Annotated in this window: 55 protein-coding genes (1 of these 55 cut by a window edge); 36 read left to right on the forward strand and 19 right to left on the reverse strand. The window is 64.4% G+C overall.

The genetic code is table 11. From position 1 onward, the window contains the following. Window positions 1-315: 315 nt before the first annotated feature. Window positions 316-1,488, reverse strand: a complete 1,173-nt coding sequence (locus tag ACQR1H_RS04080; RefSeq protein WP_434907185.1) for a cystathionine beta-lyase — start codon at window positions 1,486-1,488, stop codon at window positions 316-318. 285 nt (window positions 1,489-1,773) lie between these two features. Here ACQR1H_RS04080 and ACQR1H_RS04085 point away from each other — a divergent pair, with 285 nt between their 5' ends. Then, the gene (locus tag ACQR1H_RS04085; protein WP_434907374.1) at window positions 1,774-3,228 is read left to right on the forward strand and encodes an FAD-dependent monooxygenase; all 1,455 of its coding nucleotides are present in this window, start codon (window positions 1,774-1,776) and stop codon (window positions 3,226-3,228) included. 91 nt (window positions 3,229-3,319) lie between these two features. Here the strand turns inward: ACQR1H_RS04085 and ACQR1H_RS04090 are convergent, their stop codons facing one another. Further along, the gene (locus tag ACQR1H_RS04090) at window positions 3,320-4,246 is read right to left on the reverse strand and encodes a 3'-5' exonuclease (RefSeq protein WP_434907186.1); all 927 of its coding nucleotides are present in this window, start codon (window positions 4,244-4,246) and stop codon (window positions 3,320-3,322) included. A gap of 199 nt (window positions 4,247-4,445) precedes the next feature. On the opposite strand from ACQR1H_RS04090, the gene ACQR1H_RS04095 reads away from it, so the two are divergent. Genes ACQR1H_RS04095 through ACQR1H_RS04105 form a run of 3 tightly spaced genes read left to right on the forward strand, consistent with a single transcriptional unit; the run spans window position 4,446 to window position 6,310 of the window. Continuing rightward, complete coding sequence (locus tag ACQR1H_RS04095; protein WP_316175091.1) at window positions 4,446-5,375, forward strand: Ku protein; 930 nt, start codon at window positions 4,446-4,448, stop codon at window positions 5,373-5,375. Continuing rightward, on the forward strand, window positions 5,372-5,698 hold the full coding sequence (locus ACQR1H_RS04100; RefSeq protein ID WP_434907187.1) for a hypothetical protein: 327 nt from the start codon (window positions 5,372-5,374) through the stop codon (window positions 5,696-5,698). The genes ACQR1H_RS04095 and ACQR1H_RS04100 overlap by 4 nt, the downstream gene beginning before the upstream one ends. A gap of 6 nt (window positions 5,699-5,704) precedes the next feature. Next, window positions 5,705-6,310, forward strand: a complete 606-nt coding sequence (locus tag ACQR1H_RS04105) for a cell envelope biogenesis protein TolA (protein ID WP_172133963.1) — start codon at window positions 5,705-5,707, stop codon at window positions 6,308-6,310. 10 nt (window positions 6,311-6,320) lie between these two features. Here the strand turns inward: ACQR1H_RS04105 and ACQR1H_RS04110 are convergent, their stop codons facing one another. After that, window positions 6,321-6,584 (reverse strand): hypothetical protein, encoded by a 264-nt coding sequence (locus ACQR1H_RS04110; protein WP_434907188.1) that lies wholly within the window; start codon window positions 6,582-6,584, stop codon window positions 6,321-6,323. Window positions 6,585-6,826: 242 nt separating this feature from the next. Here ACQR1H_RS04110 and ACQR1H_RS04115 point away from each other — a divergent pair, with 242 nt between their 5' ends. Next, a complete protein-coding gene (locus ACQR1H_RS04115) occupies window positions 6,827-7,681 on the forward strand; it encodes a DUF3883 domain-containing protein (RefSeq protein ID WP_434907189.1) in 855 nt (284 codons plus the stop codon). 151 nt (window positions 7,682-7,832) lie between these two features. Next, the gene (locus tag ACQR1H_RS04120; RefSeq protein ID WP_434907375.1) at window positions 7,833-8,123 is read left to right on the forward strand and encodes a KTSC domain-containing protein; all 291 of its coding nucleotides are present in this window, start codon (window positions 7,833-7,835) and stop codon (window positions 8,121-8,123) included. A gap of 20 nt (window positions 8,124-8,143) precedes the next feature. On the opposite strand, the gene ACQR1H_RS04125 is transcribed toward ACQR1H_RS04120, so the two are convergent. The 3 genes from ACQR1H_RS04125 to ACQR1H_RS04135 are packed head-to-tail and all read right to left on the reverse strand — an operon-like array spanning window position 8,144 to window position 9,744. Beyond that, window positions 8,144-8,878 carry an SOS response-associated peptidase gene (locus tag ACQR1H_RS04125; RefSeq protein WP_434907190.1) on the reverse strand — a complete coding sequence of 245 codons (735 nt, stop codon included), beginning with the start codon at window positions 8,876-8,878 and terminating at the stop codon, window positions 8,144-8,146. Between the two features lie 2 nt (window positions 8,879-8,880). Next, the gene (locus ACQR1H_RS04130; protein WP_434907191.1) at window positions 8,881-9,330 is read right to left on the reverse strand and encodes a hypothetical protein; all 450 of its coding nucleotides are present in this window, start codon (window positions 9,328-9,330) and stop codon (window positions 8,881-8,883) included. Between the two features lie 9 nt (window positions 9,331-9,339). After that, window positions 9,340-9,744 (reverse strand): hypothetical protein, encoded by a 405-nt coding sequence (locus ACQR1H_RS04135; protein ID WP_434907192.1) that lies wholly within the window; start codon window positions 9,742-9,744, stop codon window positions 9,340-9,342. Window positions 9,745-10,784: 1,040 nt separating this feature from the next. Between ACQR1H_RS04135 and ACQR1H_RS04140 the strand changes: the two genes are divergently transcribed. Both ACQR1H_RS04140 and ACQR1H_RS04145 read left to right on the forward strand, forming a co-directional pair. Then, a complete protein-coding gene (locus tag ACQR1H_RS04140; protein ID WP_434899419.1) occupies window positions 10,785-11,873 on the forward strand; it encodes an HD domain-containing protein in 1,089 nt (362 codons plus the stop codon). Beyond that, window positions 11,857-12,795 (forward strand): nucleotidyltransferase domain-containing protein, encoded by a 939-nt coding sequence (locus ACQR1H_RS04145; RefSeq protein ID WP_434899420.1) that lies wholly within the window; start codon window positions 11,857-11,859, stop codon window positions 12,793-12,795. The genes ACQR1H_RS04140 and ACQR1H_RS04145 overlap by 17 nt, the downstream gene beginning before the upstream one ends. Before the next feature lie 125 nt (window positions 12,796-12,920). Here the strand turns inward: ACQR1H_RS04145 and ACQR1H_RS04150 are convergent, their stop codons facing one another. The 5 genes from ACQR1H_RS04150 to ACQR1H_RS04170 all read right to left on the reverse strand — a co-directional run bounded on the left by ACQR1H_RS04150 (window position 12,921) and on the right by ACQR1H_RS04170 (window position 22,495). Further along, complete coding sequence (locus ACQR1H_RS04150; RefSeq protein ID WP_434899421.1) at window positions 12,921-14,057, reverse strand: beta family protein; 1,137 nt, start codon at window positions 14,055-14,057, stop codon at window positions 12,921-12,923. Between the two features lie 23 nt (window positions 14,058-14,080). Beyond that, complete coding sequence (locus ACQR1H_RS04155; protein WP_434907193.1) at window positions 14,081-15,175, reverse strand: helix-turn-helix domain-containing protein; 1,095 nt, start codon at window positions 15,173-15,175, stop codon at window positions 14,081-14,083. Between the two features lie 292 nt (window positions 15,176-15,467). Beyond that, window positions 15,468-16,664 (reverse strand): cytochrome P450, encoded by a 1,197-nt coding sequence (locus tag ACQR1H_RS04160; protein ID WP_434899423.1) that lies wholly within the window; start codon window positions 16,662-16,664, stop codon window positions 15,468-15,470. A 270-nt stretch (window positions 16,665-16,934) separates the two neighbouring features. After that, entirely contained in the window at window positions 16,935-21,704 is a 4,770-nt protein-coding gene (locus ACQR1H_RS04165; protein WP_434907194.1) for a DUF3320 domain-containing protein, read from the reverse strand. Between the two features lie 146 nt (window positions 21,705-21,850). After that, complete coding sequence (locus ACQR1H_RS04170; RefSeq protein WP_434907195.1) at window positions 21,851-22,495, reverse strand: glutathione binding-like protein; 645 nt, start codon at window positions 22,493-22,495, stop codon at window positions 21,851-21,853. Window positions 22,496-22,585: 90 nt separating this feature from the next. Between ACQR1H_RS04170 and ACQR1H_RS04175 the strand changes: the two genes are divergently transcribed. Then, window positions 22,586-23,248, forward strand: coding sequence for a TetR/AcrR family transcriptional regulator (locus tag ACQR1H_RS04175; protein ID WP_316179810.1), 663 nt, complete (start codon window positions 22,586-22,588; stop codon window positions 23,246-23,248). 4 nt (window positions 23,249-23,252) lie between these two features. Here ACQR1H_RS04175 and ACQR1H_RS04180 read toward each other — a convergent pair whose 3' ends face one another. Beyond that, window positions 23,253-24,218 carry a 2-hydroxyacid dehydrogenase gene (locus ACQR1H_RS04180; RefSeq protein WP_434907196.1) on the reverse strand — a complete coding sequence of 322 codons (966 nt, stop codon included), beginning with the start codon at window positions 24,216-24,218 and terminating at the stop codon, window positions 23,253-23,255. 88 nt (window positions 24,219-24,306) lie between these two features. On the opposite strand from ACQR1H_RS04180, the gene ACQR1H_RS04185 reads away from it, so the two are divergent. From ACQR1H_RS04185 to ACQR1H_RS04205, 5 genes are all read left to right on the forward strand, one after another. Continuing rightward, complete coding sequence (locus ACQR1H_RS04185) at window positions 24,307-24,642, forward strand: hypothetical protein (RefSeq protein ID WP_434907197.1); 336 nt, start codon at window positions 24,307-24,309, stop codon at window positions 24,640-24,642. Window positions 24,643-24,741: 99 nt separating this feature from the next. Beyond that, on the forward strand, window positions 24,742-25,110 hold the full coding sequence (locus tag ACQR1H_RS04190) for a YciI family protein (protein WP_315802570.1): 369 nt from the start codon (window positions 24,742-24,744) through the stop codon (window positions 25,108-25,110). Then, the gene (locus ACQR1H_RS04195) at window positions 25,107-26,378 is read left to right on the forward strand and encodes an RNA polymerase sigma factor (RefSeq protein WP_315802571.1); all 1,272 of its coding nucleotides are present in this window, start codon (window positions 25,107-25,109) and stop codon (window positions 26,376-26,378) included. Before ACQR1H_RS04190 ends, ACQR1H_RS04195 begins: the two co-directional genes overlap by 4 nt. 97 nt (window positions 26,379-26,475) lie before the next feature. Further along, the gene (locus tag ACQR1H_RS04200; protein ID WP_434907198.1) at window positions 26,476-26,889 is read left to right on the forward strand and encodes a DoxX family protein; all 414 of its coding nucleotides are present in this window, start codon (window positions 26,476-26,478) and stop codon (window positions 26,887-26,889) included. 30 nt (window positions 26,890-26,919) lie between these two features. Continuing rightward, window positions 26,920-27,339 (forward strand): VOC family protein, encoded by a 420-nt coding sequence (locus ACQR1H_RS04205; RefSeq protein WP_434894601.1) that lies wholly within the window; start codon window positions 26,920-26,922, stop codon window positions 27,337-27,339. 5 nt (window positions 27,340-27,344) lie between these two features. Here the strand turns inward: ACQR1H_RS04205 and ACQR1H_RS04210 are convergent, their stop codons facing one another. Then, entirely contained in the window at window positions 27,345-27,791 is a 447-nt protein-coding gene (locus ACQR1H_RS04210) for a hypothetical protein (RefSeq protein ID WP_434894600.1), read from the reverse strand. A gap of 4 nt (window positions 27,792-27,795) precedes the next feature. Next, entirely contained in the window at window positions 27,796-28,593 is a 798-nt protein-coding gene (locus ACQR1H_RS04215) for an SDR family NAD(P)-dependent oxidoreductase (protein ID WP_434899429.1), read from the reverse strand. A gap of 679 nt (window positions 28,594-29,272) precedes the next feature. Here ACQR1H_RS04215 and ACQR1H_RS04220 point away from each other — a divergent pair. Both ACQR1H_RS04220 and ACQR1H_RS04225 read left to right on the forward strand, forming a co-directional pair. Continuing rightward, window positions 29,273-29,431, forward strand: a complete 159-nt coding sequence (locus ACQR1H_RS04220) for a hypothetical protein (RefSeq protein WP_434894598.1) — start codon at window positions 29,273-29,275, stop codon at window positions 29,429-29,431. A 95-nt stretch (window positions 29,432-29,526) separates the two neighbouring features. Further along, on the forward strand, window positions 29,527-30,735 hold the full coding sequence (locus ACQR1H_RS04225; protein WP_434907199.1) for a hypothetical protein: 1,209 nt from the start codon (window positions 29,527-29,529) through the stop codon (window positions 30,733-30,735). A 79-nt stretch (window positions 30,736-30,814) separates the two neighbouring features. Here ACQR1H_RS04225 and ACQR1H_RS04230 read toward each other — a convergent pair whose 3' ends face one another. Next, window positions 30,815-31,333 (reverse strand): winged helix-turn-helix transcriptional regulator, encoded by a 519-nt coding sequence (locus tag ACQR1H_RS04230; RefSeq protein ID WP_434907200.1) that lies wholly within the window; start codon window positions 31,331-31,333, stop codon window positions 30,815-30,817. 105 nt (window positions 31,334-31,438) lie between these two features. Here ACQR1H_RS04230 and ACQR1H_RS04235 point away from each other — a divergent pair, with 105 nt between their 5' ends. From ACQR1H_RS04235 to ACQR1H_RS04255, 5 genes are all read left to right on the forward strand, one after another. Continuing rightward, a complete protein-coding gene (locus ACQR1H_RS04235) occupies window positions 31,439-31,990 on the forward strand; it encodes a dihydrofolate reductase family protein (RefSeq protein WP_434907201.1) in 552 nt (183 codons plus the stop codon). Between the two features lie 183 nt (window positions 31,991-32,173). Next, complete coding sequence (locus tag ACQR1H_RS04240; RefSeq protein ID WP_434888145.1) at window positions 32,174-32,824, forward strand: glutathione S-transferase family protein; 651 nt, start codon at window positions 32,174-32,176, stop codon at window positions 32,822-32,824. 110 nt (window positions 32,825-32,934) lie between these two features. Next, window positions 32,935-33,348, forward strand: coding sequence for a YciI family protein (locus ACQR1H_RS04245; RefSeq protein WP_434907202.1), 414 nt, complete (start codon window positions 32,935-32,937; stop codon window positions 33,346-33,348). A 33-nt stretch (window positions 33,349-33,381) separates the two neighbouring features. Next, complete coding sequence (locus tag ACQR1H_RS04250; RefSeq protein ID WP_434907203.1) at window positions 33,382-33,798, forward strand: YciI family protein; 417 nt, start codon at window positions 33,382-33,384, stop codon at window positions 33,796-33,798. A gap of 33 nt (window positions 33,799-33,831) precedes the next feature. Beyond that, window positions 33,832-34,203 carry a hypothetical protein gene (locus ACQR1H_RS04255; protein WP_434907204.1) on the forward strand — a complete coding sequence of 124 codons (372 nt, stop codon included), beginning with the start codon at window positions 33,832-33,834 and terminating at the stop codon, window positions 34,201-34,203. Window positions 34,204-34,246: 43 nt separating this feature from the next. On the opposite strand, the gene ACQR1H_RS04260 is transcribed toward ACQR1H_RS04255, so the two are convergent. After that, window positions 34,247-34,648, reverse strand: coding sequence for a DUF1398 domain-containing protein (locus tag ACQR1H_RS04260; protein WP_315802582.1), 402 nt, complete (start codon window positions 34,646-34,648; stop codon window positions 34,247-34,249). A gap of 29 nt (window positions 34,649-34,677) precedes the next feature. Then, window positions 34,678-35,130: a MarR family winged helix-turn-helix transcriptional regulator gene (locus ACQR1H_RS04265; RefSeq protein ID WP_434907205.1), complete on the reverse strand. Its 453-nt coding sequence runs from the start codon at window positions 35,128-35,130 to the stop codon at window positions 34,678-34,680. A gap of 257 nt (window positions 35,131-35,387) precedes the next feature. Here ACQR1H_RS04265 and ACQR1H_RS04270 point away from each other — a divergent pair, with 257 nt between their 5' ends. The 12 genes from ACQR1H_RS04270 (at window position 35,388) to ftsH (ending at window position 49,745) form a co-directional block, all read left to right on the forward strand. Continuing rightward, window positions 35,388-36,113: a TetR/AcrR family transcriptional regulator gene (locus ACQR1H_RS04270; RefSeq protein ID WP_315802584.1), complete on the forward strand. Its 726-nt coding sequence runs from the start codon at window positions 35,388-35,390 to the stop codon at window positions 36,111-36,113. Window positions 36,114-36,242: 129 nt separating this feature from the next. Beyond that, window positions 36,243-36,731, forward strand: a complete 489-nt coding sequence (locus tag ACQR1H_RS04275; RefSeq protein WP_434907206.1) for a DUF2852 domain-containing protein — start codon at window positions 36,243-36,245, stop codon at window positions 36,729-36,731. 455 nt (window positions 36,732-37,186) lie between these two features. After that, window positions 37,187-37,870, forward strand: a complete 684-nt coding sequence (gene tolQ / locus ACQR1H_RS04280) for a protein TolQ (RefSeq protein WP_315717584.1) — start codon at window positions 37,187-37,189, stop codon at window positions 37,868-37,870. Between the two features lie 39 nt (window positions 37,871-37,909). Next, the gene (locus tag ACQR1H_RS04285) at window positions 37,910-38,389 is read left to right on the forward strand and encodes a biopolymer transporter ExbD (protein WP_315802586.1); all 480 of its coding nucleotides are present in this window, start codon (window positions 37,910-37,912) and stop codon (window positions 38,387-38,389) included. Continuing rightward, complete coding sequence (locus ACQR1H_RS04290) at window positions 38,386-39,420, forward strand: cell envelope integrity protein TolA (protein WP_434907207.1); 1,035 nt, start codon at window positions 38,386-38,388, stop codon at window positions 39,418-39,420. The genes ACQR1H_RS04285 and ACQR1H_RS04290 overlap by 4 nt, the downstream gene beginning before the upstream one ends. Before the next feature lie 68 nt (window positions 39,421-39,488). Next, on the forward strand, window positions 39,489-40,763 hold the full coding sequence (tolB, locus tag ACQR1H_RS04295; protein ID WP_315802857.1) for a Tol-Pal system beta propeller repeat protein TolB: 1,275 nt from the start codon (window positions 39,489-39,491) through the stop codon (window positions 40,761-40,763). A gap of 247 nt (window positions 40,764-41,010) precedes the next feature. Beyond that, on the forward strand, window positions 41,011-43,350 hold the full coding sequence (locus ACQR1H_RS04300) for a putative bifunctional diguanylate cyclase/phosphodiesterase (RefSeq protein WP_315802588.1): 2,340 nt from the start codon (window positions 41,011-41,013) through the stop codon (window positions 43,348-43,350). Between the two features lie 352 nt (window positions 43,351-43,702). Further along, entirely contained in the window at window positions 43,703-44,425 is a 723-nt protein-coding gene (locus ACQR1H_RS04305) for an N-acyl amino acid synthase FeeM domain-containing protein (RefSeq protein ID WP_315802589.1), read from the forward strand. Window positions 44,426-44,704: 279 nt separating this feature from the next. Beyond that, window positions 44,705-45,199, forward strand: coding sequence for a peptidoglycan-associated lipoprotein Pal (pal, locus tag ACQR1H_RS04310; protein WP_172133860.1), 495 nt, complete (start codon window positions 44,705-44,707; stop codon window positions 45,197-45,199). Between the two features lie 202 nt (window positions 45,200-45,401). Then, window positions 45,402-46,457: a tol-pal system protein YbgF gene (ybgF, locus tag ACQR1H_RS04315; RefSeq protein WP_316217941.1), complete on the forward strand. Its 1,056-nt coding sequence runs from the start codon at window positions 45,402-45,404 to the stop codon at window positions 46,455-46,457. Between the two features lie 62 nt (window positions 46,458-46,519). Beyond that, complete coding sequence (gene tilS / locus ACQR1H_RS04320) at window positions 46,520-47,593, forward strand: tRNA lysidine(34) synthetase TilS (protein ID WP_434888149.1); 1,074 nt, start codon at window positions 46,520-46,522, stop codon at window positions 47,591-47,593. A gap of 235 nt (window positions 47,594-47,828) precedes the next feature. Next, window positions 47,829-49,745, forward strand: coding sequence for an ATP-dependent zinc metalloprotease FtsH (gene ftsH, locus ACQR1H_RS04325; protein WP_315802592.1), 1,917 nt, complete (start codon window positions 47,829-47,831; stop codon window positions 49,743-49,745). Between the two features lie 207 nt (window positions 49,746-49,952). Here ftsH and ACQR1H_RS04330 read toward each other — a convergent pair whose 3' ends face one another. Beyond that, window positions 49,953-51,158, reverse strand: coding sequence for an alpha/beta hydrolase family protein (locus tag ACQR1H_RS04330; protein ID WP_434907208.1), 1,206 nt, complete (start codon window positions 51,156-51,158; stop codon window positions 49,953-49,955). Window positions 51,159-51,336: 178 nt separating this feature from the next. On the opposite strand from ACQR1H_RS04330, the gene ACQR1H_RS04335 reads away from it, so the two are divergent. The 3 genes from ACQR1H_RS04335 to ACQR1H_RS04345 all read left to right on the forward strand — a co-directional run bounded on the left by ACQR1H_RS04335 (window position 51,337) and on the right by ACQR1H_RS04345 (window position 55,105). After that, complete coding sequence (locus ACQR1H_RS04335) at window positions 51,337-52,563, forward strand: glycosyltransferase family 87 protein (RefSeq protein ID WP_434873605.1); 1,227 nt, start codon at window positions 51,337-51,339, stop codon at window positions 52,561-52,563. 157 nt (window positions 52,564-52,720) lie between these two features. After that, entirely contained in the window at window positions 52,721-53,395 is a 675-nt protein-coding gene (locus tag ACQR1H_RS04340; protein WP_434873604.1) for a TetR/AcrR family transcriptional regulator, read from the forward strand. Between the two features lie 96 nt (window positions 53,396-53,491). Further along, complete coding sequence (locus ACQR1H_RS04345) at window positions 53,492-55,105, forward strand: glycosyltransferase family 87 protein (RefSeq protein WP_434873603.1); 1,614 nt, start codon at window positions 53,492-53,494, stop codon at window positions 55,103-55,105. 7 nt (window positions 55,106-55,112) lie between these two features. On the opposite strand, the gene pyk is transcribed toward ACQR1H_RS04345, so the two are convergent. Further along, a protein-coding gene (gene pyk, locus ACQR1H_RS04350) for a pyruvate kinase (RefSeq protein WP_434873602.1) crosses the window boundary here: on the reverse strand, window positions 55,113-55,390 show its final stretch. Its footprint extends 1,159 nt past the window's final position; only the last 278 of its 1,437 coding nucleotides appear in the window; its start codon lies off the right edge, out of view — the gene reads right to left on this strand; it ends in the stop codon at window positions 55,113-55,115.

Here is a 55,390-nt window from a genome sequence, read left to right on the forward strand (position 1 = left end):
GGAGACGATCATGTCGGAGCAGAACGCGGAGAAGCGCCCGATTACTCCCGGCAAGATAAAAGCGGCTCGCCGGTTGATCAGCAAGCTATTGACATAGCTTGTGTTCAACGGTGCCGGTCGGTCGTAGCGCGTGCCGCGTTTGCGATTTTTGCCTGCGAGATCATTGCTATTCGTGGCACTCATCGTAGCATAGCGAACACAAGCGTATGCGAGCGAGAGGTCTTATTCAGTAGCTTGAAACACAGGACCGAGCGCGAAGCTTAGTCGAGCAACGGCGCTAGCTGCGACGATGATCGAGCGCTCACTAGGTCGCGCTCAGCTCGCGAGCGCCTGTCTGAGATCGTCGATTAGATCTTGCGTCTGCTCCAACCCGATATTCAGGCGGACCAAGCGTGCTCCATAGGATCTCGAATTCGAACCGTCTTCCGGGTAAGCCATGACGAGACTGGTCGTTCCGCCCCAACTGTACCCAATACGAAAGAGCCGGAGGGCGTCGACGAATCCGGCAACGCGCCTCGCATGCCAATCCTCTGCGAACACGATCGAGAACACGCTCGCGGAGCCGGTAAATTGGTTTCTCCATATCTCGTGCCCCGGGCAGTCTGGAAAAGCCGGATGGAGAACCAGGGCGACTTCCGGCCGTTCCTTCAGCCACTGAGCGATAATTAGGGTGGAGCGCTCGAGGGCATCGAGGCGGACAGCCAGTGTTTCAAGTCCGCGCAACGCCAAGGCGCAGTCGTCAGGGGACACCGCAAGCCCGAGCAGCCGGTTCACCGAACCTACCCGTTCGTAGGTTGCCTCGTCCCGAACGGAGACCGTGCCGAGCAGCAGGTCGCTATGGCCGCCGACATATTTAGTCAGTGCCTGGACCGACACGTCCACGCCGGCGGCGAAGGCGTCGAACAGTATGCCTGCGGCGTAAGTATTGTCGAGCGCAACGGGCACGCCATGTGCGCGAGCAGCCGCCACAATGGCCGGCACGTCCTGGACCTCCATCGTGATCGAGCCAGGGCTCTCGCACCAGACAAGGCGGGTTTCAGGCCGGATCAGATGCGCCAGGTCGCCGCCGATCATCGGTGGATAGGTTTCGACGGAGATGCCCAAACCTTGCAGGAGCCCGGGGCCTAACTCCTTGTTCGGACCATAAGCGCTCTCGGGCACGAGAACATGCGATTCAGCGGTGCAAAACGCGAGGTAGACAAGGACGAGAGCCGCCTGTCCGCCCGGGACTACAAAACTATGCCGCGCGCCTTCGAGGTCGGCGATCCGCAGGCCGAGTTCGAGCACGGTCGGCGTTCCGTAAAGGCCGTAGGTGTATCGTCCAGATCGCCAATCGTCCCGGACGTCCGCCAGGCGCTCGAACACCACAGTCGATCCCCGGTGAACGGCGGGCGCCAATGAGACAAAGTCACTCGGCGGCTCAACCTCTGGCTGGATAAGGCGCGTGCGCCAGTCTCGTCTGTTGCCTGATCGGCCGCGATCCACCATCGCCTCCCCTTCGGTCGAGAATTTCTCCGGGTCAGCCTGAGGGCCAATCAGATCAGTCGCGGCAGGCCTGGCTGGTGGGACTATTGCTCCGGCACAGTTCGCGGCGAGGTTCCGTCGATGTCAGGACGGAAAGCGCAAAGCTCCGAAACGAACCGGTGTTTGGAAGCGCGGCGCGAGGCCGCATACTACCCTTCCAATTCATAGATATGGCCTTCAAGCCAATTGCTTCAAGTCCCCCGACACACCGTAGAACCAGCCCCTGTCTATTCTGAGGTGGCAATGTCGATACAAGGACACGAAGTGATCATCGCCGGCGCCGGGCCGACCGGGATGATGCTGGCAGGTGAGTTGGCTCTGGCGGGGGTGGATGTTGCGATTATCGAACGGCGACTCAATCAAGATGTCGAGGGTTCCCGAGCCAGCGGCCTGCACCCGCGCGCCATAGAGATTTTGGACCAGCGAGGCATTGCGGACAGGTTCCTCGCGCAAGGGAAGAAACACTACGCGGTGGCGGTCGCCGGCATGATCGTCGATGCCAGCGATCGTCCGACCCGCCACAATTACACGCTCGGTCTTTGGCAAGAGAAAATTGAGCGCGGGCTCGCCGGCTGGATCTCCGAGCTTGCCGTGACGGTTTACCGCGGCTGCGAATTGCGGACCTTCGTCGATGGCGGAGAATACGTAGAAATCAAAATGGCCGACGGGCGAGCGCTCCGCTGCAGCTACCTGGTCGGGTGTGATGGTGGACGTAGCCGCGTGCGGAAGATGGCCGGCATCCGATTTCCCGGATCGGATCCCCAGACAAGTTATCTCATCTTCGAGGCCGCCATGGCCGATCCGCCTCTCGGTATCAGGTATGGCGAGCGCGGCTTATATGCACTTGGGCGGTTCGACGATGGCCCCCGCGTGCGCGGCGTCGCAACAGAAACACAGCTGGAGCGGGGTGAAAGCCCGGACGAGGAGGCTCTCAAGATTGCGCTCGCGGCTGGCTATGGATCGGATCTAGGGGTCAATGACGTCACGTGGGTGTCGCGGTTTACCGATGCGGCGCGGCAGGCAGAGTCCTATCGAAAGGGACGCGTCCTACTGGCAGGGGATGCCGCACATGTCCACTCGCCCGTGGGAGGGCAGGGCTTGAACGTTGGCATGCAAGACGCCGTCAACCTCGGATGGAAGCTTGCGCAGGTGGTGAAGGGGATATCATCCGATGCCCTCCTGGCCACCTATCACGAGGAGCGGCACCCCGTCGGGGCGGCGCTGCTCGAGCAGACGCTGGCGCTTACCGCACTGAACCGAGGCGATGATCGCACGACCGCGCTCCGCGGGCTTATGGCCAAAGTCATGCAGATGGATGAACCAAGGAAATGGTACACCGCGACAATGTCGGGCCTCGACATCCGATATGGTGACGAGGGGACTCACCCTCTGCTTGGTCGCCGCATGCCCGATCTGGACATTAGCATTGGCGACGGCCAGGGGCCCGCTCGCATATTCGAACTCCTGCACGAAGCCCGACCGGTGCTGGTCAACTTCGGGACTCCAGGCTCGCTCTCAATTGGTCGATGGGGCCGCGTCCGGCTGATAGATGCACGTTTTGAAGGTGTGTGCGAACTGCCGGTGATCGGTACAGTCCCATCCCCGTCCGCCGTCCTCATCCGTCCTGACGGTCATGTCGCTTGGGTCGGAGACGGAACCGACGCTGGTCTCGTGGACGCGCTGGGAACGTGGTGTGGAGACTAGAAGAGAACGTGTCAAATCCGGACGAAATCATTAGGGAGGGAAAGGGCAACGCGCGGGCACTCTCGGGACGAATGTTCGGCGGTTGCCCCTCTCAGCCACGATTCGAAAAGCGTTCAAATGCGGTCAGGCGCTGCAGCCGGGGTTCGACGTCGCAGAGATAGACCTCCTCTCTGAGAAAGGCGATCTCGGCTTCGATGGCGGATTGCTGGATGTCGATATACCAGGACTTCGGCCGGCCATCGGTGCCGTCGGCCCACCGGTACCCGCGCTTCTTCAGGGTATCCTTGAGGCCGAAGGGAGACTGCTCCGCCCACACCCTCATGATCGGCTTGCGCGCCGTCTGGAGTAGGGCAGCCAACGCCGGGGCCCCCGTCGTCGGCAGGACGAAATCCAGGACCTCGAGCAGAGCGTGGCAGTCGTCAACGGCGCGATGGGCCTGGTGGAAGAATCCGGCGCCGTGCAGAAGATATCCCAGCTGCGCGCCGGCGAAACCGTGTGAGCGCCAGTCGACCTCGGTCGCGCTGCAGCCCCAGGCCTTACGCTCGAAAATCGGCCAGTAGCGCTCGGCGAACCGCCGGTCGAAAGCCGCGTTGTGGGCAATGACGATGGCCGCGCCGGCGACGAACGCCGATACCGCGTCCGGATCGATACGCTGTCCGGCGACCATCTCGTCGGTGATGCCGGTGAGCGCCGTCACCTCGGCGGAGATGGGGCAGCTGGGTTCGTGGAGGGCGGAGAAGACGCTCCTGACTCCGACAATGCGACCTTCCCGGGTGTAGTCGAATGACAACATGCCGAGTTCGATGATCTCGTCCCGGGAGTGGTCGAGGCCGGTGGTCTCGGTGTCCAGCAGGACGGCCGTCCTGACCTCCTCTCCGATGGCGGCAGGGGAGGGGGCTCGGGGGACAAGCCTGCGCAGCACCCGGTAATCGGGCGATTGGGCGAGGGCATCTGCCATGGCCGCCAAGTCGGCGGCCTCGTCAAAATGGTGTCGGTGGAATCGCGGCGCGGCAGTCATGACGCGCCACCATACCCAAGCAAATGACCACCAGGTATCGGAGAGTCAGGCGATTCACGGCCATTTTCGGCCCACCTCCCGCCGCAAGGGCTGTGCGAAGAGGATCGCCTGATCTGCCGATTTTGATCGGCCGCCATGTCGGAACCCGGCGCCGTCATTCGTCTTGAATCTGGACCGTTGAAACCGGAGTTCCGCGTACATGGCCCCCCGCGCCAACTGGAAAGGCTTCCTGCGCCTGTCGCTCGTCACCTGCCCGGTGGCCCTCTACCCGGCCACGTCCGAGTCCGAGAAGATCAGCTTCAACCAGCTAAACCGGACGACGGGTCACCGGATCAAGTACGTCAAGGTCGATGCCGACACCGGTGAGGAGGTCCCCAACGAGGACATCGTCAAGGGCTATGAGCTCGAGAAGGGCCAGTACATCGAGGTCTCGAAGGAAGAGCTCGAGGAGATCGCCCTGGAGTCCACGCGCACGATCGAGATCGACGAGTTCGTCGACAAGACCGACATCGACCCGCGCTACCTGATCCGCCCCTACTATCTGCGCCCGGATGGCAAGGTCGGCCATGACGCCTTCGCGGTGATCCGTGAGACCATCCGTGAGATGAACAAGGTCGCGATTGGCCGGATCGTGCTCACGAACCGCGAGCACATCATCGCGCTGGAGCCGATGGACAAGGGCCTGGTCGGCACTCTGCTGCGATACCCTTATGAGGTGCGGTCGGAGCAGGAGTATTTCGAAGAGATTCAGGACGTGAAGATCACGAAGGACATGCTCGACCTCGCCCGGCACATCGTGAACCAGAAGGCCGGGACGTTCACGCCGGAGAAGTTCGAGGACCACTATGAAACCGCGCTGGTCGACCTGATCAACCAGAAGCGTGCGGGCAAGACGATCCGCCCGAAGGACCGGCCGAAGGGGGAGAACGTGGTCGATCTGATGGAGGCGCTGCGCCGCTCGGTCGGGCAGCAAGCGCAGCCTTCGGAGGCGGCCAAGCCCGCGAAGAAGCCGAAGAAAGCTGCTGCCGGCCAGAAGGAGATGTTGATGCCGATCGCCGGCAAGAAGGCTGCCGCCAAGGAGACACCGGCGAAAAAGCCAGCCGCCGGCCGTCAACGGAAATCCGCTTGAAGCATCCCGTAACTCCGGACGGGCGCTACTTCGTGGTCCGCGGGCGCCTTTGGCGAATGGCTGATCCGAGGCTTGGAGAGACCGAGCGCTCCGATCTGACGCGCCAGCTGATGTCGGCCAGGCGCGCCGTTCGAGCGGCCAAGATGGCGGAGGACCCTAACGACGAAGCCGCGGCACACCGCGCCGTGGACCAGGCCAAGAGAGCGCTGGGGGAGCGGGGGCCGGTCTGGTGGACGGACGGCTCGCCCGATTTCAACCGCCACATGGCGAAGAACACGCCTTACGTCACATGGTACGCTGAAGTCTCACGATCGTGCAGGTAACCTCCCGTGCCACGTAAGCTGAAGACCTATCAGACCTCGCTCGGATTTTACGATCTCGCGATCGCTGCGCCGTCCATGAAGGCCGCGCTCGAAGCGTGGGGCGCCGGCAGCAATCTTTTCCATCAGGGAGCGGCCAAGGAGACCGACGATCCGGATATCGTCGCCGCGACCTTGGCGAAGCCAGGCGCGGTGCTGAAACGCCCGGCCGGGTCGAGCGGCCGCTTCGCCGAGCATGCCGACCTGCCTGACCTAGACGACGGGTCCGCCAGCGCGAAAAGAAAGCGGCCTCCCGCAGCGAAGAAGAGGACGGCTCCCGCGCTCAGCGTCGAAGGGGCGCGCAAAGCCGCCGCGGAGTTCGAGCGCGAGCAGAAGAAGCGCGAGGCCGAACGGCGCAGGGAAGAGGCGGCGCGGGAGAAGGAGCAGGCCAGACGCGAGAAGCTGGTCGCAAAAGCCCAGGCTGGTCTGGAGCTCGCGCAGCGGCAGCATGAGGACCGTTCGGAAGCTCTCGAAACCGAGCGGCGCGATCTGGAGAAACGGATTGAAGCCGAGGATGCGCGCTGGGCGGCCGAGCGGGAAAAGCTACAGGATGCGCTGCACCGGGCACGGAGCTAGCTCTGTGGCGCTATTCCGGCGGGCACTCCGGACAGGTGTCTCCCAGCGAACCGAGGACATCGAGGATCTCTGCGACGGCTTCGTTGGCCGTAATGTCGTCCGGATGATCCTGACGGGCGATCTCGACCGCGCGATGGCGAGCGTGCGGGTCCATCCGGTCCTTCGCCCAGCCGTGCTCCTCGCATTCGTGGATAGCGCCGGCTTCTTGGAGGACATGGATGGCCCAACCCCGCAGACTTCGAATTCCAGCTCGTCGTTCGGTCGTCGTCAGCATAGAAATCACTCCACCCGGACGAATCCTTCCGCCCGCCTCATCGTTCCGTGCGGCTAGCGAGCATCAGGGATTCGAATCTGGCGATGCTGACCTGGAGCCAGGCTGACATGTGCGGGCGGACCTCTATCGAGGAGATCGAATCGCACTGAGGCCGACTCAGAAACACAGCCGCCAAGGGCGCCTTGGTGAATTGCGGATCTAAAGGTCCATGGTAGGATTCTAGCGGGAACGGGAAGCGATCGGTGAATACCAAAGGCTCGGCGCAAGGATCCAAGGGAACTGACTGGACAGCCGAGCAGGTTGCCGTCGTGGTCGCAAACTACTTCGCGCTTCTCGAGAAGGAGCGCGCCGGCGTGAAGCTCAACAAGGCCGACTTGTACCGCAGACTGGCGCCAGAGGTGGGCCGCTCCGAGAAATCGATCGAATGGAAACTTCGGAACGTATCCGCGGTCCTGGACGAGCTTGGGATCGCCTGGGTCTCTGGGCTGGTGCCCGCGCATAATTACCAGGATTTCCTAGTGGAGGCGGTCGAGATCCAGTTAGAACAACATCCGCAGGTTCTCACTAACCCGACCTCCGTGACGCCGCGTTTTACGCCTGCGGGAGCGCCTGTCTTGGTCCCACCACCTGCGTTCCTAAATTCAGACCTGCAGGACCGTCATCCAGTGCTGCAGCGCCTGGTCCGGAAATACGACCCGGCGGCGAGGGACGAGCTCAACCGCTCCCTGGGGCGCGCCGGCGAGGAAATGGTGTTCAAGTTCGAATTTGATCGGCTCTGCCGGGCTGGCCGGCGGGATCTCGCCAAGGAAATGGATTGGCCGGCAGATCGCGGCGAAGATCATCGGGGCTATGACGTGCGATCTTTCGAACCGCACGGCGAGGAGCGGCTACTCGAGATTAAAACCACAAACGGGCACGCGCGGACTCGATTCTGGTTGTCGCGTACCCAGTACGAAGTTGCGGCTCAGAACCCGTCGACTTACCGCGTCCGGCGAGTATTTCATTTCCAGAACGGCGTTCAGATGTTTGACGTCAAGCCACCACTCGACGCCAGTCTAGAACTCATCCCGGACAAGTACGCGGCGGTGCCCCGGTAAACTATATCGCGGTGCGGCATACTCCAGCCTAAGTTGCCGGCTGAGCACCGACGTGGAGGACGAACTAGCACCTGACGTCTACAGTGGGAGGTCCTGCATGTACAGGGGCGCCGTATTGATCGCAGCTTCTTTGGCCGGCGCTAGTTGGGCGATGGCGGAAGTCATCGACGTCAAATACTACGGCAAGCTAGATCTCGCGCCATTTTCCTGCACCGAAGTCACAAGGAGCAGTCTCGTTAACCGCGCGTGTTACGACAAGTCCCAGCAGTTCATGGTGGTGCAGCTGAGGTCGGTATACTACCCATACTGCGAGATGCCTCCATCGACATTCGAGGCATTTTTGGCTGCGCCATCCATGGGTCAATTTTACAACGCTAACATTAAGGGCTCCGGATCGGACGGGCCGTATGATTGTCGTACGCACCGCGCGCCCAAGTACTAGGTGCGCGTGTCGACAAACGCCTACGCTCCGCCACCGGTGTCCTCCTTGAGGCCGCGAGCAACGATCCGAAGCGCGCCGTCCGGAAGAGGCCGCTGCAGCGCCTTGGCCTCGTCCCATGGCGCGCGCATCCAAACGTCGTATTCCTCTGCCGTAGTCAGGATCACCGGCATCGCCTTCGGATGGACGGGGGCGACCTCGGCGTTCGGCTGGCAGGTGAGGAAGCCGTAGACGTCGATCGTGACCTCGCCTTCCTTAGCTTTGCGAACCGACGTCCAGGTCGTCCAAAGGCCGGCGAACGCCAGCAGAGGCCGGGTCTCGTCCGTGGCGAACCACACCGGCACCTTCTTGCCGTCGATGGTGTCGTACTCGGAAAAGCTGGTGAACGGCACCAGGCACCGATTCTCTTGGCTAAGCCAGCGCTTCCAGTGCGCGCTGGTGACGTTCCTGATGTTGGTCGTCCCGCTGTCCGGCTCCAGGCGCAGTAGCTCCTTGAAGTCGACGGCCTTGCCCTTGGCCTCGAGTTTCTCGGCGCGCTTCTTCGTCGCGTCCATGAGCGCCTTGGCCGACGACGGCATGCCCCAGCGAGCCATTGCGAGCTCGAGGCCGGCGGCCGAGCTGCGGACGATCGGCGCCGGATAGTCGGGAAAGATGCCGGGCATGGACGGAAGATTGCCGGTTCGGTCGTTCCCCTGTGGCACCCCAAAAAGCCGTCGTATCGCGTCGGCGTTCTTGGTCATCGAGTATAGGTTGCACATCGTCAGGTCTCCGGAACGGCCTGGCGAGGGCGCTGCGCCAACTGTAACAGCGTCGCCGGCGGCCGGCGATTGGCCGCCGCACACCGGCTGCACCGGAGCCGGCTGGCTAGGTCGTGGACGAAAGTGGTCGGCGGATGATGAAGGGTGGTCAGGTCGACGTCCCGCCGCGCCTTACACCGGGAGCACTCAATCTCCAACCACGGGTAGCCGCCGCTGATCGCCTGGTCGATCGCCGGCGACGGGTCGACCGGGCCGCCGTTGGCCCACATGCGTTCGTTCCAGCTTTCGCAGAGAAGCTTGTCGGCTTTCCGGATCAGCGCCTCGCCCTCGGCCCGCGCATCGGCGGCCTGCTCGGCGAGGATGGTCGTCATAGCCCGGGCCCGGCCGAGCTCCTTCTGCAGCTCCTTGCGGTCGCCTCCACTGAGCGGCGTCGGGTGACGTTTAGGCGCCATTGGACGTGGTCAGTCGAACGACGGCCAACAGCCGTCCTCTTCGTAGCGCCCAGTCCTATGGGTGCAGGTGTCGTCCAGGAGGCGTTGCCGGACCCCCCGCCAGACCGCCTCCGCACCGTAAAGGCGGAGGGCATCGGCCTTTTGAATCTCGACGATCCGGCCGCACCGCCGGCAGTCAACCCGCAGCACGTGGCCGGGCACCTGACTGAGCCGCAGTAGCCGCTCGGAGGTGCCGGGGCCGGCTTGTCCGCCGTCGGCGCCCGCGGCCTCCAGGAGGGCTTGCCAGTATTCGTCAGGCAAATCGTCTCCCGGAGCCAGCCCGCGCACGGGAAGGCTCTCCCTGCCAACGCGGCGGGCCATATGCTCCATCTGTTTCCGTGTCGGCATACGCCAGCTGGCGGGGCGGTCGATCATGGCAGAATGAGAACATATCAAGAACTTTGAGTCGAGTCCCCCCATAGGGGCATCTATTATAATTGCGCCTGATGCCGTCCGAGTTCGGCCGCGTCGTTTGGGTAACGGTCCTGAAAGGCTTTGCAGAACAACGATGCCGTTCTTTCCCAAATGGATTCTTAGTCCACTGATTTTCTTGGCTTTTTTCGCTTCCCTAGGGAGCGCCATTCCCCGGCGCTCAACCCTTCATCTCCGACCTGACGACGCGGCTCCTCAGCCTCGCGGCGCATTCCTGCGTCCGAGCTTTGCTCATCGAGGCACCCTTCATAAAGAAGGGCGCAGGGAAGGCCGGGTGCAGGCCGCACCCATGGCCCGCCTGCAGAAAGAAAAGCAGGCGGCAGTCACCACAGGATTGGCCGAACAACCGGCCTTCCCTGCGCGATGGGTTGAACGGCTGCTCCGTGCTCTCCCAGGGGACCGGGCTTGCTTGCCCCCGTCATCGGCATGTCGCCGACCAAGACACCAGCGTCGGGGTGTCGGGACCACACGGCTTGACCGTCCGCTTGAAGTCGTTCGTCCGCACGCGAAACGCGCACGCCGACCCCAGGCGGCCACCGCATCTCCCGCTCCACGGTCCGTGACGATCGCGAAACGCCCCTTCAGTGAGCGGAAGACGGCGAGGAGCATCGTTCTGATTTGCCCGACGGCACAAGGCCGGATTTGCCCGACGGAATGCGACAAACTGGCAGGACGGGCAGTTTGGCATGGGTCGCATGCAAAATGGCCTCGAAGAAGCTCAGGGCAAGAATAGACTGTGAGCTGACGAATACATCTCAGCTGGCGCTTGCTAAGATACGTCGGTTGGTCCGAGTCGAGGCGTTGAGTCTGGAAAGGCCGGTGTCGTTGACCCCCGACGGTTCGGAGGGGCATGGTCGCCGCAAAGTTTCGGAACTGGTTGTACAGACCGGCTGGTGCGGACGATATCTGTCGTAGACCCAGCGTCAGCTCCTGGCCAACTGGCTAATCTACTAAAATGCAAACCGGACCGGATCGGATATCAGGTGATACAACGTTCGTTTCCCGCTGAGAATATGAATGCGGAATATCTCCCCGATTATGATTTCTCCAACCCCATGGATCCGAAATCCTGGGGCTCGGTAGATCCGTTCTTTCTCGAGCTTGTTTCGGAACCTGCATTCCAGCGCCTTCGTTACATCCGTTTTTTGGGAGGTATCGATTATGTTCTTGTGCAAAACCCAAATGGCGTTTGGGGTAATACGCGCTACACGCGTTTTCAGCATAGCCTGGGTGTTGCACGGCTCGCTCTGATGTATGCACGTGCCTGCGAACTGTCCGACAGAGATCGGCGTCTGATTTTTGCAGCTGCGGTTTTGCATGACATTGGCCATGCGCCGCTGTCTCATTCCCTTGAGCCGGTATTCAAAGAAGTATTCGATATCGATCATCATCAGGCAACGAAGGATATCATTACGGGCAATGCTCCCGCTGGACGATCGTTGTTGCAATCCTTAAGGAACAACGGCGTCGATGTTGACCGGCTTATCGCACTCATTTCAGGCGAAGACGATAGCTTTCATGCCTTCTTCTCCGGTCCAATCAACTTTGACACTATTGAGGGGATACTGAGAACTAGAGTCTATATCAAGCCAGCGATTAGTCCTCTCGCGCCAGAGCTGGTGGTTTCTGCCGCTGTAAGTAGATCAAGCATATCAGATCAACAGGCTGTTGATCAGTTTTGGTCGTATAAAGATCAAGTCTATACGCATGTGATAAGCTCGAAGGCCGGTGTGTTGGCAGATCTCTCTTGTCAGATTTCCATGAGGCAGCACTTAGGAGTTCTAGTGCGAGATGATTACTTTTCTACGGAAGACGCGATCTTTCGGAAATTGCCTGGTCTCCGCGATTTGCTGAGGACGCAAACTTTTGGTGACTTGGTGAGAACATCGATTGGTGAGGTTATCGAAGTTCGCAAAAGAAGATTTTTCGTGGACCCCACTGGCGATTTCTTCCGGCGAGAAGATCGGCGCCGTTACTCGCAAACGCGTAAACGCGAAATGATGCCGGTTGAGCCTCGCGTAACCGAGGTGATATTTGAAATGGGAGATTTGTTCGGTGACCAACGCGATTGAGCGCGCAAAGTGCTATTCCGTGAAACGGTTGGAGGAGCTGCGTAGCAGCATTGCCAATTTCGTTCCTCCCGCCGAAATGGTCCTCGTTAACGGCTCTTATGCGCGGCGAGAAGCTTCCGAGGGCTCTGATATAGACTTCTATATCGTGACGACCGGGGCGAGGCCCGAGACAGCGCCCGATTGGGTTCGTGACGTTAAGGCAAAAATTGAGCAGGTCGTGCCGATCGAGCCCGCAGAGGATGGAGCTTTCGCAAAAATCGAGCCGCGGGCAACTCTTCTGCACAATATTGGTGGAGAAAACGATAGCAACCAGAATATCACCCGGCGCATGCTTCTTCTGTTGGAGGGGGAGTGGCTATTCAACGAGGCCGGACTTAAGAGCGTTCGTAGGTCGATTCTTGAGCGATACATCGCTGAGACGATTACCGACCATCAACTCGCGCTCTTTCTGCTCAATGACATTGTTCGTTACTATCGCACGATGGCGGTTGATTACGAATTCAAGACGGTCGAAGGTCCAAAGAAAAAACCTTGGGGTATTAGGAATATCAAGCTGATATTCTCGCGAAAGTTGTTATACGCCAGTGGTCTATTTAGCGTTGCAGCGACGGCTGACTTGCGCCGGGATAAAAAGATAGAGGAGTTGGAAAGGCTGTTCGACATGACTGTGATCGACCGCTTGCTAGACATTTGCGGCGAGCACGACTGTCGTCAGGTATTAAAGAGCTACGATCGTTTTTTGAGTCAACTTGAGAAGCCGGAGATTCGCGAGCATCTCAAGTCTCTGACCAGAGAACAGCGCGACGATCCGATCTTTCGAGATCTGAAGAACGAAGGGCATCATTTCACACGTGAACTGCTTAAATTGTTTGAGCGGACATTTGATTCAACTCATCCCATTAGACGTGCGATTATCTTCTAATAAGTTCATTGACCCTTTGATCGCGCCGCGATGGGCCACGAAAGTGGCCGTCATTATCCGTTCAAGACAAATCTTGACCAACGACACAACGGACGAACGATAGGACAAGCTCCGAGTGGGTTCTGTTAGGCAAAAAGGTTTTGTTGTTCTGGCAGGGGACTGGTTTCGAGTTGCGGAAATGTGACGCCACGGACTGTGCCTATGTCAGTGACAACTCGAGTGATGTGGTGCGTGGTATTAATCCCGCGCCATTCCTTCGCAGTCCCGGGCCCAACCAAACCTTTGCTAACGAGGTAGATGCGGTTGTCTGCCGTTGAGAAAGTACGACCAGCAAAATGACCGCTTGTGACAATCGCTTCTGAGACCGCTCGCATGGCGCTTGCCTGGGTGCCAATCTCCGGGCCTCGCTGAATCAGCCAAGCATCCGCGATGGCATACCGATGATGTCTAATCGCAGGGGCGCCGCCTGCGCGGAACACCATCTTAGCGCAATCGGCCGCGTAGTCCCCAAAGATCATATGATCAGCGGTTTCCGGTGCAAACCGGATGGCCTTCCGCCAGGCGAGCCATTCGTTCCGAGGAACATGGCAGAAGGAATCCGGTTCGGCAGGATTGTGCTCCGGATAATTCGTGCCCTGAAAGACGATCTGTTGCCAACGGGCAGTTGCCTGGAGGGTCTCCATCACGCCGGTGATAATCGGAGCGACGATATCCGCCTGGCTAAAGTCGTCGCCTGAGAAGTCCGCTATCACAACGCAGTCTTCTGGCGTAAGACGAAGTTTTTCGAGTGCTTTCAGGCCTTTCTTCACGAGTTCGGCATCGGTCAGATCGCCGGAAGGTACCACCAATCCGAGTTTCAAGGAATATCGGGGTTCGACAGCGGCCTTGTAGGCTTCCAGATCGCGGTCGATCAAAAGATCATTCAACATCACAGTGGGGATTGCGTGGACCTGTGACTTTCGTGCGGCTTCGAACATTTTGGGCAGCCACAGGCCCATGCGATCTCGCCTAAACTCGCTGACAAGGTGCGTTGCTTCCACCAAGACCTCGCGGCGGAACCAATGCTGCCCGAGCGCCGCGCTGACATCCGGGAACGGATCGCTTGCAAATAACTTTGGTTGCAGCGCGTCGTCACGTTCGAGTTGAGGGGGGATAATCATGCGGGGCGTAATCCGGTCGGCGATCTCCGGCGCTAGATCGCGAATACCCATAAGCTCGCCCGCCTTCATACGCAGCGCCGGGACATAAAACGGCTTTCTCATAACTACCATTATCATCTCCAACTTTAGGCCAGGAGTTGCTCGCGCACCGTTCCTCTGCCTATCTTGTTTGAGAAAAGTGTGTAGTCGTTTCTTTCCATCCGAACTCGCCCGAAAATAATGGCGGGATGGATTTTGATTTGGCTTGCCAGCTTTTCGATTGGTTCGGCTGTCCTTGCGATACGCGCCGGAGTGCGTGTCCATATCTCGTCTGGAATGAGCAGATTCGAGGCAAACGCGTTAGCCTCTTTTTCGAATTCATCCGTTCCAGTTGAGGCTATGTCATCAAAGAAGCCAGATGCAAGGCCAGTTCGAAAGTGCAAAATGATATGGCCAACTTCGTGCAGTAATGTGAACCAGAAATTATCAATCGCATCGCGTAGGAGCGTGAGCCCGATAACGGGAACGTCGTCGGCAAGAAACGCGGCGCCGTCAACGCGCATTCCCGGAATTTGTGGTTCGGCGATAAGAACGATCCCGTTTTCCAGTAGTAAGTCGCGGGCACGTTTGGGCCCATCGGGGAACTGGCTCAGCCGCACCAACTCTACGAGCCAGGACAGTTTGGTTGGCCGGTAGCGCGGCTTATGTCGGTCTATCAGGATCTCCGCGCGCCGCGTAATCTGCGCCTTCCAGGACAACAGGGACCAATCTTCTGAACGATCGACGACGTTTAGTCCAGTTCGCAACAATGACGGTGTACCGTACCGGGTAACATGGTCGCCAACGTAGCGTACAAGTTTTTCTATTGCAGTTTCGTCGGAATCCGCTTTTTCCAACCAACCGTTGGCGCGCGCGTGCCGGACAAGCTTGTTAAGGTCATCACGTTTGATGTCGTAGAGCGGTGTCGCATGCTGGGCAGGCACAGTGACATCGGTAAACTGCCAGCGAACCCCCAGCACCTGAGCGACTTTCTGGTAGTTCGACAGGCTGATGGAGCGATACTTCTCCGTCTCCCACCGTTGGATCGCCTGTTCACGCAGACCGAGCCGGCGGGCGAGGTCTTTTTGCGAAAGCCCCCTGATAATTCGGGCCGCAATAAGAAACGCTCCGGGATCATTTCCGGCGCGTTTCCTCAAAAGGTCATAATCCTTCTGCTTAGCGTTTTGATAGGCGAGCAACATAGAGGCTCGTTCACGCCGGTCGGTAACCAAGGATCGGCGCACACCTTCGATAATTTCGCGGGGAAGCCCCTCTACAATTGATTTAAGCACCTGCTCTGACGATAACGCCGAATCAAGCTCAGCTATTGCCTCCTCGGCGTCGCGAGCTTGACGGTCGGTCGAAATTAGAGCGAATACCATGAGCGGGGTAGAACACAACGAATATGTTGTGTCAATGCCTGACTAAGATTTCCACCAATCATGCACTGGCGGTGGCGCCCGTAGAAGCTTAAAGCCCCCTCGGAATCCTTCCCTATTCAAGCCTCACCGCCAACCCCAGCGGCCCCCGAAACCCGAACCCATGCCACCGCACGCTCTCCGCATCCACCAGCTCCATCCGCGGAAACCGCTCGAACAGCATCGGCAGCAGGATGGCGCCGACGGTGCGGCGGGAGAGGTGGGCGCCGGCGCAGTGGTGGGGGCCGTTGCCGAAGGCCTGGTGGGGGTTGGGGTCGCGCAGCGCGTTGTAGTGCTCGCCGTCGGTGAACAGCTCCTCGTCGCGATTGGCGGAGGCCTGGATGGTCATCACGGTGTCGCCCTTCGGGATCAGGCAGCCGCGGATCTCGGTGTCCTCCATCACCAGGCGTGAGCTCGCCTGGATCGGCGCCACCCAGCGCACGCCTTCCTCGAAGGCGGAGCGCCATTTGTCCTGCGCGCGGACGGCCTCTAACTGGTCCGGGTTGGTGAGGAGGCCGTAGAGGATCGTCAGCAGCGCGTCGCGCGGCTCGTTGATGCCGCCGCCGATCGCGATCTTGATGTTGGCGATGATCTGGCTCTCGGCAATCGGGTTCTTCGCGTTGACCATGAAGGACAGCGCGGAGGAATCCGGCGCGGCCTTCACGCGCGCCATGTTGGCGCGGATACAGCGGTCCATCTCCGCATTGGCGATATCGGACGCGTCGAACGGACCAGGGGTCCAGCCGAAATTGCCGGCGCCGTCGATCAGCGCCTGCGACCAGCGCTGCATGTCCGCATCGCTGGCGTCCGGGATGCCCATCACTTCAGCGAGGATGCGCGCGGCCAGGGGGCCGGCCAGCGCAGGGAACAGATCGACGATCTCGCCGCGCTGCAGCCGGTCGAGATATTCGGTGGCGAATTGGGTGTAGAGCGGCTCCCAGACGGCTTCGATCGTCTTCGGCATCAGGGCGGGCATCATCGCCATGCGCTCCGCGCGGTGCTCGTCGTGATCCTTGCGCATCAGGGTATGCGCGAGGAAGGCGCGCTTCATCGGCGTGTTCGGATCGTCGGACGAGAACAGCGCCGCATTGTCCTTCACATATTTGGTGTCGGCCGCCTTGGTGAGGAACGTCCGGCCCACCGACTTGACCCGCAGCACCGGCGCTTCGCGGCGCAGCCGCCGGTAGATCGGATAGGGATCGCGCGTCAGCTCCGCGATGGTGATGGTCTCGTCCAGGGGAGCCGGAGTCTGAGACAGGGTCGCGGTCGGCATGGGGCGCTCCTGTTGCGGTGCGGGCCAGCGCGTGTCGTGCCCGAGGATAGTGGCAGGGACGGAGCCGTGCAATCCCGCTCCGCTGCCCCGGGCAGGGACGAGCGCCTGATCTGAACGAGCTTCCGACCTCGCCAGTTCCGCTGCCGCGGCGATGCCGCCGCGGAATTCATGCCTCTGAAGAAGCGACCGGCCGGGGCCGTGGCCCGACCGCCGATCTCGGCGGCTGTCAGGCGGCGTTCGGGTCGTGAGGTCCTCGCAGCAAGTGGCGGGTCAGTCCTGCGCAGCCGGCGAGACCTCCTGCGGCTTCGTCAGCAGCTCTCCCTCGCGGCGCAGCTGTCCTGCGGCGAGAAGATCCTGGAGGCTGCCTTGCAGCACCTCGCGCAGCTGGGCGCTGGTCGAGCCGAAGCCGAACAGGCGGGCGACCGCCTGGATCAACTGGTCTTCCTCGGCGCCGTAGTTCTGCTCCACGACCTGCATGATGGCCGCCTTGATCTCGTCCGGCGGCAGCATCTCGGGCTTGCGCAAGGACTGTGACTGCACGTCCTCGCGGTTTCGAACGATGATCGCCTGGCCGGGCACGGCGTAGAACGGACCTCCGGCGATCTGTCCCTTCGCCACTGCCGACGTCAGCGCCGCTCGCACGGCATCGCGGATGCGATTGCCGGCGCGGGCAAGGCCCCAGGCCGATCTGATCCGGACGATGATCTCCGATTCATGCACCGGCCCTTCGACGGCGACGATCTCGACGACGTGCCGCGTCATGTCGCCGAGCGGCGTCTCGTGCGGCTCGATCTCCCGACGCACGCGCAGCTTCGCCTCTTCATAGGAGGCCACCGTCGGTGCCTGTGCGAGCATCTCCAGAGGGCGCTGCTCGGCCTGCTCCGGCGCCGGCACGGCGGGGTTTGGCGGAGGCTCGGGGTGAGCTCGCGCGGCCCCCTGGTCGATGTCCTGCCAATGCGCCTTTGCCGCCTCGATCGCGCGAATAACCTTGTCTGTCTCTTCCTTGGGACGGAGAAACCAGTCGGTCGACCAGATGCGATGCAGCACCCAGCCATGCGCTTCCAGCACGTTCTGCCGCAGGCGGTCGCGGTCTCGCGCCGAACGGGACGCATGGTACTGGGCGCCGTCGCATTCGATGCCGAGCAGGAAGCGGCCGGGCTTGTCGGGATCGACGACAGCGAGGTCGACGAAGAATCCGGCGGTGCCGATCTGGGTCTTCACGTCGTGGCCGAGCGCCCGCAGCCTGGCGGCGACCTGCTCCTCGAACACCGAGTCGGGATCGCGGCCGGTCTCCTGCGCGATGCCGAGCTGCCCGGTCTGCGCGAAGGTCAGGAACGTCTTCAGCGCGGCGATGCCGCGGCCCTTGGCGCGCGACAGGTCGATGTCGTCGCCGGTGATCGAGGAGAACACCTCGCATCGGAGCTTGGCGCGCGAGATCAGCACGTTCAGCCGGCGCTCGCCGCCGTCCGAGTTGAGGGGACCGAAGCTCATCGAGACGAACCCCTCCTTCGTTCGCCCATAGCCGATGGAGATGAAGATGACGTCGCGTTCGTCGCCCTGGATGTTCTCGAGGTTCTTCACGAAGAACGGCTCGGTGGCCCCGCGGACGAAGAAGCTCTCCGTTACCGGATTTTCCTTGCGCAGGATCTCGAGCTGATCCTGGATCGCCTGGCGCTGCGCCACCGAGAAGGTCGCGACGCCAAGGCTTCGATCCGGCGTCTCGCGCGCATGGCGCATGACGGCCTCGGCGACGAGCCGCGCTTCCCCGGGGTTGGTCCGGCTGCTGCCGCGCTCATAGTGTGCATCGGGGGTGTAGTTGAACTTCAATCCCATTCCCGCGACGGCATCGTAGGGGCTCGGCACGATGAACAGCCGGTTGTCGTAGAACTGCTTGTTGGACACGGCGATCAGCGACTGGTGCTTGCTGCGGTAGTGCCAGTTCAGCATCCGATGCGACAGGCCCTTGGCAAGGCAGAGGTCGAGGATGCTCTCGGCGTCCTTGACCTGGAAGGTCGGCTGATCCTCGTCGTCATTGTCCTCGTCGTCATTGCCCGTCAGCTTCGCGAAGAACCGCGTCGGCGGCAGCTGCCGCTCGTCGCCGACGACCACCATCTGCCGGCAGCGCGCGACCGCACCGAGCGCGTCGACCGGCTCGATCTGCGAGGCCTCGTCGACCACCAGAAGATCGAAGGCGATCGCGCCGGGCTTGAGGAACTGTGCCACCGACAGCGGGCTCATCAGGAAGATCGGCTTGATCTGCTGAATGACCGGACCGGCCCGTTCCAGGAGCTGGCGGATGGGCAGATGATTGCGCTTCTTGGCAAGCTCGCCGTTCAGCACGCCCAGCGGCCCGATGCCGCCGGCGTTGCGCGGCAGGGCCGCCGCATGCTCGTGAGCGATCTGGTCGCGGGCCAGTTGCATGCGCGCGACGTCGAGCTTGCGAAAGCCGTCGACCAGCCGGTCGTGCGATTCGCCGTCGAACCGTTTCAGCTCGGGATGATCGGCGAAGATCACGCTGCGCATGGCGTCGTAGTACGACCGGTCGAAGGCGGCTTCGAGCGCTTCGCCCGGCAAGGAGCCGTCGAGCGTGCGGTCGACCAGCGCGGCGAGGCCTTGCGCGCGCGCAAGGCGGACCCGGCCCATGAACGCGATCCAGCGGGTCAGGCGCTCGGTCGCGGTCTGCCACTCCGACAAGGTCTGCGACAGGTCGGCCAACCGGATCTGGTCGCCGGCGTCGAGCGGGATGCGGGCAGGCTCCAGCTGGAGACAATCGATCAGCCTGCCGAGCCCGGACCTCAGACCTGCGAGGCCGTCGTCGAGCTGTTCGATGGATCGCCGATCATCGGCCGACAGCGTGAGCTGCGCCAGCCGCTGGCGCGTGTCGTCGTTTGCGAACGGTTTGGGGAATGCGGTCCACCAGCTCGCCAATCGGGACAACGCGTCCCAGTCCGACTGCTCCTTCTGCCACGCCGTTCCGAATGCGGTGCTGCCGGCGGCTTCGACCTCCGCGAAGGACCGGCGCGCGGCTTGCGCCGCGATGAGGCCGTCGAGCAGCAGAAGCCGCTGCTCGAGCGTTTTCGGCATCGGCACCTTCAGGTACGAGGCCAGCAGCGCCACCTGCTCGCGATAGCGCGGGCTGAACAGGCGCAGCCAGGAGCGGCCCTTCTCGGCGATGACCTTGCGGCACTCGGCGATCGGTGCATCCCAGGCGGCCTCGACGAAGGCGCTCTCGAAGGCCGTCCTCAGTTTCGCGTAGCGCAGCCCCTTGTCGATGATGTCCGTGACGAGTGCGGCCTGGCTCCAGATGGCATGGCGGAAGGCGGTCCGGTCGCACTCCGGCATCGCGGCCGCGGCCTGCGCAAAGGCCAGCACCGCCGTGGCGTCGGCCAAGCTGGCCGGCGGCGGGAGGCCGAGCAGCGTACCCAGGCGGGCCGCGCCCGTGGCGACGCCGCCGACAACGTTCGAGATGTCGTCCAGCGAGCTCCGCAGCTCGGTCATTTCGGCGGGATCAAGCGCGTCGCGGCCGACACCGCGCCACGGATGCAGGTGAGGCGCGCCGTCGGCCGCAATCCGTTCGGCGAGCTCGGCGATCAGCTCACGCCGCCGCTCCAGATCCAGGGGAGACCAGGAGGGCGCGCCCTGCAACGGGTAGGGGGGCTGTGCGGAGTTGTCCCCGCAGCGCACGAGATGACCGAGCAGCCTGAACGGTGTCAGCTCGCTCGGCTGATGCGGCTGGTGCATCATCTCGGCATGCCGGTTGAGGCCATCACGGCTGTCGGTCAGGCGCTGCACAAGCGTGGCTTCGCCGCGCGGGACCGCGACCTCGACCGATTTGCAGCGCTTCAGCTCCTCGAGCAGAACGCGCTTGTTGGCCTTGTTGGAATGCAGCTCCAGCGCAAGCGCGCCGAGACCGACATGCTTCAGCCGCCGGTGCACGACCTCGAGCGCCGCCATCTTCTCGGCGACGAACAGCACCGTTTTCCCCTCGGCGGCAGCCGACGCGATGATGTTGGTGATGGTCTGCGATTTGCCGGTGCCCGGCGGTCCCTTGACGACGAGGTCGCGTCCGCGGACCACTTCCTCGATCACCACGGCCTGCGATGAATCGGCGTCGACGACGTGGTTCATCGCCACCGGCTGGATGACGGAATCGATCTTGCCGTTATCGGCCACGATCGGCTCCGCGCCCTCGAAGCCGTCCTGAAGCAGCGCTGCGATCAGGGGATGACGATCAAGGCTGCCATCTGCCGGCCAGTTGTCAGGGTCCAGATCGCGATACATCAGGAACTTGGAGAACGAGAAGAAGCCGAGGACGATCGCGTCCGCCCTGACCTCCCACCGCGGCTTGCTGGCGACCGTCTCCGCGACGCCGGCGAGATAGGTCGCGATGTCGACGTCGTCCTCGTCGCCAAAATCCTCGATCTTGAGTCCGAATTCGGCGTCGAGCTTGGCCTGGAGCGAGAGGTTCGGCGACGGCGGCTCAGCGCGCGAGACCAGGTGAAACCGATCGGCGGCACTGCTGCGCTCGAGACGGACGGGCAGCAGGACGAGCGGCGCGAAGCGCTCGACGTCGGATTTGTCGTCCTCGAACCATTTCAGCAGCCCGAAGGCGAGATAGAGGATATTGACGCCCTGTTCTTCCTCGAGCGTTCGCGCGTCGTACCAGATATCCAGCAGGCGCTTCTGCAGCGCCTCCGATGACAGCCGGGTCTTGAGCCGGGTGTCCGGCTGCCGCGTCTCTGACTCCGAATCAGCCTTGCGCTGTTCCACCTTGACGCTCGGCGCGTCGGACCGAGGTGCCGGCTCGCCCAAGGGCAGGGTGCCGTCCGTTTCCGCAGTCGCCGCCTTCGTCGGAAGGAACGTGAAGCGCTTGCCTTCGCCGAGAAGCTCGAACAGCGCAGCAGAGCGCGCGGCGACGATGTCGATGGTGCGGATGGTCTTGGTCTTGAGCGGGATGTGCACGAGCCGGTTGCGCGTGCCCAGATCGAGCAGCGCGCGCCGGTCGGCCAGCAATCGGTCTCGTACGGATGTGGTTGCCACGTGCAATCCTCCTGCGATTCGAGGATTGCAACCCGGCGTGATCGCGGTCAAGCATCCGGCGCGGTGGAGATGTGCTCGTGGAACAATGTTCACTCTCCCCGCACCATTTCATCTCCCCATGAGGGGAGATGAAATTCGAATGCGGTTCACGCCGCAGCCTTGTGCCGTGCCAGTTCCGCCTTGTAGAGCTCGAACTCCTCGGCGATGGCGCGCGCGATCGACGGCCGCGCGCGCAGGCGCTCGTAATAGGCCTTCACCGCCGGCCATTTCGCGAGCTGGACCGGCGGCGTCGCCATGGTCCAGTTGATCACGGTGACGAGATACGCGTCGGCGACCGTGAAATGATCGAGCAGATAGTCGCGATCCCGCAGGTGGTTGTCGAGATGATCGAGCCGCGACAGGTTCTTCTTCAGGACATGGGCCTTCATCTCCTCTGGCGCGGTCTTGTCGAGGATCGGAATGAACAGACCCTTGTGCAGCTCGGTGCCGATGAAGCACAGCCATTGATGCAGGCGGCTGCGGTCCATGCCGGGGCCGGTGCCGAGCTTGGCCTCGGGGAAGCGATCGGCGACATATTGCAGGATCGCGGCATTCTCGGTCAGCAGGTCGCCGTCATCGGTGCGGAGCGTCGGGACAAGCCCGAGCGGATTGACGGCGCGGAAATCGGAGCCGTCGTTGAGGACGATCTTGGTCTTGGGGTCGACCTCGAGATAGTTCGCCTTGGCGCCGGCTTCGTAGAGCGCGATGCGGGTGGCGAGCGAGCAGGCGAGCGGCGAGAAATACAGGTCCATGGACGTCTCCCTCGGGCTCCGGACCGGAGCATTGATTGATTTTTATACTGTCTCGCATAATATAAGGCCGGTCAAGGAATTTAGTGCGAAATGGTACAAAAAAAGAAGGGGCCGCCGCAGGGCGACCCGCCCCCCGATAAAGCGGTCGAGCCGAAGCGGCGCGGCAGGCCGCGGGCGTATGAGCCGGAGGTCGCGCTCGGCAAGGCGCTCGACCTGTTCCGGTCGACCGGTTTTGCGGCGACCTCGCTCGACGATCTCAGCGCCGCCACCGGCATGAACCGGCCGAGCCTCTATGGCGCGTTCGGCGACAAGCGCGAGCTCTACATCAAGAGCTATCAGCGCTATCGCGACAACGCGCGCGCCCTCATGGGCGACGTCTTCAGCAACGATTGGCCGGTGCGACGGCAGCTCGAGCAGATCTTCGCCACGGCGCTCGACATCTATCTCTCGGGCGAGGAGGGACCGCGCGGCTGCTTCACGGTGATGACGGCCGGCTCGGAGGCGGTTGCCGATCCCGACATCCGCGCCATGGTGCAGAACGCGTTGACCGAGCTCGACAAGGCCTTCGCGCACTGCTTCCGCCGCGCCAAGGAGAAGGGCGAGCTGCCGGCGGACGCCGACCCCGCCGTGCTGGCACGGCTGGCGTCGGCGACGATCCACTCGATCGCGGTCCGCGCGCGCGCGCGGGTGCCGCGTCAGGAGCTGGAGGCGATCGTCGCCGGCGCAATCGATATGATGATTGGCAAAAAATAGCGTTTCAATATCCCCTGACGCGATCGACCAGGTTGCGCAGCGCTCCGCCGGCCTCGAAGGTCGCGATCTGCTCGGCGACGTAGCGCGAGATCGCGTCGGCGTCGGTGTCGGCCGCGTTGTGCGGCGTCAGCACCACCTTCGGGTGGGTCCAGAACGGGCTGTCGGCCGGCAGCGGCTCCTGGCCGAACACGTCGAGCGAGACCGAACCGAGTGTATCGTCGTCGAGGCAGGCGAGGATGTCGGCCTCGTTCTGCAGGCCGCCGCGGCCGGCATTGATCAGGACGGGGGCGCCGAGCGGCGAGCTGCGGCGAAGCCGCGCGAACATCCTGCGATCCAGAATGCCGCGCGTATCCGGCGTCAGCGGCAGCAGCGACACCAGGATGTCGGTCCGCGCCAGGAACGCATCGAGCTGCGCCGCGCCGTGGAAGCATTCGATGCCGTCGGCCTGCTTGGCGCTGCGGCTCCAGCCGGCAACCTGGAAGCCCAGCCGCTTGAGCACCTCGGCCGCGTCGATCCCGAGCGTGCCCAGTCCGAGAACGCCGACGCCGATCGCGGCCGCCGGCCACTGGTACTTCGGCGCCCAGCGCTTCAACCGCTGCGACTCGCGCAGATACAGCTCCTGGCGATGATGCATCAGCACGTGCATCACGACATATTCGGTCATCCGCGCGGTGAGATCGTCGACCGCGACGCGCGCCAGCGGCACGCTCGGCAGCGTCTTGTCGGCCATCAGCGCGTCGACGCCGGCGCCGAGGTTGAAGATCGCGCGCAGGTTCGGGAAGCCGGCGAGCTCGCCGGGCACCGGCTTCCAGACCGCCGCGTAATGCACGTCGGCCGGATCGAGCGCGGCATCGGGCAGCAGCACCACCGGGCGGTCGCCGCAGACGTCGTCGAAACGCGCCTTCCAGCGCTGCGGCGACCAGTTGTCGGTGCCGCCATGGATCAGGAGCGCCAGCGCGCCTTTGGTCATCGGAGGGTCCTCGAGCTTATGTGACGTGTTCCACATACCAGATCGTGCGGGCAGGCCAATCTCCAGCCATCAACACGGAGACATCGCCATGCGCAAATTGCTTCTCGCCACTGCTCTCGTCATCGCATCCGCCTCGGCCCAAGTCCCGGCTCAGGCCCAGACCATCGACGTCGGCTCGATCCTGTCGGCCAACGGCATTTCCATCGGCAAGGGCGGCAGTCAGCCGCAGGCCGGCAGTCAGCAGGGCGCCGCGCCCGGCATGGCGCAAGGTGCTGGTGGTCAAAGTGCCGCAGGGCAAGGTCAGGGCCAAGGTCAGGGTCAAGGCCAGTCGCAGCGCCAGGCCGGCCGGGCCAAGCAGCCGCGCGAGAGCGCGCAGGAGACGCGGGCGCGCAACATCGCGGCCAAGTACGGTATCTCCTGGTAGGCCGGTCGTTCCGACCCACGGAACCGGCGAAAATTCTTCGCCGGTCTGTCGGCTCCGGGCATACTCCGCCGTCTTGAAGACGAATGGAGATGCCTTCCGATGTTGTATGCGCTGCTCTGCTATCATGACGAGGATGTCGTCTGCACCTGGAGCAAGGACCAGGACGCCGCCGTCATGGCCAAGCTTGCCGTTGTGCAGGAGAAGCTCGCCAAGCAGGGGCGGCTCGGGCCGGTGGCGCGGCTGCTGCCGACCACGGCCGCGACGACCTTCCGGAAGGAGGATCCGCCGCTGGTCATCGACGGTCCCTACGCCGAGACCAAGGAGCAATTGCTCGGCTTCTATCTCGTCGACTGCGCCAATCTCGACGAGGCGCTCGAGGTCGCGCGCGAGCTCGGCGAGGCCAATCCCGGCGGCTCCTACGAGATCCGTCCCGTCGGCACGTTCAGGCCGGGCGGAGCGCTGGCATGAGCGACGCGGCCTGGATCGATGCAGCCCTGACATCAGCACGTCCCCAGGCCGTCGGCGCGCTGCTGCGCTATTTCCGCGACCTCGACACGGCGGAGGAGGCGTTCCAGAACGCCTGCCTGCGCGCTCTGAAGAGCTGGCCGCAGAACGGGCCGCCGCGCGATCCCGCGGCCTGGCTGATCATGGTCGGACGCAACGCTGCCATCGACGATGTCCGCCGCGTCCGCCGCGAGCAGCCGCTGCCGGAGGACGAGGCGATCTCCGATCTCGACGATGCCGAGAGCGCGCTGGCCGACCGGCTCGACGGCTCGCATTATCGCGACGACATCCTCCGCCTGCTGTTCATCTGCTGCCACAAGGACCTGCCGGCGACCCAGCAGATCGCGCTGGCGCTGCGCGTGGTGTCTGGGCTGACGGTGAAGCAGATCGCCCGCGCCTTTCTGGTCGGCGAGACCGCGATGGAGCAGCGCATCACCCGGGCCAAGGCGCGCGTCGCCCAGGCGAACGTGCCGTTCGAGACGCCGGGCGCGGTGGAGCGCTCGGAGCGCCTGACCGCGGTCGCCGCCATGATCTACCTGATCTTCAACGAGGGCTATTCGGCCAGCGGCGAGACCGCTGCGCTGCGCCAGCCGCTGTCGGAGGAGGCCATCCGGCTGGCGCGGCTGCTACTGCGCCTTTTTCCGAGCGAGCCGGAGATCATGGGGCTGACGGCGTTGCTGCTGCTGCAACACGCGCGCAGCGCCGCCCGCTTCGATGCGGAGGGGATGCCGATCCTTCTCGACGACCAGGATCGTTCGCTGTGGAACCAGCCGATGATCGCGGAAGGCGTAGCCCTGATCGACAAGGCGATGCGCCATCGCCGCAGCGGACCGTATTTGATCCAGGCCGCGATCGCGGCGCTGCATTCGCGCGCCGCGCGCCCGGAGGACACCGACTGGACCCAGATCGACCTGCTCTATGGCGCGCTGGAAGTGGTGCAGCCCTCGCCGGTGGTGACGCTCAATCGCGCCGTTGCGGTGTCCAAGGTCCGCGGCGCTGAGGCGGCGCTCGACCTGATCGCGCCGCTCGAAGGGCGGCTCGCCAACTATTTCTATTTCTTCGGTGTGCGCGGCGCGCTGCTGATGCAGCTCGGGCGCACCGACGAGGCACGGACCGCCTTCGACCGCGCCATCGCGCTGGCGCACAGCTCGGCGGAGGCCGCGCATATCCGCATGCAGCTCGACCGGCTGATGCGCGACGGTGCGACGGCTCGGGCTCGGGTCGGCCAGTGAAATTCTGCCGAGATTCGATCTAAAATTCTGCACCGGGCTGTCGGTGGCACGCTCCTTCATTCGTCCTTGGAGCAGCATCACGGGGGAGGAGCTGCAGATGACGACGATCACCTTGGAAGAACCGGTCTCGCGCGCCGAATTGTGGAGCGGGCGCATCCTGAGCGGGCTGGTGACGCTGTTCCTGCTGTTCGACGGCGCGATCAAGCTCGTTCCTCTGCCCGTCGTCACGGAAACGCTGGACCAGATGGGCTATGGTGCCAGCGACGCCATGGCGCGTGCGCTCGGCTTCATCACGCTTCTCTGCACGGTGCTCTATATCCTGCCGCCGACAGCGTTCGTCGGCGCGATCCTGCTGACAGGCTATCTCGGCGGCGCCATCGCCTCGCATGTCCGGATCGGCAGTCCGCTGTTCAGCCACGTCCTGTTCGGCCTCTATCTCGGGCTGATGCTGTGGGGCGGCTTGTGGCTGCGCGACCGCCGGCTGCGCACGCTGCTGCCGCTCTCGCGCTGACGAATGATCTTTCAACCAAGGAGGATGACGATGATCTGTCCCTATCTGACGTTCAACGGCGATTGCGAACAGGCGTTGAAACACTACGGCGAGGTGCTCGGCGCCAAGGTCGACATGATGATGCGCTATGGCGAGGCGCCGCCGGAGATGCCGTCAGCGCCGGAGCACAAGGACAGGGTCATGCATGTCCGCTTCTCGATCGGCGACGGCGTCCTGATGGCCTCGGATTCGCCGCCCGAATATTATCAAGGCAAGCCGCACGGAATCTCGGTTTCGCTCCAGATCGCAGACCCGTCCGAGGCCGAGCGCAAGTTCAACGCGCTGCTCGCAGGTGGTGCCGTCACCATGCCGTTCGGCAAGACCTTCTGGTCGAAGGGCTTCGGCATGGGCGTCGATCGCTTCGGCATTCCGTGGATGATCAATTCCCCGGCGGATGGCTACGCGGCGTGAGGCCGCTAGCGGCAAGAGGCATACATCGCCTTGAGCTCGCGCCCGCGCAACAAGAGCAGCCGCGACGTCAGGCCGCCGCGGCGCTCGATCCAGCCGCGCACCGGCTTGGGATAGGTCTGCAGCACCAGCTTGGACGCCTCGGGTTCCGCATAAACGTGGCCGCGCCGGTCGACCGAGCGTGCGGCGTGGAAGCCGAGCGTGGCCCGCCGCGTCACGCAGATGCGGTCCTCGGGCACGACGCTGAGCACCAGCGTGCAGGCCGACAGGCAGGGGCCGTCGATGATGACGCGCTCGCCGGAAGCGCGCACCTTCTCGAACAGGTCGAGGAACGGTCCCACCTCGCCGCCGGGCGAGGAGATGATGCGGACGTCGGCGCGCGCCAGCATCGTCGCGATTCCCCACAGGAGGACGGCGAGCAGCAGGGTCAGGATGATGCGCGTCCGGCTCGGCATCGTTTCATGTGTTCCTGCGCTGGCCGCGCAAGGTCGGCAATCCGATTCCCGCGGCATCGAAGCCGCCATCGACGGCCAGGATCTGTCCGGTGATATAGCTGGAGCGTTCGGAGCTCAGAAACAAGATGGCCTCGGCGAGTTCGTCCTCGAGGCCGTAACGGTTGAGCGGAATGGCGTCGTGATAGTCGGCGCGGATCTCCGGCGTGTGCACGTCCTTGGCCATCGCGGTCTCCACCGGGCCCGGCGCGACCGCGTTGACGCGGATGCCGGCGGACGCGAGTTCGACCGCGAGCTGCTTGGTCAGATGCGCCAGCGCCGCCTTGCTGGTGCCGTAGGCGGAGCGCAGCGTGGAGGCGCGGACGGCCGAAATCGAGGTGATGTTGACGATGGTGCCGCCATGCTCGCGCATCAGCGGCACTGCGGCGCGTGTGCACAGAAACGGCCCGGTCAGGTTGACGTCGAGGATGCGTTGCCAGTCGGCTTCGCTGGTTTCCATGATCGGGGCGAAGCGCGCCACGCCGGCATTGTTGACCAGCGCATCGAGACGACCGAAACGGCCGGCAACGCGCGCCAGCGCATCGGCGACCATCGCCGCGTCCGCGACGTCGCAATGCAGCGCGAGCGTTCGATCGGGGGATTTGAGTGCCGACGTGGCATCGTCGAGCAGCGTCTTCTCGATGTCGAGAAGCGCCACGCGCCAGCCCTCACGCAGAAATCTCTTTGCTGTCGCCAGCCCGATGCCGCGTGCCGCCCCGGTGATCAGGGCGACCTTGTCAGTCAGCGTCGTCGATGTTTCCGTCACGGGGGTCGACTCCTCGGGCCGGCAGTCCGGCTCTTCTCGTCCTTGAGTCCTAACATGCGCTGCGCGGATCGGCTGTGAAGGCCGTCACATCTGTCAGTGTACGTTCAATCCATCTCCGCGCGATGCGTATAGCCAGCGAAGTTCGTGGGCGTTGTCAAACAGCCAGGGGTAGTAGCGGGCACATCGGTTCGCGTTCTCGCGGTCTCAAAGCACCCGAGTCATGCTCGCCTTCGCCTCCCTCCCGATCGAAGGGAGCAGTGAAGACCGGGAGCTTGCCGCCCCGATGGCCCCCGTGCGGGAAAAATGCACGGGGCAGGAACGCAGGTTCGGCTGAGACATCCCGACCCTCCCTGCGCGATGGTCTGACGGCTTAGACGCGCGCTCGCGCGAGACCGGCTGTCTTGCCCCCGTTTCCGCCACAATGCGCTCGCGCATCGGACACGGCATCAGCGTCGGGATGCCAGGACCACACGATTTCGCCGTACGTGCCGTGTTGTTCGTCTGCGTGTCCTCATATGAGCATGATCTTGTCGGAAAGCTGTGGCGCAATACGCGTCAACGGCTTCCGGTTCCGAATCATGCGCCACGCTGCAACATCGACGCCTCCACCGCACTGCTCCCCGCGTTCGTGACGACCGTACGTCCCTCGCGATCGGGAACAGGACTTGGGGAGAAGACCATGAATTCCGGAAAAAGCAGACGAAGAATGTTTTTACGGGATGGACTGGACAAGGATGATCGACTTGAAAGTCTTCACGAAAAAAGCTTCCTGGCGCGGCGGCGCCGCAGCCCGAAAAAGCGCATCCCGCGTGCCAGGGACAGTCCCGCCATCGGCTGATTTGCCCGTCGAGTCGGTCTCGGACGTGACTTGGACGTGACTTGGACGGATCCGGAACTGGTAGCGTAGAGTTTGAGAGTCTCGGTAGCATCGACATGGGCGATCAATTCATCAGCCAGCGAATCACCTTCGTCAGAAGCACGGAGCTGCGGGCGTTGTCAGGCAAGCCCAACGGCCTGAAGCGCGCGCGCGGCGCGTTGCTGTTGTCCTGCATTGTCCTCGGGTTCGCGACGTCCGTCGCCGCCGGAGCGGAAGGCGGCGTTGCTGCGAAGCCGCCAGAGACCGAGCAGGCTGCCCACGACCTCACGCCGGTGCAGCAACCTCAGAAGGCGGCGCCGGAGACGGTCGGGCGACCGGCAGACGCGCAGACGCCGGCTCCGAAGCTGGTGGTGCCGTCGACCGAGCCCGCCAAGCCGGTCGCGGCCGAACGCGAGGCAGAGCCGCGGAGCGAGACCAAGACCACGAAGAATCTGTCGGTGCCTCAGCGCGCGCTGCCGGCCGGCGTCGCGCAGATGATCGGCCGCAAGATCTGGCTCAACGAGGCCGGGGGACGGCGCGACGCCATCACGTCGTGGAATGCAGGTGAAGAATTCGCCTCGCTGGGAATCGGGCATTTCATCTGGTATCCGGCCACCGCGAAGCCGCCTTATGAGGAGGGCTTTCCGGGGCTGATCGCATTTCTGCGCAAGGGCAAGACGCCGCTGCCTGCATGGCTCGCCAAGACGCCGACTCCGGCATGCCCCTGGACCAGCCGGGCCGACTTCAAGCGCAATTTCAATTCGCCGCAAATGCGCCAATTGCGGCAGTTCCTGCTCGACACGATTGCGGAGCAGACGCAGTTCCTGGTGGCGCGTGCGCAAGGCGCGATGGACAAGATTCTCGCGAACACGCCCGACAGCGCCGAACGCGAGCACATCGTCGCGCAGTATTCGCGAGTCGTCCGTGCCTCGAACGACCTCTATCCGCTGATCGACTACATCAACTTCAAGGGCGAGGGCACCAACCCGTCCGAGACCGCCGTGGACAAGGAGACGGGCCAGCGCCAGGGCTGGGGTCTCAAGCAGGTGCTGCTCAAGATGAACGGCACCACGACCGAGTCCAAGGCCGTGCTCGCCGAATATTCCGACGCGGTGCAGGTCGTGCTGCAGCAGCGGGTGCGCAATCTGCCCTCGAACCGCGTGTGGGAGGCGGGTTGGCTGCGTCGCGCCGAGACCTATCGTCGTCCGATCGCGCAGCTCGAGCAGGCCCCCGAGCGCGCGCCGCGCAGATCATCGCGCTACAGGGCCGACAACACGCGGTTCTGACGCGGGAGCATCGTTCCGGATGATCGAAGGGCGTGCGATCCGCGCGCCGCGCGCGCGTGTCCGGCAAGCGAGCGTCTGATCACGACTTGCCCGAAGCGGCCTTCTTATCGGCGACCACCTTCTCGTAGGCCGCCCTGAGCCGCTGACCGACGCTTGGTCCGGACTTCCTGCGTCTTTTCGCGCCGAGATGAATTTCGCGCAGCTCATCCATGAACTCGGCCCACATCTTCGGCCCGCCGTCCATCAGCAGCCTGGCGCGGATGCCGAGTTCCTCCGAGACCGGCAGATATTTGTAACCCCAGCCCGCCATCTGCGCGAGGATCGGCAACAGCTCGATGCCCTGCTCGGTCAGGGAATAGATGCCCTTCTGCTTGTGGCTCGGATCGTCCTCACGGCTGATGATGCCGGCCGCGAGCAGCGTCTTCAGCCGGTCGGCGAGAATGTTCGAGGAGATGCCTTCCTGCGAGCCGCCGAGCAGCTCGCGATAATGCCGGCGATTTCCGAACATCATGTCGCGGATGATCAAGAGGCTCCATTTGTCGCCCACCACTTCGAGCGAAAGGTTGATGGGGCAGCCGGAGCGCTGAAGGTCGGACATCGAGGTCTCATGGGCAGGGATCGCAGATAAACCGCTTGCAATATTGCACCGGTCTGGGCATTCTCCAACTGCTTGCAAAATGAAAGCAGTCAGGGAGGAGCGTCGATGGCGAGACTGGTGATGTGGAACATGATGACGCTGGACGGCATGGTTGCGGGCCCGAACGGCGACATCTCCTGGCACGAGGATGTGTGGGGCCGGGAGCTAGAGCAGATCTCCGAGACGCAGCTGCAGGAGGCGGGCGGATTGCTGTTCGGCCGGGTGACCTACGATCTGATGGCCGGCTATTGGCCGACGGAGAAGGGCGTGACCGCCGACTTCATGAACAGCATCCCCAAATATGTTGCCTCCCGCACGCTGTCTCGCCTGCTATGGTCGAACGCGCATCTGCTGGGTCCGCAGCTCGCGGCTGAGGTCGACAAGCTCAAGCAGGAGAATGCCAAGGACCTGTTCCTGTTCGGCAGCGCGGACCTCGCCTCGACGCTTGTGGCGTCCGACCTGATCGATGAGTTTCGAATCGCGATCAATCCGCGCGTGCTCGGTGCCGGACGCCCGCTGTTCAAGCCGGGTCAGGCCTTGAAGCTCCGCCTGATCGACAGCCGGGCGCTGTCCAACGGCGTCGTCATCGCGCGCTACGCCCCCGTTCGGGACGTGTGAGCCCGTACCTCCCGGCGCGTTCCGTGCCCCGGGGAGCGCCGGTCTTTCGACTCACACCACCCGTGCGTCCAGCCTCTCACCTTAACCGTCTCCCGTGAACAACGGGCGCGGGAGCGCACCGTCCCGCCGCCGCGCGTTCGGGACCAAACAACTTGTTCTCACCCAACCTATCAGGAGCTTAAGATGTCCCTGACCCTTTACTATCATCCGCTGTCGTCGTTCTGCTGGAAGGTGCTGATCGCGCTGTATGAGAACGACGTTTCGTTCACGCCGAAGCTGATCAATCTCGGTGACGCGGATGAGCGCGCGGCGTTCTTGAAGCTGTGGCCGGTCGGCAAATTTCCCGTGCTGCGCGACGAGCAGCGCACGATTCCGGAATCGAGCATCATCATCGAATATCTCGACCAGCACCATGCGGGCGGGACGCGCTTCATTCCCGATGATCCCGATCTCGCCTTGCGGACACGTCTGCGCGATCGCTTTCTCGACCTTTATCTGCACATGCCGACGCAGACCGTCGTGTTCGACCGGCTGCGGCCGGCCGATGCCCGCGATCCGCTCGGCGTCGCCGACGCGCGAAGCCGGCTGCGCACGTCCTACGCGATGCTCGAGGCCGAGCTGCCGCCGCGTGGCTGGGCGATGGGCGACCCGTTCACCCTGGCGGATTGCGCGGCCCTGCCGGCGCTGTTCTACGCCGACAGAGTCGAGCCGCTGGGTGACGGGCTGCCTGGGGTCACAGCCTATCTCGACCGGCTCAAGGCGCGGCCATCCGTGGCGCGGGTGCTCGCAGAGGCCCAGCCTTATTTCCACATGTTCCCGCAAGAGGCGGGCTGAACCGGGAACCCGGTCAAAATAATCGCGAGGGCGTGTCGGCGGCGCCGGGACCGGATCGTCTTACTGATGCGGGCAGGGCAGTCCTGCCGCACAGCATCAGGAGAGAAGCCATGCGGTTCATGGTGATCGTGAAGGCGACCCGGGACACGGAAGCCGGAATCCTGCCGACCACCGAGGAGTTCGCGGCGATGGGCCGATTCAATGAGGAATTGGTCAAGGCCGGCATGATGGAGGCGGGCGAGGGCCTGCATCCGACCGCGAAGGGCGCGCGGATCGACTTCTCGAACGGGACGCCGAGCGTCGCGCGCGGTCCATTCGACCTCTCCGGCGATCTCGCCGCCGGTTTCTGGATGATCAAGGCCGGCTCGCTCGACCAGGTGATCGCGCACATGACGCGCGCGCCGTTCCCGAGCGGCCAGATCGAGATCCGGCAGGTCTATGCACCGGAGGATTTCGGCGAGACGTTCACGCCCGAATTGCGCGCGCGGATCGAACGGCTGCGTGCGCAGGCCGCCAAGGGCTGAACCGCGACCCTGATCAGGAGAGGAGAAACGCGGATGCGATTCATGATGCTGATGATCCCGCTCGGCTATGAGAGCGCGCCGCCCGACGTGGAGCTCGATCCCGAGCGGGTCAAGGCGATGATGCGCTACAACGAGGCGCTGAAGGAAGCTGGCGTGCTGATCACGCTGGAGGGCCTGCATCCGCCGTCGATGGGGGCGCGGGTCTCGTTCGCGGGCGGCAAGCCTGTGGTGACCGACGGCCCGTTCGCGGAGGCCAAGGAGGTGCTCGGCGGCTATTGGATGATCGAGGTCGCCTCGCGCGACGAGGCGATCGCCTGGGCCAGGCAGTGCCCGGCCTCGGACAACGAGATCATCGAGATTCGCCAGGTCCAGGAGATGGCGGACTTTTCCGAGGAGGTGCAGCAGGCCGCGGCCGGCTTCGCCGAGCTGCCGCATGCCGGCCGTGTCTGATCGATCCGTTTCACAGCAGGAGAGGGAAGTGCAATGAGCGACAACAGCAACACCTATCTCGCCGTCTTTCTCGGCAGCAAGACCAGCCCGACCTGGAAAGCCTGGGAGGCGCTGTCCGAGACGGAGCGCAATGCCAGGGGACAGCAGGGCATGGCGGCCTGGCATGCCTGGGTGGACCAGTACAAGGACGCGATCGTCGCGATGGGCGGACCGCTCGGCAAGACCAAGCGGGTCGACAAGGGCGGCGTCAACGACATCGCCAACGAGATGGGCGCGTTCACCGTGGTCCGCGCCGCCTCGCATGAGGATGCGGCGAAGATGTTCGTGAACCATCCGCATTTTGCGATCTTCCCGGGCGAGCGGGTCGAGATCATGCCGGTGCTGCCGATCCCGGGCGGCGGATAGTTTCCAGTGGCGAGGACGCGCGGCCTTTGCCGCGCGTACGTTCTCAAGCGGGAAAATGCTCGACATGCGTCTCGGCGGTGCGGCCGAAATAGACCACGCGGCGGCCGGCAAACGACACAAGGTAGCCGGCGCAGCCGGCGGCTTTCGCCTTCTCGCAGAAGGCCACGTAGTTGTAGTCGGCGGGATTTGCCTGCGCCCATCGCACCAGATGCGCGATCTCCCGGGCATCGAAGGCGGGCGCGACGCGTCCGGCTGACGGCTGCATCGCGAGCGTCGCATGGTCGCCGTCGGGCAAATAGCAGGTCTGGGTGTTGCAACGATAGTCGACGGTGTAGCTCTCGAATCCGGCAGCCATCAGCCGGCCGACGATTTCCGGAAAGCTCAGGCTGCCATCGTGGGCAGCATCGAGGCATGTCTTGGCAATGGAAATCCGGTCCGTGTCCATATCGGCGTCCTTCGATGAATTGAGTGCGTTCAGTCCAACGGGATCGTCTTGAGGCCGCGTCGTTCGGCGAGCGCCTTCAGCAGGCGGTTGAGCGTGTGGTGCTCGCCTTTGCTGAGCACGCCGAAATAGGCTGCGTCGTTCGCATCGGCCAGCGCGGCAAGCACGGGCACCTTGAACCGTCCCTCGGCCGTCAAAGCGAGGCGGTGCCCGCGCTTGTCTTCCGGGTTCTCCGTTCGCGCGACCAGGCCTTTGCTCAGAAGCCGATCCGCAAGCTTGCTGACCGCCCCCCGGGTCAGGCCCATCCGCTGCGCCAGAACGGAGGGGGGCATCGGGCCTTGGTCGTAGAGCGCCCGCATGAACGACCATTCCGCAACCGTGACCCCCTCGGCCGCGACCTTCCGCGCGAATTCCTGCGACACCGCGTTCGACACCATCCGCATCCAGAAGCCGGTATGGTCAGTCAGGTCCGAGACGGGGGTCATGTGATCGCCATGTGGTTGACAAGGAAACTAAATGGATTTGGTTTCCTAGTCAACTACATTTGGGCAGGCTTGCGCGCTGCCGGAACGCCGGGGGGCCGGCCGCAGGACTGCGGACAGCCGCAGGCGCCTGAGCAAGTTCATCGACGCCGCGGACCGGGACGGAAGCGCTCCGTCACTCTCGGCGGTGGTCGGCGACTGTTGGCACGTTCGAAAAGTCTCTGGCGTCTTTTCGTCCGGCTCATGTAAAAGCCCTTCACATGAGCTGGCGCAAGGAGCAGCGCCGCGCCGAGCGCGGCTATCATCACGGTAACCTCAAGGAGGCGCTGCTGCAGGCGGCGCTCGACCTGATCGCGCAGAAGGGGGCTGCCGGCTTCACCTTCGCCGACGCCGCCCGCATGGCCGGCGTCAGCCCGGCCGCGCCCTATCGTCACTTCCGCGACCGCGACGAGTTGCTGTCGAGCATCGCCCAGCGCGGCTTCGAGCAGTTCGAATCCCAGCTCTCTGCGGCGTGGGACGATGGCCGCCCCGATACCGTTACGGCGTTCGAGCGCGTCGGCAAGGCCTATCTCGCTTTCGCCCGCGCGGAGCCAGCGTTCTATTCGGCGATGTTCGAATCGGGTGTGCCGGCCGACTCCACGGCGGGCCTGCTGGCGGCCGGCGAGCGGGCGTTCGGCGTGATCCGCGCCGCGGCCGAGCGGCTGGCGGCGCTGGCGCCGCCTGGCGTGCCGCGGCCACCGGCGATGATGATGGCGCTGCACATCTGGTCGATGGCGCACGGCATCGCCTCGCTGTTCGCCCGTGGCGACGCCGCCCGGCGCAAGCTGCCGATGTCGCCCGAGGAGCTGCTGGAAGCCGAGGTGCTGATCTATCTGCGTGGGCTCGGCTTCCCCACCGATCGCCGGCCTGCCGGGTCCTCCGCCGCCGAGCCGCCGCCGCTGCCGGACGACGACAAGCCGGCCGGGCCCTGGGGCCGCCCGAAATAAGGTTCAAAGACGAGCGAAAAATAATTCGGGCGACGCGTCAGGCGGTCGCCTTGACAAAATCCCGGGTTGGTCTAGCTATGTAAATGTTATTTACATTCACACGGCATGGCGCCGCGAATGGAGAGGGAGATGGCCTACACCGCAGATGTCAATCGTTGGCGCGGTTCGGAGGAGGAGCAGAGGTACCGGCCCCGCATGATGGAGTCGCCCTGGCATCCCGGCTGGATCGCCGTGACCGTGCTCGGCTTCATCATCTGGTGGCCGATCGGACTTGCCCTTCTCTTTTTCACACTCGGGAGCAGAAAGATGGCGTGCTGGAACGGCGGTGATCGCTGGTCGAACAAGATGGAGCGGATGCAGTGGAAGATGGACCGCATGCGCGACAAGATGGAGCGCCGCGGCTTCGGCTTCGGGTTCTCGGCGCCGTCGTCGAGCGGCAACCGCGCCTTCGATGAATACCGCATGGAGACCCTGCGCCGGCTCGAGGAGGAGCAGCAGGAGTTCCGCGACTTCCTGACCCGGTTGCGCCACGCCAAGGACAAGGAAGAGTTCGACGCGTTCATGGCCCAGCACAAGCCGCGTCCGGCGACCCCGCCGAACGACCAGCCCTCGAGCTGATCGCCCCTCACCCTGACGCCGCAGGGCTTTCAGCCCCCGCCCTGACGGCACAAGACGCCCGCCTGCGGTTCCCGCCGGCGGGCGTTTTGCGTTTCCCGTTACCGTCCGGCTGCGGCGGCTGGCCGCTGCCGACGCCGGCCAAAATGGTCAAGCGGCTGATCACAAAGGCTCTATCTGGCTGGTCCGGCTGGACCTTTGACCTCCGCAATACTCCGCGGTAACCCCGCCTTAACCCCGGACGGGGTTTGGTTAAGGGGCGCTTACGCGCGCCAAGAGCCCTTGTTTTGACACGTTGGCAGAGGAAGCAGGCCGCTTATGGCTTCGGCGGGCCTCTTAAAGCGATCAGTTCAGGGTTTTCTCGCGCAGGCGCTTTCCGCCGCGACAGCATCCGGCATGGAACGGCGGCTGCATGGTCCCGGGCGTCCCGGGATGATTGGTTGAGAGGATACTTGCAGATGTCTGTCGATAGCGGCGGCCTGTCCCTGATCGATCTGTTCGGCAATGCCGGCTGGGTGGTCCGGATCATCATGCTCGGCCTGATCTCCTGCTCGATCTGGGTCTGGGCGATCGCGATCGACAAGATGTTCCTGTTTTCACGCACCCGCCGCTCGATGGACCGGTTCGAGCAAGCCTTCTGGTCCGGGGAATCGATCGAGGAGCTGTACCGGGTGCTGTCGGCGAAGCCGACGCAATCCATGGCGGCGTGCTTCGTGGCGGCGATGCGGGAGTGGAAGCGCTCGTTCGAGGGCCATGCGCGCTCCTTCGCCGGCCTGCAGATGCGCATCGAGAAGGTGATGAACGTCTCGATCGCGCGCGAGGTCGAGCGGCTGGAACGCCGTCTCCTGGTGCTCGCCACGGTCGGCTCCGCCGGCCCGTTCGTCGGCCTGTTCGGTACGGTCTGGGGCATCATGACCAGCTTCCAGGCGATCGCGGCCTCCAAGAACACCTCGCTGGCGGTGGTCGCCCCGGGCATCGCGGAGGCGCTGTTCGCCACCGCCATCGGCCTGATCGCGGCCATCCCGGCGACGATTTTCTACAACAAGTTCTCTTCGGAGGTGAACCGGCAGGCGCAGCGGCTGGAAGGCTTCGCAGATGAATTTTCCGCCATCTTGTCCCGTCAGATCGACGAGCGGGGATGAGGGCAGGTATAGTGGCATCCGGATCGTGAGTACCACAGCATGGGCATGAGCATGGGCAGCGCGTCCGGCGGCAGTGGTCGCCGCGGTCGGCGCAAGGCGGCCGTGATGGCGGAGATCAACGTCACGCCGATGGTCGACGTCATGCTGGTGCTGCTGATCATCTTCATGGTCGCAGCGCCGCTGCTCACCGTCAACATCCAGGTCGACCTGCCCCAGGCGCAAGGCGGCTCGGCCTCGACGGCCGACGCCAAGCCGCCGCTCGAGGTGACCGTGAAGAAGACCGGCGGCGGCTGCGCGTCCAAGGTCGACGTGTATCTCGGCGACTCGCCGATCGCGATCAACGAGCTCGGGCCGAAGATCAAGGCGATGAAGGATGCGGGCGCCGGCGGCGCCGACAACGTCGTCAAGATCCGCGGCGACCGTGACGCCTGCTACTCCGACATGATGAAGGTGCTGGGCCTGGCGCGCGACGCCGGCTATCGCGCCAGCATCGTCGTGCTGCCGGATCAGGGCTCATGACGTCGAAAGACCTCATCCGGTTCGTGCGCACGCGCAAGGGGACGGTGCTGTCCGTCGCCCTGCACGTGCTCGTGCTGTGCTGGGGTCTGTTCAGCTTCTCCGCGCGCTCGATGGTGGCGCCGCCGGAGGACCTGGTGCCGGTCGACGTGATCTCGGAGGACAACAGCTCGAAGGCCAAGGCCGGCGCCCTGACCGGCAAGAAGGAAGCCCAGAAGCTGCTGGCCGACAAGATCGGCGAGAAGAAGCCGACCGAGGACATCGTCGGCAAGGTCGATACCAAGCAGGTCACCGAGACCGATGCTGCGCCCGAGCCGCTGCCCAAGCCGGAGAAGCCGGTCGAGAAGAAGCCCGACCCGCCGAAGCCGGTCGAGAAGCAGCCTGATACGCCTAAGCCCGTCGCCGAGAAGAAGCCGGAGCCGCCGAAGCCCGCGCCGGCCGAGAAGCCGAAGCCGGAAGAGAAGAAGCCGGATCCGTTCAATCCGGACCAGATCGCCAGCATGCTCAACAAGGACAAGGCGAAGCATCCGCCGAAGCCGCAGCAGGCCGCCGCCGCGCCGCCGGAGCCGCCCAAGCACAAGAGCGAGCGCAAGTTCGACGCCGAGAAGATGGCGAGCCTGATCAATCAGAAGGACCCGACGCGCCAGGCCGTGACGGGTTCGGAGCTGAATGCCAACGCCGCGCTCGGCGCTGTTCATGGCACGGCGGAGAGCAATGTCGCGAGCTGGCAGGCCGCCTTCCAGGAGGCGGTCACGCGCTGCTTCACGACGCCTTATAACGGCGTCGATGAAGACAAGATCGAAGTCGATATCGACATCCAACTCCGTCCCGACGGCTCGCTGGCCGCCGTCCCCTCGGTCGCGGGAACGCGAGGGCCGCCGCGGGTGAGCGCGGCGATGGCGGATAGCGCGAAGCGTGCGGTCGAGAACTGCGCGCCCTACGCGTTTCTGCCGAAGAACCGGTACAATGAGTGGAAGTTGATCCCGACGACATTCAATCTCAAAATGATGAATTCGATGCGAGGCCGAACTTGACGACACCTCCAACGCGCAAGACTGGATTCACCACGCGGCGCCAGGTTCTGCTGGCCGGAGGAGCCGCGATGGCGGCGTGGGGCGCGGGACCCGCCTTCGCTCAGCAGCGTCTGCAGATCAATCCCGGCGAGTTCAAGCCGATCCCGATCGCGATTCCGCCGTTCGTTCCCGGCGGTGCGGGCGATGCCGATGTCGGCAACGGCATCGCGCAGGTGATCACGAACAATCTGAAGCGCAGCGGCCTGTTCGCGCCGGTCGACCCGGCTGCGTTTCCCGAGCGCATCAGCAATTTCGAGGCGCCGCCGCAGTTCGCCAGCTGGAAGCCGCTCAACCTCACCGGGCTCGTGACCGGCCGCGCGACGCGGCAGCCGGACGGGCGCCTGAAGGCCGAGTTTCGGCTGTGGGACCCGAACTCAGGCCAGCAGCTCACCGGGCAGCAATATGTGACGGCGCCGGAGTATTGGCGGCGCATCGCCCATATCATCTCCGATCAGATCTACACGCAGATGACCGGCGAGAAGGGCTATTTCGACAGCCGCGTGGTGTTCGTCGACGAGAGCGGGCCGTCGGAGCGGCGCGTCAAGCGGCTGGCGCTGATGGATCAGGACGGCGCCAACGTCCGCTATCTGACCCGCGGCGCCGACCTCGTGCTGACGCCGCGATTCTCGCCGTCGAGCCAGGAAATCACCTACATGGAGTTCGGGCAGGGCGACCCGCGGGTCTATCTGTTCAACATCGAGACCGGCCAGCGCGAGATCGTCGGCAACTTCCCGGGCATGTCGTTCTCGCCGCGGTTCTCGCCGGACGGCCAGCGCATCATCCTCAGCCTGCAGCAGGGCGGCAACTCCAACCTGTTCGTGATGGACCTGCGCTCGCGCACGACGACGCGTCTCACCGACACGCCGGCGATCGACACCTCGCCGTGCTACTCGCCGGACGGCAGCCAGATCTGCTTCGAGAGCGATCGCGGCGGCAAGCCGCAGATCTATGTGATGGCCTCCAGTGGCGGTGCTGCGCAGCGCATCTCGTTCGGCGAGGGCAGCTACTCGACGCCGGTGTGGTCGCCGCGCGGCGACTACATCGCGTTCACCAAGCAGGGTGGCGGCCAGTTCGCGATCGGCATCATGAAGACGGATGGCTCGGGCGAGCGCATCCTCACCGCCGGCTTCCACAACGAAGGGCCGACCTTCTCGCCCAACGGCCGCGTGCTGATGTTCTTCCGTGACCCCGGCGGCACCGCCGGCCCGTCGCTGTATTCGATCGACGTCTCCGGCCGCTTCGAGCAGAAGGTGCCGACGCCGGGCTTCGCCTCGGATCCGGCCTGGTCGCCGCTGCTGTCGTGACGGCGAGCGAGCCTCTGGGCCCGCTCACGTCTTGGTGGACGCGATTTTTCGAGTCGCGCGATGCGTGTTCCCGTAAAATATGGAACCATTCGTTGCAGCAACCGGGTAGTGTTTGCCTAGTTGGCTGAATTTTCGAGCGAATCCGATCACTTCGCGAGTGCGGAAACGCTCTGCTAACGATGTTCCCTCAGAAAGACTTCACCTGCGAACGGTAATGTTGCGCACCGAACAGGACGCGTGCGCACGAATGCAGCTTGCCACTCAGAACGGAGAAGACGATCGAAAGTTGTCGCCTGCGATCCAGGCGGCTCTCGTCGACTCCCTCTTCCAGGATCCCGGCCCGATGTTCGCCGGCGCACTCTGCGCTGCCGTCGCCGCCGTCATGACCGCGATCAAGAGCGGCGACGTCAATCTGTGGCCGTGTGCCGCGATGCTGATCATCGCAGGAGCGTTCCGCTCGCTCGACATGCGCTACTATCGGAGCCTGTGCGACGCCGGCCGCCTCACGCAGACGGCGGTCGAGCGCTGGGAGGTTCGCTATCAGATCGGCGCCATGATCTATGCGCTGGTGCTCGGCATTTGGTGCGTGGTCGCCCTGGTCGACAACAGCGACCCGGTGGTGCACCTGATCGCGATCACGGTGACGCTCTGCTACATGTCGGCGGGCGCAGGCCGGACCTACGGGCGGCCCTGGATCTTCCACGTCCAGATCCTGCTCGCCTGCGGACCGCTCGCAGTGGCTCTCGCGATCCACGGCAGCCCTTATTACCTGGGCATGGCGGCGTTCTGCGTCCTGTTCTTCGTATCGCTGAAGCACATCTCGACCAACCTGCAACGGATCTTCGTCCAGGCCTTTGTGGCGCGCGAAAGCGAGGCTGCACTGGCCAAGCAGTTCGATACGGCCCTGAACAACATGCCGCACGGCCTGTGCATGTTCCGCTCCGACGGGCGTCTGGCCGTGATGAACCATCGCTTCGGCCAGATGATGAACCTGCCGGATGACATCCTGCAGCGTGGCGGCAAGGCGGCCGACATCATCAACGCCTGCGTGATCGCAGGCTCGATCTCCGCTTCGAGCGGCCGGCTGATCCTGGCCGAGATCGAGCACACCAAGACCCATAATGTCATCACGAGCGATCCCGACGTCGCGCGCGACCGGTCGCTGTCCTGGACCTTCCAGCCGATGGCCGACGGCGGCGCCGTGGTCCTGCTCGAGGACATCACCGAGCGGCGGCATGCCGAGGCGCGCATCTCGCATCTGGCGCGCTACGACGAGCTCACGACCTTGCCGAACCGCGTCAGCTTCCGCGACGAGATCGAACGGCTGCTCAGGATTCCGCAGCGGCACGGCGAACTGTCCGCGCTGCTGTTCGTCGATCTCGACCGCTTCAAGCAGGTCAACGACACGCTCGGCCACCCCTGCGGCGATCAACTGCTCTGCGCGGTCTCCGAGCGGCTGCGCGACATGCTGCGTCCGGAAGATTTCGTTGCGCGCTTCGGCGGCGACGAGTTCGTGGTGTTCCAGCGCAACATCCGCTCCAACGACGACGCCGCGATGCTGGCGCGCCGGATCGTCGACCAGCTCAGCGAGCGCTACAAGATCGACAATCACCTGGTCGAGATCGGCGCCAGCGTCGGCATCGCGATGACCGCGCCGGGGATCAGCGCCGACACCCTGCTGAAGAATGCCGACATGGCGCTGTACCGCGCCAAGGCGGAGGGACGTGGCACCTTCTGCTTCTTCCGCGACGAGCTCGCCCAGACGGTGGAAGCACGCCGCATCCTCGAGCTCGACCTGCGCAAGGCGCTGGCGAACGAGGAGTTCGAGCTGTTCTACCAGCCGCTGGTCAACCTGAAGTCCGGCAAGATCTCCACCTGCGAGGCGCTGCTGCGCTGGAACCACCCGGTGCGCGGCACGGTCTCGCCGGTCGACATCATTCCCGTCGCCGAGGACATGGGCCTGATCGTCGATCTCGGCCGCTGGATCCTGCGCAAGGCCTGCCTGGAATGCATGAAATGGCCGGATGCGGTCAGCGTCGCCGTCAACTTCTCGCCGCAGCAGTTCCATCAGCGCGATGTGCTCAGTGAGGTCCGCTACGCGCTGGAAGTGTCCGGGCTGCCGCCGCATCGGCTCGAGATCGAGATCACCGAATCCTCGCTATTGCGCAACACCCAGCTCACCCACGATGTGCTGTCGCAGCTGCACATGCTCGGGGTCCGCATTTCGCTCGACGATTTCGGCACCGGCTATTCCAGCCTCAGCTATTTGCACAACTTCCCGTTGGAGAAGGTCAAGATCGATCGCTCTTTCCTCGAAGGCATCGACAGCGATCGGCCGCTGACTCTGTTGCGCGGTGTCGCAAGATTGTCCGCCGATCTCGGCATGTCGGTGGTGGTGGAGGGCATCGAGACCAACGAGCAGCTCGAACTGGTCAGCGCCGACGGCACGGTCACCGAAGCGCAGGGCTATCTGTTCAGCCGGCCCGTCCCCGCAATCCGCATCCGGCAGCTCCTGAATGCATCGCATGGGCGCCGTTCGAGCGACGGGGCGATCGCGGCCGCCGGCGGGACACGTTCGATCGCTTGATCGCTCGACCTCCGCCTTGATGCGGAGGTGCCGCGAAGATCGACCAGTGGAGGCGAGCCCTGTGCGCTGCATCCCGCCGGTCCGAGCATGGCTCGTATGTGAATGGCGATGTGACAACCCCACGTCGCATCATTCGGAAACATTGCACGTGTATGCCAAGCGAATCCGTTTCGATTTGACACGCAAGTGATCCGAAGCAATCCGTCCAGCACTGCATCCAATCCCGTAAGTCACGGTTAAGTCTCCGGGATTCTACGTGCCGTTAACTTTGTACCGCCGAAAGCTTTGCGTCGGCATTAACCCGCTGTTAAGCTCATACTGCTCGTAGGAGTTGTGTGAAAAGGGGTTGCGGATGAAGTCGGCGGCTAGAGTGAGTGCCGTTGCTGAACAGAAGTCGGATGTGCTGGAGAACGTGGACTATCGACTGGCGCTGACTGCTGAGGACAAGGACGAGATCTATCGGCTGCGCTACCGCGCCTATCTGCGTGAAGGCGCCATCCTGCCGTCGCCCAGCGAACGCGTCAGCGACGAATATGATGATCTTCCCAACAGCTTCATCTTCGGCGTCTACGTCAATGGCGAGCTCTACAGCTCGATCCGCATCAGCGTGCTGAACTCGCAATGGCGCCGATCGCTGTCCTCGGACATGTTCGCCGACCTGCTGCATCCCGAGCTCGATCGCGGCAAGGTCATCATCGACCCGACACGGTTCGTCGCCGACCATGAGAAGGCGCGGCTGTTTCCGGCGCTTCCCTATGTGACCGTCCGGCTCGGCTACGTCGCCTGCGCCCATTTCAACGCGGATATCGGTCTCGCCAACGTGCGCCCGGAACATCGCGCCTTCTACAAGAAAGTGTTCCTGCAGGAACCATGGGGTGAGCCGCGGCTCTACTCCGGCCTCACCAAGCCGGTCGGCCTGGTGGCGGCGCATTATCCGTCGATCCGCGATCGCGTGTTCCAGCGCTTTCCGTTCATGCGATCCAGCGCGTTCGAACGGCGGATGCTGTTCGATCGTCCCGCGCCGGACGCCTTCACTGATTCGTTCAGGATTCAGGCGGTCGCGAAGGCCGGCTGATCATCGGCCGATATCGGGGCCGGTTCGGCCGTCCGGCCGGTTCACACCGTGGCGCTGATGCAAAAATCAGCGAAAAAGCGCCCTGCTGCAGGCGCTGAGCGGCTTGCCTTCACCCTGGCGCCACATTTACAACCCATTAACCATCGCGGTCGCTTTTCGGGTTTCGTTAGCATTTGACGGGGTTCGGCAAGACCCCATCAAGGTTGACGGAACGTTCGCTTAACCATCGCCCTGTAGACCGGATGGCAGTCTAAGAACGTGAGCGTGGAGGCTCCGGGAATGAAATATCAGATGCGTATCCTCCAGGGATTGAAGTTGGCCGCCGTGCTGGCCGTGGCGCTGTCGATGGGCGCCTGCGCCAACAAGAATCTCACCGGGGCCGACGGGGCGATGGCCAGCGCTGCGACTCCAGGCAGCCAGCAGGACTTCGTCGTGAATGTCGGCGATCGCGTCTTCTTCGAGAGCGATCAGACCGATCTCACGCCGCAGGCGATCGCGACCCTGGAGAAGCAGGCTCAGTGGCTGCAGAGCTATCCGCGCTACTCCTTCACGATCGAGGGCCATGCCGACGAGCGCGGCACCCGCGAGTACAACATCGCGCTGGGCGCGCGGCGCGCGCAGTCGGTCCGCAACTTCCTGGCGTCGCGCGGCATCGACCAGGGCCGCATGCGCACCATCTCCTACGGCAAGGAGCGGCCGGTGGCGGTCTGTAACGACATCTCGTGCTGGTCGCAGAACCGCCGTGCGGTGACGGTCCTGAACGCCAGTTCATAAAGCTGAACGAATCCGTTGCTGATGAAGCCGGCGTCGCCCATCGACGCCGGCTTCGTCGTTTCTGGTCGGCGGGTCTCGTCCGGACTTGGTCTTGTCTTCGCTTGAACGTCATTTGTATCTATCGCATTTCTGCTTTACAGCCTCGCTCACAGGCCTGTTTTCAATGTCTCGCCGATCCGGTCGTCAGGGCAGCATGTCATTCATGTTTCTTCCACGGAGCGCCGCCGCGATCCTCGCCGCGCTCGTCATTTTCTCGTGCCAGGCAGTTTCGTCGCGGGCGCTCGCCCAGACCGATGACGATGATCCCGAGATCCGGATTCAGCGGCTCGAAAATCAGCTCCGGCAACTGACCGGTCAGAACGAGGAGCTGCAATACCGCAATCGCCAGCTCGAGGAGCGGCTGCGGCAGTTGCAGAGCGCTGCACCCGGCGGTGCGCCCGCGGCGCAGACCAACGCGGCTGCTCCCGCGCCGGCCAATCCCGCTTACGGCCAGCCCCCTCAGGCGGCCAACGGCCAGCAGCCCTATGGCCAGCAGCCGTACGGCCAGCCGCAACAGGCCTATCCGCAGCAGCAGCCGGTCTACGCGCAGCCGCCCGCCGTCGGTGCGCCGGTGCAAATCGTCCAGGAGCCCGCGGCCCCCGGTCGGGGCCGCCGCGGCGATGCGTTCGACCCGAGCCAGAATCCGACCGCTCCAGGCGCCCCGCAGGCGCTCGGCGGCGGCCAGTTGCCGATCCAGCCGGGTGGCGGCCAGCCCGCTGGCCGTCCCGTCGGCGATCCCGCGGCTCTCGCCAACACCGCGGGCGGGCGCTATCCCCAGGGCGCGCCGCCGGCCGCCGCGCCGGGGGCGGGCGGACTGGAGACCGCGCCGCCGCGGCAGACGCCGCGCGACGAATACGACCTCGGCATCGGCTACATGCAGCGCCGCGACTACGCGCTGGCCGAGCAGACGATGCGCAACTTCACCCAGAAATATCCGAACGATCCGATGGTCGGCGACGCGCAATACTGGCTCGGCGAGAGCTTCTACCAGCGTCAGCAATATCGCGATGCGGCCGAGGTCTTCCTCGCCGTGACGACGAAATACGAGAAGTCGGGCAAGGCGGCGGATGCGCTGCTCCGGCTCGGCCAGTCGCTGGCCGCGCTGAAGGAGAAGGAGGCGGCCTGCGCCGCGTTCGGCGAAGTGACGCGCAAATATCCGCGCGCCTCGGCGGGCGTGAAGGCGACCGTCGATCGCGAGCAGAAGCGGGTGAAGTGCTGAGCGCCTGCGGGCGAGGGGAGGCCTCTCGCCTATAACCGGCGGGGCGGATAGGCTGCGGCGCCATGTCGAAGGCCCGTTCCGAAGCCGATCTTGCGATCTCCACCGCCGAAGCCGAGCGCCTGTTCGCGCCGCTTTCGGCCGCGCCCGCACTGGTGCTCGCCGTATCGGGCGGTCCCGATTCGATGGCTCTGATGTGGCTCGCGGCGCGGTGGCGTGCGGGGCTCGCACAGGGACCGCACCTTGTGGCCGTGACGGTCGACCATGCGCTGCGGCGCGACTCCGCCCGTGAAGCCCGCATGGTGAAGGAGATCGCGCGCCGGCTCGCAATTCCGCACCGGACCCTTCGCTGGACCGACGCGAAGCCGGACACCGGGATTCCCGAAGCGGCGCGGCTGGCAAGATACCGCCTGCTGGCGCGCGCGGCGCGGCAGGCGCGTGCCGGACACGTCGTCACCGCCCACACCCGTGACGACCAGGCTGAGACGGTGCTGATGCGGCTGTTGCGCGGCAGCGGCATTGCGGGGCTCGCGGCGATGGCACCGCTCAGCGAGCGTGAAGGGGTGTTGCTGGCGCGGCCCCTGCTGAACGTTGCCAAAGTCCGGCTGGTAGCGACGCTGCGCTCGGCCGGAATCCCGTTCGCAGATGACCCGACCAATCAAGATCCCGCCTTCACCCGGCCGCGGCTGCGCGCCCTGATGCCGGCCCTGGCCGCGGAGGGCGGCGATGCCCGGACGCTGGCGACGCTGGCCGACCGGCTCGGACGGGCCAACGCCGCGATCGAATTGATGGTGGATGGCGCCGAACGCTATCTCGCACTGCGCGCGGCCGGGAGCAGGCCGGTCGGCGGGGGTCACGGCGAGACCTTCGAGGCGCGCGCCTTTGTCGCACTTCCAGCCGAAATCAGGCTGAGGCTGCTGATCCGCGCGATCAATCGCATTGGAACCGAAGGTCCCGTGGAACTCGGCAAGGCAGAGTCGCTGCTGGCGAGGCTGGACCGGACTCTTGCGGGGATCGCAGATGGTGGTACGTCTGCTCCGGGCAGGCTAAAACAGACCCTGGCTGGTGCACTGGTAAGCATGACGAGAGAGACGATCCGCATCACGCCCGCGCCGCCGCGGCGCTCGCGCGGGATTTGAAGCGGTTCACCGCCTTCGCGGACGCTTAACCACCTGCCTTGGCGACGCTTTCCCGCGCCATTTTTTGAGCGGGAATCGGGCTAGGATGCGATAAATAGTCCTTTCTAGTTCCCTTGGCATTGCCGTGAGTGGTACCTAGATTACGAGACGGTCGACCGGGGGATTCCCTCGTGGCTACCCAGGGATGAGTCCGAGGACTAACGGCCGCGATCCGCGCGACCACGAAGGAAAATCGATGAACGCCAATCTGCGCAATTTCGCCCTTTGGGTCATTATTGTCCTGTTGCTGTTGGCGCTGTTCACACTCTTCCAGAACCCGGGGCAACGCGCGTCGTCGACCGACATCAACTTCTCGCAGTTGTTGACCGAGGTCGATCAGGGCAATGTGCGCGACGTCGTGATCCAGGGGCCGGAGATTCACGGCACCTTCAAGAACGGCTCGTCGTTCCAGACCTACGCGCCGAGCGATCCGAACCTCGTGAAGCGGCTGTACGACGCCAAGGTCAACATCCAGGCCAAGCCGCCCGGCGACAACGTGCCGTGGTTCGTGTCGCTGCTGGTCTCCTGGCTGCCCTTCATCGCGCTGATCGGCGTCTGGATCTTCCTCTCCAGGCAGATGCAGGGCGGCGCCGGCAAGGCGATGGGCTTCGGCAAGTCGCGCGCCAAGATGCTGACCGAGGCGCATGGCCGGGTGACGTTCGAGGACGTCGCCGGCGTCGACGAGGCCAAGCAGGACCTGCAGGAGATCGTCGAATTCCTGCGCGATCCCGGCAAATTCCAGCGGCTCGGCGGCCGCATCCCGCGCGGCGTGCTGCTGGTCGGCCCTCCGGGCACCGGCAAGACGCTGATCGCGCGCGCCGTGGCCGGCGAAGCCAACGTGCCGTTCTTCACCATTTCGGGTTCTGACTTCGTCGAGATGTTCGTCGGCGTCGGCGCCAGCCGCGTCCGCGACATGTTCGAGCAGGCGAAGAAGAACGCGCCCTGCATCATCTTCATCGACGAGATCGACGCCGTCGGCCGCCATCGTGGCGCCGGTCTCGGCGGCGGCAATGACGAGCGCGAGCAGACCCTCAACCAGCTGCTGGTCGAGATGGACGGCTTCGAGGCCAATGAGGGCGTGATCCTGATCGCCGCCACCAACCGTCCCGACGTGCTCGATCCGGCGCTGATGCGTCCCGGCCGCTTCGACCGCCAGGTCGTGGTCTCGAACCCCGACATCATCGGCCGCGAGCAGATCCTGAAGGTTCATGTCCGCAAGGTGCCGCTGGCGCCGGACGTCAACCTCAAGACCATCGCCCGCGGCACGCCCGGCTTCTCCGGCGCCGACCTGATGAACCTCGTCAACGAGGCCGCCCTGACCGCCGCCCGCCGCAACAAGCGGATGGTCACGCAGTCCGAGTTCGAGGAAGCCAAGGACAAGGTGCTGATGGGCGCCGAGCGCCGCTCGATGGTCATGACCGAGGAAGAGAAGATGCTGACCGCCTATCACGAGGCGGGCCATGCGATCGTCGGCCTCAACGTCCCGAGCCACGACCCGATCCACAAGGCGACCATCATTCCGCGCGGCCGCGCGCTCGGCATGGTGCAGTCGCTGCCCGAGGCCGACCGTCACTCGCACACCCGCGAATGGTGCGTCTCCAAGCTCGCGATGATGTTCGGCGGCCGCGAGGCCGAGGTGCAGAAGTTCGGGCCGGAGAAGGTGACCAACGGCGCCACCGGCGACATCCAGCAGGCCACGAACCTCGCGCGAGCGATGGTGATGGAATGGGGCATGTCCGACAAGCTCGGCCGCGTCCGCTACCAGAGCAATGAGCAGGAGGTGTTCCTGGGCCATTCGGTGGCGCGCTCGACCAACATCTCCGACGATACCGCCCGCCTGATCGACTCGGAAATTCGCGGCCTGATCGAGGCCGGCGAGCAGGAGGCGCGCCGTATCATCACCGAGAAGCGTGACGATTGGGAAGCGATCGCCCAGGCCCTGCTGGAATACGAGACGCTGACCGGCGAGGAGATTCTCGACCTGCTCAAGGGCAAGAAGCCGAACCGCGAATCGGCGATCGAGCCGTCGACGCCGCGCGCGTCGGCCGTACCGCCGGCCGGCAAGCCGCGGCCGCGACCCGATCCGGGCCTGGAGCCGCAGCCCCAGGCGTGAGCTGATAGCCGCGACAGGCTTCCGGCGGTCAGCCCGTCTGATCCGGAAGGCCAAGAGAAACGAAAGGCCCGGCTTGCAGCCGGGCCTTTTGTTTGTTTGGAGATATGTGCCGGCGGTGGTCCGAACCGGGGGTGAAGAGCGTGTCAGCTCTTGCCAAGTCGGTGATTGACGGGGTGCCGCGGACCGCATCCAGCGGCACCGCGCGCCTTACGGCTTGTCGAACCAGGCCTTCCACTGCGGGACGGCGGTGGCGAACGTGCCGCGATGGCTTGTCGGTCCCGTCGACACCGCCTCGACCTTGCTGTTGCCGGCCCCGATCGCCTGCTGGTAGGTCATCGCCAGCCGGCCCAGACCGGTCGAGATCGCCTCGTCGGTCTCGCCGTAATAGTTGCGCACCGGCGTCTTGATGATCCAGCGATAGGCCTGCGTCTGCGCGACCAGGCGGCCGTAGGCCGACGCCGCGAAATACTCCGCATCGAAATAGTCGGGCTTGAGCAGCTTGTGCAGATCGGTCGGGACGTCGGCGACGTTGAAGGGCTCGCGCTCATAGGCCTTGCGCGCGACATCGTAGTAGCTGTCGCTGATCACCGAGCGCGCCAGCCCCGGCACCGCATAGTAGTTCTCGAACGCGAACGCCGACAGGATGAACAGCGAATTGACCCAAGCGGCGTCGTTCTTGCGCGGGAAGCTGAGGAAGCCGTTGAGCGCCACGGACACGTCGACAGGAGCGCTCGCGGTCGCCGCCGCCGTCACCGGCACGCCGGCGCTTTCGAGCTTCTCGAGAAAGGCCATGGTCACGAAGCCGCCTTGCGACCAGCCGGCGATGTCGAGCCTGGCGCTCGTCAACTTCATCTGTTCGAGCACGGCGCGGCTTGCCCGCAGCATGTCGTAAGTGGCCTGCTGATGGCTGGCCTTCACCATGTAGCCTTCCGGCTCGGTCGAGATGCCCATTCCGAAATAGTCGGCGCCGATCAGCAGATAACCTTGTCCTGCGAACTGCGCGATCATCAGCTGGGTCTCGGGCGACTGCTCCGGAAACGACGGCACCTCCTGCTTCCCGTACACCGTCCCGTGCTGATAGGACACCATTGGCAGGCTGGTCTCGCCGGTCTCGGGCACCGCGAGCAGGCCGCTCGCCGTGATCGGCTTGTTGCCGCGCTCGGGGATGACGGACGCATAGGTGACGCGATAGAGCCTGACGGCGTTGCGGGCCGGGGTGTAGGTCACCGAAACGCCCGCGAATTTCGGCGTGTCGACGGCAAGGATGGTGTTCAGCCGGGCGACGTCCCAGCGGGCCAGATATTCATAGCTGACGTCGGAGGAGACGCGGACGGGAGCCTTGTCCTGGGCACGGCTTGCAGCCGGCCAGATGGCGCAGACCAGCACCGCGATGAGAGCGCGATAGACGAACATGGGATCTCCCCGGCCTGCCGCCGTCGGTTGCATTCGGACCCCTGCGATACAGATCGCGAGTAAACAATCGGTGCGGCGCCGGCAGCCGCGCTCCGTCGCCCGCGCTTAAGCCTTCTTCAAGCGTCCCCGCCTATGTCTCGATGAGGAGGCGTCCATGCAGGCGCGGGGCGAGGTCCAGATGGCTGACAATCCTGATGCTGCCGCGATCCCATCGCAGCGCCGTGACGTTCCGCTCGGCTTGTTCGCAGTCTGCTTTGCGCTCGCCTGCATCAACGCCTCGTTCTTCCCGGCCGGACTGTGGTCGGGCACCTGGATCTGGGACCAGGCGGGTCTCGGCATTCCCACCGACTTCGTCAACGTCTGGGCGGCCGGGAAGCTCGCGTTGCAGGGACATCCGGCGCTGGCCTGGGACTGGGACGTGCAGCGCCAGGTCGAGCTCGATATGCTGCGGCAGGATTTCCCGGGCTACTTTGCCTGGCACTATCCGCCGCCATTCCTGTTCGTCGCCGCGTTCCTGGCGCAGTTTCCCTACACGCTCGCCTTCGTCGGCTGGGTCTATGCCAGCTTCGTTCCCTATGCGCTCGCGATGCGCGCGATCGTCGGCCGCGGCTTCGGCCTGTTGTTGGCCGCCGGCTTTCCGGCCCTGTTCTCGAACGCGCTGGTCGGGCAGAACGGATGCCTCACCGCCGCGCTCGTCGGCGGCACACTCTATCTGCTGCCGGTGCGGCCGGTGTTGGCGGGAATCTGTCTCGGGCTGCTGACCTACAAGCCGCAATACGGCCTGCTCTTCCCAATCGTGCTGATCGCCACCCAGCGCTGGACCGCGTTCATGTCGGCGAGCGTCACCGCCGTCGTGCTGGCGCTGCTGTCATGGCTCGCCTTCGGACTGGAGAGCTGGCAGGCCTTCTTCCATTGGCTGCCGATGTTCTCGCAGGCGTTCCTGACCGAGGGCAAGGCGACCTGGTGGAAGCTGCAGAGCCTGTTTTCGCTGGTCCGCTATTTCGGCGGCTCGGAAGCGCTCGCCTGGACCTTCCAATGGGTCCTGACCGCAACCGTCGCAGTCGTGCTGGTGACGCTGTGGCGCAGCCCGGTACGCTACGCGCTGAAGGCGGCGGCGCTTGCCGTCGGGCTGCTGCTGACGACGCCGTATCTGTTCATGTACGACATGATGGTTCAGGCCGTCGCCGTGGCCTGGCTGGTGCGGATCGGCCTCGCCGAGGGCTTTCGCCGCTACGAGCTGCCCGCGCTCGGCGGCATCGCGGCGCTTCAGATCGCGTTCATGCTGTCCGGGATTCCGCTCGGGCTCGCCGCCAACCTGATCATGGCCGGCCTGGTGCTGGCGCGCGCCGGCTCGTGGTGGCGTCGGCAGCCGGCGCCCGCCGACATGGCGCTCGCGAGCGCCTGATTCTCCGGTCGGGGCCGGGCAGGGTCATGATTTCCCTTGTCTTCCTTCGTGAACAAGTGTTCAGTTCTTCCCACCTTTTGTGAGGTCGATCCTCCAAAAACACTGAACCAGCGTTCGCCGGGTGCCCTGGACGAGCGCGTCCGGGACGAGAAACGCCATGGTCTATCGGCGAACCCATCAGGTCGTGAAGCGGCTGGCGGCCCGCCGCAGCGCGATTTTGGCTGCCGCACGTGAGACCGCCGCCGAAGGCGGCATGTCGGCCGTCCAGATCGCCCCGGTGGCGGTCCGGGCCAATGTCGCAGCCGGCACCGTCTATCGCTACTTTCCCTCGAAGGCCGATCTGATCTCGGAGCTGATCGCGGAGGTCTCGCGCGACGAGCTCGCCGCCGTCCGGCGCGCCGCCGATGCCGCGCCCGGTCCATCCTCGGCGCTGGCTGCCGCGGTATCCACGGTCGCAGTGCACGTCCTGTCGCAGCGCAAGCTCGCCTGGGGCATCCTGGCCGAGCCCGTCGACGTCGACGTGACGGCGTCACGGATCGCGAGCCGCCGCGAGATCGTCGGCGAGATCGCCTCGCGGATCGACGCGGCCGTCCGTGCCGGCCACCTTCCGGCGCAGGAAACCCAGTTGGCCGCGACCGCGCTGCTCGGCGCGCTGCATGAGGCGCTGGTGGGGCCGCTGGCGACGGAGAATCCCGACGACCCTGCCAAACTCCGCGACACCGTTCAGGCGGTCACCCTGCTGGCGCTGCGCGCGGTCGGCGTCATGGACGCGCGTGCGCGCGGTCTCGTCGTGCAGGCCGTGCTGCCGGTCAGGAGCCTGGTCGGCGCGTAGTCCGCGCTTAAGCAAGGATTCACCCGGCGCGGCGATGGTGAGGCTGGCGTGCCGCGAGAGCACCGCCTTGCCCCACTCCAGGTGCCTCCTCGGACGATGTCGATTGCACGCAACCCTCTGGCGACGCGCCTCGTCATCGCCGGATCGGCCGCCGCCGGCGCCGTCTATGCGTATCTGGCCGGCGAGGACATCAACTGGGACTGGCAGAACTATCACGACTATGCCGGCTTCGCGCTGCTGCATGGCCGCTTCGATGTCGATGTGGCGCCCGGCGGCTTTCAGAGCTTCCTCAATCCGCTGATCTATGTGTTGCCCTATGCCGTCCGCCACGGGCTCGATGCGCCGTGGTGGGGCGTCGCGCTGGGCGCGCTGCACGGCCTCAATCTCGCGCTGGTCTACTGGGTCGCGCGCGTGTTGCTCGGGCGCCTGGCGGACGCGTTCACGCTCAGCGCGGCGATCCTCATCGCGGCCCTCAGTCCGATGGCGCTGTCCGAGGTCGGTACCAGCTTCGCCGACATTCTCACGACCCTTCCGATCCTTGCCGGCATCGCGCTGATCTTCGGGGAGCACGATGAGCGCGGTCGCCGTTTCGTCGCCGCTGGCCTGCTGATCGGCGCGGCCACGGGATTGAAGCTCACCAATGCGACGTTTCTGGTCGGAGCCGGCGTGTCACTGCTGTTGGTGGCGCGGCCGTGGCGCGCGATCGCCGCGTTCGGAGCGGGCAGTGCGGCCGGCGTGATCGTGACCGCGGGGCTGTGGGCGCTGAAGATGACGCGCGACTACGGCAGCCCGCTGTTTCCGTTCTACAACACGATCTTCCGGTCGCCCGAAGCGCCGCTCGCCTCGATCGTCGATACGCGCTTCATGCCGCAGGGCCTGCTCGATGCGCTCGCCTATCCGTTCTACTGGGTGATCGGCAAGCATCCCTCGTCGGAATGGCCGTTTCGCGATCCGCGCTTCGCCGTCGTCATCGTGCTGCTCGTCGCGCTGATCGTCACCGGCCTGTGGCAGCGGCGCGAGGTGCTGCCGCTGCGCGAGCGGCGGCTCCTGATCTTCTTCTGGCTCAGCTACGTCCTGTGGATGCTGGCCTTCTCGATCCAGCGCTATCTGATGCCGCTCGAGCTGTTGTCGGCGCCGCTGATCGTCCTGCTGCTCATCCGCCTGATTGAGTCCTGGCAGGCGGGCTCTGGCTTGGACGTGTCACCGCCGCGGCGGATGACGCAGGCCGTCGCGGTGATGGCCGCGCTCGGCATCGCGCTGGCATCGCAGCCGACCGACTGGATGCGGCGGCCGTGGTCGGATCCCTACCGGCCGCAGCTCGCGGCCAGCCTGCAACGTCCGGCGACATTCCTGCTGCTGCAGAAGCCGCTCGGCTACGTCACGTCGTTCCTGCCCCAGGGCTCGCGCGTCTATCAGTTGTCGGAGCTCGTCGTGCCGATCGTGCCCGGCGGCGTGCTCGATCGCCGCGTTCGCAACGGCCTGGCCGATCCGTTGCCGGGCGGCGTCTGGGCGCTGTATTTCTCCAACAGCCCGGAGGACAACCCGCCGCGGCTCGCGGCGCTCGCGGACTACAACCTTGAGATCGATGCGTCGCGCGGCTGTGAGCGCATTCCCGGCGCCGCCGGCATTGCGATCGAGGCGTGTCCGGTGATTGCGCGGGTCAAGGCGCCGTCAACGGCCGGACTGGGATCGATCGAAACGACCCAATAGGCTCGTCTCAGATATGGGCGTCGCTCGACGGCCCGACATAGGCGATCCGCACCATGTTCGTGGTGCCGGGTGTGCCGAGCGGCACGCCGGCGACGATGATGACGCGCTGCCCGGCGCGGACGAAGCCGTCGCGGAAGGCGATCGAGCCGGCGCGCTCGACCATGTCGTCCTGGTCGCGCGCGTCCTCGGCCACCACGCAGTGCACGCCCCACACGACCGACAAGCGGCGCCCGGTCGCCAGGTTGGGCGTGATCGCGACCACCGGCGGCTTCGGCCGCTCGCGCG

This window comes from Bradyrhizobium sp. HKCCYLRH2015, from assembly GCF_051168215.1.
GTDB lineage: Bacteria > Pseudomonadota > Alphaproteobacteria > Rhizobiales > Xanthobacteraceae > Bradyrhizobium.

What these genes read in the sequence shown, in the direction of transcription:
- tolQ (WP_315717584.1), top strand. Translation starts at nt 37,187, where the DNA reads ATGTCTGTCGATAGCGGCGGCCTGTCCCTGATCGATCTGTTCGGCAAT.
- ACQR1H_RS04275 (WP_434907206.1), top strand. Translation starts at nt 36,243, where the DNA reads ATGGCCTACACCGCAGATGTCAATCGTTGGCGCGGTTCGGAGGAGGAG.
- ACQR1H_RS04305 (WP_315802589.1), top strand. Translation starts at nt 43,703, where the DNA reads ATGAAGTCGGCGGCTAGAGTGAGTGCCGTTGCTGAACAGAAGTCGGAT.
- ACQR1H_RS04200 (WP_434907198.1), top strand. Translation starts at nt 26,476, where the DNA reads ATGACGACGATCACCTTGGAAGAACCGGTCTCGCGCGCCGAATTGTGG.
- ACQR1H_RS04095 (WP_316175091.1), top strand. Translation starts at nt 4,446, where the DNA reads ATGGCCCCCCGCGCCAACTGGAAAGGCTTCCTGCGCCTGTCGCTCGTC.
- ACQR1H_RS04120 (WP_434907375.1), top strand. Translation starts at nt 7,833, where the DNA reads ATGGCGGAAGTCATCGACGTCAAATACTACGGCAAGCTAGATCTCGCG.
- ACQR1H_RS04270 (WP_315802584.1), top strand. Translation starts at nt 35,388, where the DNA reads ATGAGCTGGCGCAAGGAGCAGCGCCGCGCCGAGCGCGGCTATCATCAC.
- ACQR1H_RS04175 (WP_316179810.1), top strand. Translation starts at nt 22,586, where the DNA reads ATGGTACAAAAAAAGAAGGGGCCGCCGCAGGGCGACCCGCCCCCCGAT.
- ACQR1H_RS04125 (WP_434907190.1), bottom strand. Translation starts at nt 8,878, where the DNA reads ATGTGCAACCTATACTCGATGACCAAGAACGCCGACGCGATACGACGG.
- ACQR1H_RS04170 (WP_434907195.1), bottom strand. Translation starts at nt 22,495, where the DNA reads ATGGACCTGTATTTCTCGCCGCTCGCCTGCTCGCTCGCCACCCGCATC.
- ACQR1H_RS04220 (WP_434894598.1), top strand. Translation starts at nt 29,273, where the DNA reads ATGAATTCCGGAAAAAGCAGACGAAGAATGTTTTTACGGGATGGACTG.
- pal (WP_172133860.1), top strand. Translation starts at nt 44,705, where the DNA reads ATGAAATATCAGATGCGTATCCTCCAGGGATTGAAGTTGGCCGCCGTG.
- ACQR1H_RS04185 (WP_434907197.1), top strand. Translation starts at nt 24,307, where the DNA reads ATGCGCAAATTGCTTCTCGCCACTGCTCTCGTCATCGCATCCGCCTCG.
- ACQR1H_RS04250 (WP_434907203.1), top strand. Translation starts at nt 33,382, where the DNA reads ATGCGATTCATGATGCTGATGATCCCGCTCGGCTATGAGAGCGCGCCG.
- ACQR1H_RS04345 (WP_434873603.1), top strand. Translation starts at nt 53,492, where the DNA reads ATGTCGATTGCACGCAACCCTCTGGCGACGCGCCTCGTCATCGCCGGA.
- ACQR1H_RS04205 (WP_434894601.1), top strand. Translation starts at nt 26,920, where the DNA reads ATGATCTGTCCCTATCTGACGTTCAACGGCGATTGCGAACAGGCGTTG.
- ACQR1H_RS04265 (WP_434907205.1), bottom strand. Translation starts at nt 35,130, where the DNA reads ATGACCCCCGTCTCGGACCTGACTGACCATACCGGCTTCTGGATGCGG.
- ACQR1H_RS04230 (WP_434907200.1), bottom strand. Translation starts at nt 31,333, where the DNA reads ATGTCCGACCTTCAGCGCTCCGGCTGCCCCATCAACCTTTCGCTCGAA.
- ACQR1H_RS04160 (WP_434899423.1), bottom strand. Translation starts at nt 16,664, where the DNA reads ATGCCGACCGCGACCCTGTCTCAGACTCCGGCTCCCCTGGACGAGACC.
- ACQR1H_RS04155 (WP_434907193.1), bottom strand. Translation starts at nt 15,175, where the DNA reads ATGTTGCTCGCCTATCAAAACGCTAAGCAGAAGGATTATGACCTTTTG.
- ACQR1H_RS04180 (WP_434907196.1), bottom strand. Translation starts at nt 24,218, where the DNA reads ATGACCAAAGGCGCGCTGGCGCTCCTGATCCATGGCGGCACCGACAAC.
- ACQR1H_RS04135 (WP_434907192.1), bottom strand. Translation starts at nt 9,744, where the DNA reads ATGATCGACCGCCCCGCCAGCTGGCGTATGCCGACACGGAAACAGATG.
- ACQR1H_RS04130 (WP_434907191.1), bottom strand. Translation starts at nt 9,330, where the DNA reads ATGGCGCCTAAACGTCACCCGACGCCGCTCAGTGGAGGCGACCGCAAG.
- ACQR1H_RS04190 (WP_315802570.1), top strand. Translation starts at nt 24,742, where the DNA reads ATGTTGTATGCGCTGCTCTGCTATCATGACGAGGATGTCGTCTGCACC.
- ACQR1H_RS04150 (WP_434899421.1), bottom strand. Translation starts at nt 14,057, where the DNA reads ATGAGAAAGCCGTTTTATGTCCCGGCGCTGCGTATGAAGGCGGGCGAG.
- ACQR1H_RS04210 (WP_434894600.1), bottom strand. Translation starts at nt 27,791, where the DNA reads ATGCCGAGCCGGACGCGCATCATCCTGACCCTGCTGCTCGCCGTCCTC.
- ACQR1H_RS04235 (WP_434907201.1), top strand. Translation starts at nt 31,439, where the DNA reads ATGGCGAGACTGGTGATGTGGAACATGATGACGCTGGACGGCATGGTT.
- ACQR1H_RS04245 (WP_434907202.1), top strand. Translation starts at nt 32,935, where the DNA reads ATGCGGTTCATGGTGATCGTGAAGGCGACCCGGGACACGGAAGCCGGA.
- ACQR1H_RS04195 (WP_315802571.1), top strand. Translation starts at nt 25,107, where the DNA reads ATGAGCGACGCGGCCTGGATCGATGCAGCCCTGACATCAGCACGTCCC.
- ybgF (WP_316217941.1), top strand. Translation starts at nt 45,402, where the DNA reads ATGTTTCTTCCACGGAGCGCCGCCGCGATCCTCGCCGCGCTCGTCATT.
- ACQR1H_RS04285 (WP_315802586.1), top strand. Translation starts at nt 37,910, where the DNA reads ATGGGCATGAGCATGGGCAGCGCGTCCGGCGGCAGTGGTCGCCGCGGT.
- ACQR1H_RS04110 (WP_434907188.1), bottom strand. Translation starts at nt 6,584, where the DNA reads ATGCTGACGACGACCGAACGACGAGCTGGAATTCGAAGTCTGCGGGGT.
- ACQR1H_RS04330 (WP_434907208.1), bottom strand. Translation starts at nt 51,158, where the DNA reads ATGTTCGTCTATCGCGCTCTCATCGCGGTGCTGGTCTGCGCCATCTGG.
- ACQR1H_RS04290 (WP_434907207.1), top strand. Translation starts at nt 38,386, where the DNA reads ATGACGTCGAAAGACCTCATCCGGTTCGTGCGCACGCGCAAGGGGACG.
- ACQR1H_RS04335 (WP_434873605.1), top strand. Translation starts at nt 51,337, where the DNA reads ATGGCTGACAATCCTGATGCTGCCGCGATCCCATCGCAGCGCCGTGAC.
- ACQR1H_RS04255 (WP_434907204.1), top strand. Translation starts at nt 33,832, where the DNA reads ATGAGCGACAACAGCAACACCTATCTCGCCGTCTTTCTCGGCAGCAAG.
- ACQR1H_RS04090 (WP_434907186.1), bottom strand. Translation starts at nt 4,246, where the DNA reads ATGACTGCCGCGCCGCGATTCCACCGACACCATTTTGACGAGGCCGCC.
- tilS (WP_434888149.1), top strand. Translation starts at nt 46,520, where the DNA reads ATGTCGAAGGCCCGTTCCGAAGCCGATCTTGCGATCTCCACCGCCGAA.
- ACQR1H_RS04080 (WP_434907185.1), bottom strand. Translation starts at nt 1,488, where the DNA reads ATGGTGGATCGCGGCCGATCAGGCAACAGACGAGACTGGCGCACGCGC.
- ftsH (WP_315802592.1), top strand. Translation starts at nt 47,829, where the DNA reads ATGAACGCCAATCTGCGCAATTTCGCCCTTTGGGTCATTATTGTCCTG.
- ACQR1H_RS04340 (WP_434873604.1), top strand. Translation starts at nt 52,721, where the DNA reads ATGGTCTATCGGCGAACCCATCAGGTCGTGAAGCGGCTGGCGGCCCGC.
- ACQR1H_RS04240 (WP_434888145.1), top strand. Translation starts at nt 32,174, where the DNA reads ATGTCCCTGACCCTTTACTATCATCCGCTGTCGTCGTTCTGCTGGAAG.
- ACQR1H_RS04300 (WP_315802588.1), top strand. Translation starts at nt 41,011, where the DNA reads ATGCAGCTTGCCACTCAGAACGGAGAAGACGATCGAAAGTTGTCGCCT.
- ACQR1H_RS04260 (WP_315802582.1), bottom strand. Translation starts at nt 34,648, where the DNA reads ATGGACACGGACCGGATTTCCATTGCCAAGACATGCCTCGATGCTGCC.
- ACQR1H_RS04225 (WP_434907199.1), top strand. Translation starts at nt 29,527, where the DNA reads ATGGGCGATCAATTCATCAGCCAGCGAATCACCTTCGTCAGAAGCACG.
- tolB (WP_315802857.1), top strand. Translation starts at nt 39,489, where the DNA reads ATGGCGGCGTGGGGCGCGGGACCCGCCTTCGCTCAGCAGCGTCTGCAG.